Annotated in this window: 58 protein-coding genes and 4 tRNA genes (1 of these 62 cut by a window edge); 55 read left to right on the plus strand and 7 right to left on the minus strand. The window is 62.7% G+C overall.

The window, feature by feature from the left end:
• The first annotated feature begins 160 nt into the window (after window positions 1-160).
• From DOM45_RS19335 to rplQ, 45 genes are all read left to right on the plus strand, one after another.
• Window positions 161-1,138 carry a biotin--[acetyl-CoA-carboxylase] ligase gene (locus DOM45_RS19335; RefSeq protein ID WP_110603278.1) on the plus strand — a complete coding sequence of 326 codons (978 nt, stop codon included), beginning with the start codon at window positions 161-163 and terminating at the stop codon, window positions 1,136-1,138.
• A gap of 223 nt (window positions 1,139-1,361) precedes the next feature.
• Window positions 1,362-1,445 (plus strand) — tRNA-Tyr (locus DOM45_RS19340).
• A gap of 56 nt (window positions 1,446-1,501) precedes the next feature.
• Window positions 1,502-1,575: transfer RNA gene (locus tag DOM45_RS19345), tRNA-Gly, on the plus strand.
• Window positions 1,576-1,596: 21 nt separating this feature from the next.
• Window positions 1,597-1,671: transfer RNA gene (locus tag DOM45_RS19350), tRNA-Thr, on the plus strand.
• A 152-nt stretch (window positions 1,672-1,823) separates the two neighbouring features.
• A tRNA-Trp gene (locus tag DOM45_RS19355) sits at window positions 1,824-1,899 on the plus strand.
• Window positions 1,900-1,971: 72 nt separating this feature from the next.
• Window positions 1,972-2,340 carry a preprotein translocase subunit SecE gene (secE, locus tag DOM45_RS19360; RefSeq protein ID WP_110603280.1) on the plus strand — a complete coding sequence of 123 codons (369 nt, stop codon included), beginning with the start codon at window positions 1,972-1,974 and terminating at the stop codon, window positions 2,338-2,340.
• Window positions 2,341-2,348: 8 nt separating this feature from the next.
• On the plus strand, window positions 2,349-2,882 hold the full coding sequence (gene nusG / locus DOM45_RS19365; protein WP_110603282.1) for a transcription termination/antitermination protein NusG: 534 nt from the start codon (window positions 2,349-2,351) through the stop codon (window positions 2,880-2,882).
• 114 nt (window positions 2,883-2,996) lie between these two features.
• A complete protein-coding gene (gene rplK, locus DOM45_RS19370) occupies window positions 2,997-3,428 on the plus strand; it encodes a 50S ribosomal protein L11 (RefSeq protein WP_110603284.1) in 432 nt (143 codons plus the stop codon).
• Between the two features lie 2 nt (window positions 3,429-3,430).
• Entirely contained in the window at window positions 3,431-4,123 is a 693-nt protein-coding gene (gene rplA / locus DOM45_RS19375; protein ID WP_110603286.1) for a 50S ribosomal protein L1, read from the plus strand.
• A 269-nt stretch (window positions 4,124-4,392) separates the two neighbouring features.
• Complete coding sequence (gene rplJ, locus DOM45_RS19380) at window positions 4,393-4,896, plus strand: 50S ribosomal protein L10 (RefSeq protein WP_110603288.1); 504 nt, start codon at window positions 4,393-4,395, stop codon at window positions 4,894-4,896.
• A 94-nt stretch (window positions 4,897-4,990) separates the two neighbouring features.
• Window positions 4,991-5,362, plus strand: coding sequence for a 50S ribosomal protein L7/L12 (rplL, locus tag DOM45_RS19385; RefSeq protein ID WP_110603290.1), 372 nt, complete (start codon window positions 4,991-4,993; stop codon window positions 5,360-5,362).
• A gap of 269 nt (window positions 5,363-5,631) precedes the next feature.
• Window positions 5,632-9,708 carry a DNA-directed RNA polymerase subunit beta gene (gene rpoB, locus DOM45_RS19390; protein WP_110603292.1) on the plus strand — a complete coding sequence of 1,359 codons (4,077 nt, stop codon included), beginning with the start codon at window positions 5,632-5,634 and terminating at the stop codon, window positions 9,706-9,708.
• A gap of 90 nt (window positions 9,709-9,798) precedes the next feature.
• Window positions 9,799-14,025, plus strand: a complete 4,227-nt coding sequence (rpoC, locus tag DOM45_RS19395) for a DNA-directed RNA polymerase subunit beta' (RefSeq protein WP_110603293.1) — start codon at window positions 9,799-9,801, stop codon at window positions 14,023-14,025.
• Between the two features lie 158 nt (window positions 14,026-14,183).
• Entirely contained in the window at window positions 14,184-14,558 is a 375-nt protein-coding gene (gene rpsL / locus DOM45_RS19400) for a 30S ribosomal protein S12 (protein WP_110603295.1), read from the plus strand.
• A gap of 116 nt (window positions 14,559-14,674) precedes the next feature.
• On the plus strand, window positions 14,675-15,145 hold the full coding sequence (gene rpsG, locus DOM45_RS19405) for a 30S ribosomal protein S7 (RefSeq protein ID WP_110603297.1): 471 nt from the start codon (window positions 14,675-14,677) through the stop codon (window positions 15,143-15,145).
• A gap of 18 nt (window positions 15,146-15,163) precedes the next feature.
• Window positions 15,164-17,284 (plus strand): elongation factor G, encoded by a 2,121-nt coding sequence (fusA, locus tag DOM45_RS19410; protein ID WP_110603299.1) that lies wholly within the window; start codon window positions 15,164-15,166, stop codon window positions 17,282-17,284.
• Window positions 17,285-17,313: 29 nt separating this feature from the next.
• Entirely contained in the window at window positions 17,314-18,507 is a 1,194-nt protein-coding gene (tuf, locus tag DOM45_RS19415) for an elongation factor Tu (protein WP_110603301.1), read from the plus strand.
• 175 nt (window positions 18,508-18,682) lie between these two features.
• Window positions 18,683-18,994 (plus strand): 30S ribosomal protein S10, encoded by a 312-nt coding sequence (gene rpsJ, locus DOM45_RS19420; protein WP_035470365.1) that lies wholly within the window; start codon window positions 18,683-18,685, stop codon window positions 18,992-18,994.
• Between the two features lie 138 nt (window positions 18,995-19,132).
• Window positions 19,133-19,771, plus strand: a complete 639-nt coding sequence (gene rplC, locus DOM45_RS19425) for a 50S ribosomal protein L3 (RefSeq protein WP_110603303.1) — start codon at window positions 19,133-19,135, stop codon at window positions 19,769-19,771.
• 14 nt (window positions 19,772-19,785) lie between these two features.
• Complete coding sequence (gene rplD, locus DOM45_RS19430) at window positions 19,786-20,391, plus strand: 50S ribosomal protein L4 (RefSeq protein ID WP_110603305.1); 606 nt, start codon at window positions 19,786-19,788, stop codon at window positions 20,389-20,391.
• On the plus strand, window positions 20,388-20,684 hold the full coding sequence (gene rplW, locus DOM45_RS19435) for a 50S ribosomal protein L23 (protein WP_110603307.1): 297 nt from the start codon (window positions 20,388-20,390) through the stop codon (window positions 20,682-20,684). The genes rplD and rplW overlap by 4 nt, the downstream gene beginning before the upstream one ends.
• A 16-nt stretch (window positions 20,685-20,700) precedes the next feature.
• The gene (gene rplB / locus DOM45_RS19440) at window positions 20,701-21,528 is read left to right on the plus strand and encodes a 50S ribosomal protein L2 (protein WP_110603309.1); all 828 of its coding nucleotides are present in this window, start codon (window positions 20,701-20,703) and stop codon (window positions 21,526-21,528) included.
• A 22-nt stretch (window positions 21,529-21,550) separates the two neighbouring features.
• Window positions 21,551-21,826, plus strand: coding sequence for a 30S ribosomal protein S19 (gene rpsS, locus DOM45_RS19445; RefSeq protein ID WP_075563680.1), 276 nt, complete (start codon window positions 21,551-21,553; stop codon window positions 21,824-21,826).
• A 17-nt stretch (window positions 21,827-21,843) separates the two neighbouring features.
• Complete coding sequence (rplV, locus tag DOM45_RS19450; protein WP_035470378.1) at window positions 21,844-22,176, plus strand: 50S ribosomal protein L22; 333 nt, start codon at window positions 21,844-21,846, stop codon at window positions 22,174-22,176.
• An 11-nt stretch (window positions 22,177-22,187) separates the two neighbouring features.
• Window positions 22,188-22,889, plus strand: a complete 702-nt coding sequence (gene rpsC / locus DOM45_RS19455; RefSeq protein ID WP_110603311.1) for a 30S ribosomal protein S3 — start codon at window positions 22,188-22,190, stop codon at window positions 22,887-22,889.
• A gap of 14 nt (window positions 22,890-22,903) precedes the next feature.
• Window positions 22,904-23,317 (plus strand): 50S ribosomal protein L16, encoded by a 414-nt coding sequence (rplP, locus tag DOM45_RS19460; RefSeq protein WP_035470382.1) that lies wholly within the window; start codon window positions 22,904-22,906, stop codon window positions 23,315-23,317.
• Window positions 23,317-23,511, plus strand: a complete 195-nt coding sequence (gene rpmC, locus DOM45_RS19465) for a 50S ribosomal protein L29 (RefSeq protein ID WP_071230713.1) — start codon at window positions 23,317-23,319, stop codon at window positions 23,509-23,511. The genes rplP and rpmC overlap by 1 nt, the downstream gene beginning before the upstream one ends.
• Complete coding sequence (gene rpsQ, locus DOM45_RS19470; protein WP_110603312.1) at window positions 23,511-23,771, plus strand: 30S ribosomal protein S17; 261 nt, start codon at window positions 23,511-23,513, stop codon at window positions 23,769-23,771. Before rpmC ends, rpsQ begins: the two co-directional genes overlap by 1 nt.
• A 54-nt stretch (window positions 23,772-23,825) precedes the next feature.
• The gene (rplN, locus tag DOM45_RS19475; protein WP_075571386.1) at window positions 23,826-24,197 is read left to right on the plus strand and encodes a 50S ribosomal protein L14; all 372 of its coding nucleotides are present in this window, start codon (window positions 23,826-23,828) and stop codon (window positions 24,195-24,197) included.
• Window positions 24,198-24,211: 14 nt separating this feature from the next.
• A complete protein-coding gene (gene rplX / locus DOM45_RS19480) occupies window positions 24,212-24,529 on the plus strand; it encodes a 50S ribosomal protein L24 (RefSeq protein ID WP_075563676.1) in 318 nt (105 codons plus the stop codon).
• Window positions 24,530-24,547: 18 nt separating this feature from the next.
• Window positions 24,548-25,087 carry a 50S ribosomal protein L5 gene (gene rplE, locus DOM45_RS19485; RefSeq protein WP_110603314.1) on the plus strand — a complete coding sequence of 180 codons (540 nt, stop codon included), beginning with the start codon at window positions 24,548-24,550 and terminating at the stop codon, window positions 25,085-25,087.
• Window positions 25,088-25,097: 10 nt separating this feature from the next.
• On the plus strand, window positions 25,098-25,403 hold the full coding sequence (gene rpsN, locus DOM45_RS19490; RefSeq protein WP_110603316.1) for a 30S ribosomal protein S14: 306 nt from the start codon (window positions 25,098-25,100) through the stop codon (window positions 25,401-25,403).
• A gap of 31 nt (window positions 25,404-25,434) precedes the next feature.
• Complete coding sequence (gene rpsH, locus DOM45_RS19495) at window positions 25,435-25,827, plus strand: 30S ribosomal protein S8 (protein ID WP_110603318.1); 393 nt, start codon at window positions 25,435-25,437, stop codon at window positions 25,825-25,827.
• Window positions 25,828-25,836: 9 nt separating this feature from the next.
• Complete coding sequence (rplF, locus tag DOM45_RS19500; protein WP_110603320.1) at window positions 25,837-26,367, plus strand: 50S ribosomal protein L6; 531 nt, start codon at window positions 25,837-25,839, stop codon at window positions 26,365-26,367.
• 9 nt (window positions 26,368-26,376) lie between these two features.
• On the plus strand, window positions 26,377-26,727 hold the full coding sequence (rplR, locus tag DOM45_RS19505) for a 50S ribosomal protein L18 (RefSeq protein ID WP_110603321.1): 351 nt from the start codon (window positions 26,377-26,379) through the stop codon (window positions 26,725-26,727).
• An 11-nt stretch (window positions 26,728-26,738) separates the two neighbouring features.
• Complete coding sequence (gene rpsE, locus DOM45_RS19510) at window positions 26,739-27,239, plus strand: 30S ribosomal protein S5 (protein ID WP_071230722.1); 501 nt, start codon at window positions 26,739-26,741, stop codon at window positions 27,237-27,239.
• 6 nt (window positions 27,240-27,245) lie between these two features.
• Window positions 27,246-27,428 (plus strand): 50S ribosomal protein L30, encoded by a 183-nt coding sequence (gene rpmD / locus DOM45_RS19515; protein WP_110603433.1) that lies wholly within the window; start codon window positions 27,246-27,248, stop codon window positions 27,426-27,428.
• A 3-nt stretch (window positions 27,429-27,431) separates the two neighbouring features.
• The gene (gene rplO / locus DOM45_RS19520; RefSeq protein ID WP_110603323.1) at window positions 27,432-27,866 is read left to right on the plus strand and encodes a 50S ribosomal protein L15; all 435 of its coding nucleotides are present in this window, start codon (window positions 27,432-27,434) and stop codon (window positions 27,864-27,866) included.
• Entirely contained in the window at window positions 27,867-29,201 is a 1,335-nt protein-coding gene (gene secY / locus DOM45_RS19525) for a preprotein translocase subunit SecY (RefSeq protein ID WP_110603324.1), read from the plus strand.
• Window positions 29,202-29,231: 30 nt separating this feature from the next.
• Complete coding sequence (gene rpmJ, locus DOM45_RS19530; protein ID WP_031384759.1) at window positions 29,232-29,345, plus strand: 50S ribosomal protein L36; 114 nt, start codon at window positions 29,232-29,234, stop codon at window positions 29,343-29,345.
• A gap of 131 nt (window positions 29,346-29,476) precedes the next feature.
• The gene (gene rpsM / locus DOM45_RS19535) at window positions 29,477-29,833 is read left to right on the plus strand and encodes a 30S ribosomal protein S13 (RefSeq protein WP_110603326.1); all 357 of its coding nucleotides are present in this window, start codon (window positions 29,477-29,479) and stop codon (window positions 29,831-29,833) included.
• Window positions 29,834-29,869: 36 nt separating this feature from the next.
• Window positions 29,870-30,256: a 30S ribosomal protein S11 gene (gene rpsK / locus DOM45_RS19540; RefSeq protein WP_009723883.1), complete on the plus strand. Its 387-nt coding sequence runs from the start codon at window positions 29,870-29,872 to the stop codon at window positions 30,254-30,256.
• 12 nt (window positions 30,257-30,268) lie between these two features.
• Window positions 30,269-30,889: a 30S ribosomal protein S4 gene (gene rpsD / locus DOM45_RS19545; RefSeq protein ID WP_110603327.1), complete on the plus strand. Its 621-nt coding sequence runs from the start codon at window positions 30,269-30,271 to the stop codon at window positions 30,887-30,889.
• Window positions 30,890-30,970: 81 nt separating this feature from the next.
• Window positions 30,971-31,969, plus strand: coding sequence for a DNA-directed RNA polymerase subunit alpha (locus DOM45_RS19550; RefSeq protein ID WP_110603329.1), 999 nt, complete (start codon window positions 30,971-30,973; stop codon window positions 31,967-31,969).
• 95 nt (window positions 31,970-32,064) lie between these two features.
• Window positions 32,065-32,451 (plus strand): 50S ribosomal protein L17, encoded by a 387-nt coding sequence (rplQ, locus tag DOM45_RS19555; protein ID WP_071230729.1) that lies wholly within the window; start codon window positions 32,065-32,067, stop codon window positions 32,449-32,451.
• A 424-nt stretch (window positions 32,452-32,875) separates the two neighbouring features.
• Here the strand turns inward: rplQ and uvrA are convergent, their stop codons facing one another.
• Window positions 32,876-35,728: an excinuclease ABC subunit UvrA gene (gene uvrA, locus DOM45_RS19560; protein WP_110603330.1), complete on the minus strand. Its 2,853-nt coding sequence runs from the start codon at window positions 35,726-35,728 to the stop codon at window positions 32,876-32,878.
• Window positions 35,729-35,889: 161 nt separating this feature from the next.
• Here uvrA and DOM45_RS19565 point away from each other — a divergent pair, with 161 nt between their 5' ends.
• From DOM45_RS19565 to DOM45_RS19595, 7 genes are all read left to right on the plus strand, one after another.
• On the plus strand, window positions 35,890-37,272 hold the full coding sequence (locus DOM45_RS19565) for an MFS transporter (protein WP_110603332.1): 1,383 nt from the start codon (window positions 35,890-35,892) through the stop codon (window positions 37,270-37,272).
• Between the two features lie 34 nt (window positions 37,273-37,306).
• Window positions 37,307-37,906 (plus strand): single-stranded DNA-binding protein, encoded by a 600-nt coding sequence (locus tag DOM45_RS19570; protein ID WP_110603333.1) that lies wholly within the window; start codon window positions 37,307-37,309, stop codon window positions 37,904-37,906.
• Window positions 37,907-38,607: 701 nt separating this feature from the next.
• Window positions 38,608-40,638: a poly-beta-1,6 N-acetyl-D-glucosamine export porin PgaA gene (gene pgaA, locus DOM45_RS19575; protein ID WP_157958479.1), complete on the plus strand. Its 2,031-nt coding sequence runs from the start codon at window positions 38,608-38,610 to the stop codon at window positions 40,636-40,638.
• Window positions 40,638-42,785, plus strand: a complete 2,148-nt coding sequence (pgaB, locus tag DOM45_RS19580; protein WP_110603336.1) for a poly-beta-1,6-N-acetyl-D-glucosamine N-deacetylase PgaB — start codon at window positions 40,638-40,640, stop codon at window positions 42,783-42,785. Before pgaA ends, pgaB begins: the two co-directional genes overlap by 1 nt.
• Window positions 42,782-44,068, plus strand: coding sequence for a poly-beta-1,6-N-acetyl-D-glucosamine synthase (pgaC, locus tag DOM45_RS19585; protein ID WP_110603338.1), 1,287 nt, complete (start codon window positions 42,782-42,784; stop codon window positions 44,066-44,068). The genes pgaB and pgaC overlap by 4 nt, the downstream gene beginning before the upstream one ends.
• A 14-nt stretch (window positions 44,069-44,082) precedes the next feature.
• Window positions 44,083-44,544: a poly-beta-1,6-N-acetyl-D-glucosamine biosynthesis protein PgaD gene (pgaD, locus tag DOM45_RS19590; RefSeq protein ID WP_110603340.1), complete on the plus strand. Its 462-nt coding sequence runs from the start codon at window positions 44,083-44,085 to the stop codon at window positions 44,542-44,544.
• A gap of 193 nt (window positions 44,545-44,737) precedes the next feature.
• Window positions 44,738-46,819 carry an OPT family oligopeptide transporter gene (locus DOM45_RS19595; RefSeq protein WP_110603342.1) on the plus strand — a complete coding sequence of 694 codons (2,082 nt, stop codon included), beginning with the start codon at window positions 44,738-44,740 and terminating at the stop codon, window positions 46,817-46,819.
• A gap of 11 nt (window positions 46,820-46,830) precedes the next feature.
• Here the strand turns inward: DOM45_RS19595 and DOM45_RS19600 are convergent, their stop codons facing one another.
• On the minus strand, window positions 46,831-47,712 hold the full coding sequence (locus tag DOM45_RS19600; protein WP_110603343.1) for an SMP-30/gluconolactonase/LRE family protein: 882 nt from the start codon (window positions 47,710-47,712) through the stop codon (window positions 46,831-46,833).
• Between the two features lie 210 nt (window positions 47,713-47,922).
• On the opposite strand from DOM45_RS19600, the gene DOM45_RS19610 reads away from it, so the two are divergent.
• Together DOM45_RS19610 and DOM45_RS19615 are read left to right on the plus strand one after the other, a co-directional pair.
• Entirely contained in the window at window positions 47,923-48,834 is a 912-nt protein-coding gene (locus DOM45_RS19610; RefSeq protein WP_110603347.1) for a sugar nucleotide-binding protein, read from the plus strand.
• A complete protein-coding gene (locus DOM45_RS19615) occupies window positions 48,831-49,589 on the plus strand; it encodes a lysophospholipid acyltransferase family protein (RefSeq protein WP_110603348.1) in 759 nt (252 codons plus the stop codon). Before DOM45_RS19610 ends, DOM45_RS19615 begins: the two co-directional genes overlap by 4 nt.
• 71 nt (window positions 49,590-49,660) lie before the next feature.
• Here DOM45_RS19615 and fabB read toward each other — a convergent pair whose 3' ends face one another.
• Together fabB and fabA are read right to left on the minus strand one after the other, a co-directional pair.
• Entirely contained in the window at window positions 49,661-50,878 is a 1,218-nt protein-coding gene (gene fabB, locus DOM45_RS19620; protein WP_110603350.1) for a beta-ketoacyl-ACP synthase I, read from the minus strand.
• Between the two features lie 13 nt (window positions 50,879-50,891).
• Complete coding sequence (gene fabA, locus DOM45_RS19625; RefSeq protein ID WP_110603352.1) at window positions 50,892-51,407, minus strand: 3-hydroxyacyl-[acyl-carrier-protein] dehydratase FabA; 516 nt, start codon at window positions 51,405-51,407, stop codon at window positions 50,892-50,894.
• Window positions 51,408-51,639: 232 nt separating this feature from the next.
• Between fabA and DOM45_RS19630 the strand changes: the two genes are divergently transcribed.
• Complete coding sequence (locus DOM45_RS19630; RefSeq protein WP_110603354.1) at window positions 51,640-53,475, plus strand: putative bifunctional diguanylate cyclase/phosphodiesterase; 1,836 nt, start codon at window positions 51,640-51,642, stop codon at window positions 53,473-53,475.
• On the opposite strand, the gene DOM45_RS19635 is transcribed toward DOM45_RS19630, so the two are convergent.
• The 3 genes in view from DOM45_RS19635 to DOM45_RS19645 are tightly spaced (at most 19 nt apart) and all read right to left on the minus strand, a layout consistent with a single transcriptional unit that may run on beyond the window.
• Window positions 53,466-53,999: a DUF2878 domain-containing protein gene (locus tag DOM45_RS19635; protein WP_110603356.1), complete on the minus strand. Its 534-nt coding sequence runs from the start codon at window positions 53,997-53,999 to the stop codon at window positions 53,466-53,468. The genes DOM45_RS19630 and DOM45_RS19635 overlap by 10 nt on opposite strands.
• A 19-nt stretch (window positions 54,000-54,018) precedes the next feature.
• The gene (locus DOM45_RS19640; RefSeq protein ID WP_110603358.1) at window positions 54,019-55,296 is read right to left on the minus strand and encodes an SAM-dependent methyltransferase; all 1,278 of its coding nucleotides are present in this window, start codon (window positions 55,294-55,296) and stop codon (window positions 54,019-54,021) included.
• Window positions 55,293-55,837 carry the 3' portion of a DUF1365 domain-containing protein gene (locus DOM45_RS19645; protein WP_110603360.1) on the minus strand. The gene runs 226 nt beyond the window's last position, so 545 of the gene's 771 nt are visible here — the last part of the coding sequence; the start codon falls outside the window, past its right edge; it ends in the stop codon at window positions 55,293-55,295. Before DOM45_RS19645 ends, DOM45_RS19640 begins: the two co-directional genes overlap by 4 nt.

The raw sequence follows: 55,837 nt of genomic DNA on the forward strand, positions 1-55,837 counted from the left end.
CTACGAGCTACGAGCTACGAGCTACGAGCTACGAGCTACGAGCTACGAGCTACGAGCTACGAGCTACGAGCTACGAGCTACGAGCTACGGGCGACGGGTGGCGTTATCGATAAACTGCGAACTTCGCTAGAATGTCGGTTTTGTCGCTAGGCGTATCCTGATGAGTATCGGTGACCTGATTCGTTTGCTCAGTGACGGCAACTACCATTCCGGCCAGCAGTTGGGTGAGCGTCTTGGTGTGTCGCGTACTGCAGTCTGGAAACAGCTCAAGAAGCTGGAGGCGATGAACCTGCCGCTGGAGGCGGTCAAGGGGCGGGGTTATCGACTGGTCAATCCGCTGGATTCGCTTGACGGCGCCTGTATCGTTTCCCGGTTGTCGGCCGAAACCCGACATCATCTCAAACGGCTTTTCGTCGAGGATGTTCTCGACTCCACCAACACGTTTCTGCGGGATCGCTTCCGCCATGGCGCGGGTCACGGCGAGGTGTGCCTTGCGGAGAGCCAGACTGCGGGGCGAGGCCGCCGAGGGAAGGTTTGGAGTACCGGCTGGGGGGAGAGCCTGATCCTGTCGCTGGGTTGGCGGTTCGAGTCCGGCGTGGCAGCGCTCGAAGGGCTGAGCCTCGCCGTCGGGGTGGTTCTGGCCAACGTCGTCGGTGACCTGGGTGCCGATGTTGCCCTGAAATGGCCCAACGACGTCCTGCTTGCCGTCGATGACGAGTGGCAGAAACTTGCCGGGATCCTGCTCGAAGTGACTGGAGACGTGGAAGGGCCTTGCGAAGTGGTCATTGGCATCGGTCTCAACGTCTCTGCAAGCGATGCCGTCCGAGAAGCTGCGGGGCAGCCGGTGGGCGCGCTCGCCGACGTGGTGCAGGCGCCCAAACGCAATCATGTCGCGGCGGCGCTGATCGAGTCGCTGCTGATGATGTTGCCCGAATTCGAGCGCCAGGGTTTCGGCGCTTGGCGAGCAGACTGGAACAGGCGGCATGCCTATGCGGGCCGATCCATTCGTATTCACCAGGGCTCTACTTCCTATATCGCCGAAGCGGTCGAGGTGGACCCTAGCGGCAATCTGATCGTGAAGACCGAAGCTGGGGAGCAGGCTCTCACGGGGGGCGAGATAAGCATTCGGCCGGAGTGATCCGATCAGCAACCGGCGACGGGCGTGTGGGGGATCGCCGCCACATGGCATGGGCAGGCAGGGGAGGCGTCGAAAAGATGGCATTCGCGCTTGCATTCGGTGCCCTGCTTTGACACAATGCGCCCCGCTTTGTGCGCAAGGCCATTGATATCCGAGCCTGTTATCGCAATAAAAACAGACGCTTGACATCAATGAGGGGCAGTGTAGAATCTGTCGCCGTCATGGAGAGGTTCCCGAGTGGCCAAAGGGAGCAGACTGTAAATCTGCCGCGAAAGCTTCGAAGGTTCGAATCCTTCCCTCTCCACCAGTTTTATTGCAGTAGTTTTGCCGGTCTGTTTCGGCAAGCCGGACCAGAGCGGGTAGGCGGGTATAGTTCAATGGTAGAACCTCAGCCTTCCAAGCTGATGGTGTGGGTTCGATTCCCACTACCCGCTCCATTTGATGTTGAAGTGATTTAGGCTCATGTAGCTCAGGGGTAGAGCACACCCTTGGTAAGGGTGAGGTCGACGGTTCAATTCCGTCCATGAGCTCCATTTCAATCATCGATGCGGATGTGCGAAAGGCGAGCCAGGAGCTCGCTTTTTTGGTGAAAAAGAAAAATGCCGGATGGGATTGCTTTTTCTGGCATCTCTTCGCTATCATAGCGCCCTCCTAATTTCCGGGTGCTTCTCGGAAGTGTAGTTGCAGGCCAGTAGCTCAATTGGCAGAGCAGCGGTCTCCAAAACCGCAGGTTGGGGGTTCGATTCCCTCCTGGCCTGCCAGTCTTCCCCAGGCTGGCTTGTATTTGATATCTTGTCTTGTTCGGTTATCGCGCCTTGAGTTGAGGAGTTTTCATGAAGCACAACGCCGAGGTGCAGGAGTCACGCTTCGACACTCCCAAGTGGATCGTCGTGGTGTTGCTGCTGGCAGTCGCGGTTGGCGGCAATGCGTGGTTTGCGGATCAGGCGTTGCTGTACCGCGTGCTGGGCGTCGTCGTCATTTGTGGTATTGCCGCCGCGATCGCCTTGACCACGGCAAAGGGGCAGGCATTGATGGATCTGGCGCGGGGTTCCAAGCGTGAGATTCAGCGAGTGGTCTGGCCGACCCGACAGGAGACCATCCAGACGACGTTGATCGTACTGGCGGCCGTTCTCGTCGTGGGGCTGCTGCTGTGGCTTATCGATACCGTCCTGGGTTGGGCGATGTCCGGAATCATTGGCTAGGAGTTTTCATGTCCAAGCGTTGGTACGTCGTTCACGCCTATTCCGGTTTCGAGAAGCAGGTGATGCGCTCGCTGATCGAGCGGGTAAAGCTCTACGAGGTCGAAGATCAGTTCGGTGACATTCTGGTGCCGACCGAAGAAGTCGTCGAGATGCGTGACGGCAAGCGCCGCAAAAGCGAGCGCAAGTTCTATCCCGGCTACGTGCTGGTCGAGATGGAGATGAACGAACAGACCTGGCACTTGGTCAACGAGACACCGCGCGTGATGGGATTCATCGGCGGTACGCCGGAGAAGCCCGCCGCCATCACGCAGAAAGAAGCGGATGCGATCTTGCGCCGCGTCCAGGATGGTACCGACAAGCCACGCCCCAAGACACTCTTCGAGCCAGGCGAGACCGTTCGTGTCGTCGATGGCCCCTTCGCCGATTTCAACGGTGTCGTGGAAGAGGTCAACTACGAAAAGAGTCGCCTGCAGGTCAGCGTGCTGATCTTCGGGCGTTCGACGCCGGTAGAGCTGGAATTCGTCCAGGTGGTCAAGGACTGACCGGCGTAGCACTGAGTTCATCGCGGCGCCATTCGGTGCTGCGTTATCGTTGCCGGCCGTCGTGTCGGCTGAATTGGGGAGCCGCAAGGCGTCCGTACCCGACTGGAGTTCAAAATGGCTAAGAAAGTCCAGGCCTACATCAAGCTGCAGGTTGCAGCTGGCAAGGCCAATCCGAGTCCGCCCGTGGGTCCCGCGCTGGGTCAGCACGGCGTCAACATCATGGAATTCTGTAAGGCGTTCAACGCCGCGACTCAAGAAATTGAGCCGGGCCTGCCGACGCCGGTCGTGATCACGGTCTATTCCGACCGCAGCTTCACCTTCGTCACCAAGACGCCGCCGGCGGCCGTGCTGCTGAAGAAAGCTGCGGGTATCAAGTCCGGTTCCGGCGTGCCGAACAAGACCAAGGTCGGCACCGTGACTCGTGAGCAGCTCGAGGAAATCGCCAAGACCAAGGAGCCGGACCTGACGGCTGCCAGTCTTGACGCCGCCGTTCGTACCATCGCTGGCAGTGCTCGCAGCATGGGCCTCAACGTGGAGGGCCTCTGATCATGGCAAAGCTGACAAAACGCGCTCAGATGATTCGCGAGAAGGTCGAGCCGGGCAAGGTCTACACCCTCGAAGAAGCCGTCGCGCTGCTTTCCGAGGTGTCCACGGTCAAGTTCAAGGAAGCCGTCGAGGTTTCCATCAACTTGGGTGTCGATCCGCGTAAATCCGACCAGGTCGTTCGTGGCGCCACCGTGCTGCCCAACGGAACCGGTCGTGACGTCCGCGTCGCCGTGTTCGCGCAAGGCGCCGCCGCCGACGCCGCCAAGGAAGCCGGTGCCGACATCGTCGGCATGGAAGATCTGGCCGAAGACGTCAAGAAAGGCAACATGAACTTCGACGTCGTCGTCGCCGCACCGGATGCCATGCGTGTGGTCGGCCAGCTTGGCCAGATCCTGGGGCCGCGCGGCCTGATGCCGAACCCGAAGGTCGGCACCGTGACGCCGGACGTCGCCACCGCGGTCAAGAATGCCAAGGCAGGTCAGGTCCGTTTCCGTACCGACAAGAACGGCATCATCCATGCCTCCATCGGTAAGGTCGACTTTCCCGCCGACGCGCTCAAGGGCAACCTCGAAGCGCTGGTCAACGACCTCAAGCGTCTCAAGCCGAGCACGTCCAAGGGCATCTATCTCAAGAAACTGACCCTGTCCAGCACCATGGGCCCGGGTCTGACCGTCGATCACAGCGCTTACGCGTGACCGACGACAACCAGGCAATAACTTTGCGGTCCCCGTGCGCTGTTTCGACGACTTGCGTCGTCCTGGCAGAGTGGGGCGGGGCACCGTCAAAGACCGCAGGTGACAGCGCTAGCCGCTGACTTAATGTCCCGAATGGGGGCCTGCGCAGATGGTGTTGCTCGCCGAGTCAGGTGTGCAGCCATCATCCAAGACTTTCATCGCTGTCAGATGAAAGAGATGGTAACCACCGGGTCGCGACGCCGTCGCCCCGGCACGAAGGAGTAACCACTGTGCCACTAGCACTCGAAGGCAAAAAAGCGATTGTTGCCGAGGTCAGTGAAGCCGCTAAGGACGCTCTTTCCGTCGTAGTTGCCGATTCTCGCGGTGTCACCGTTGGCGCAATGACCGATCTGCGCAAACAGGCTCGCGAGAATGGCGTCCAGATTCGTGTTGTCCGCAACACGCTGGCGCGCCGCGCGCTGTCAGGGACTTCATGGGAGTGCCTGAACGAGACTTTCGCAGGCCCGACGCTGTTGGCCTTCTCCTACGAGCACCCCGGCGCTGCCGCGCGGTTGTTCAAGGAGTTCGGCAAGACGCAGAAGGAGTTCGAAGTCAAGGCGCTGGCTTACGAAGGGGAGATGATCCCGGCTGCTGACATCGACCGTCTGGCAACGCTGCCGACTTACGACGAAGCGATCGCCAAGCTGATGTCCGTCATGAAGGAAGCTTCTGCCGGCAAGCTGGTTCGTACCCTCGCAGCACTTCGCGACCAGAAGCAGGAAGAAGCTGCCTGATTGGCAGCCTGCTCGCGCGGACTGGATCGACTGTTGAATCAATGAGCGCTTGGCCGATACCGGCTGGGGCTCCGCAAAGTTTAGGAATCTGAAAATGGCACTTTCTCAAGAAGACATCATCAACGCCGTTGCCGAAATGTCCGTGATGGAAGTTGCGGAACTGGTTTCTGCAATGGAAGAGAAGTTCGGCGTTTCTGCAGCTGCTGCTGTCGTCGCCGGTCCTGGTGGCGGCGGTGAAGCTGCGGCCGAAGAGCAGACCGAGTTCTCTGTCGTTCTGACCGCTGCCGGTGACAAGAAAGTCAACGTCATCAAGGTCGTTCGCGAAATCACCGGTCTTGGCCTGAAAGAAGCCAAGGGCGCTGTCGACGGCGCTCCGGCGACGTTGAAAGAAGGTCTGTCCAAGGACGACGCTGAAGAAGCCAAGAAGAAGCTGGAAGAAGCTGGCGCTTCTGTGGAGCTCAAGTAACTCTGTGCTCACGGCTTCACGCGCTGTGTAAGCGCCACGGCTGGTGGCGGGCCTACCCGCTGCCGGCCTTTTTCTGTTTTTGCTAGCCTGGCGTTAGTACGCCTGATCCGGGGTCGACCTCCCGGTTCAGGATTGTAGCCACTAGACGAATTCCGACGGCGAGCTCCCTGTGTTGGGAGGCTTGCCGTCAGCGCCTAACGGGGGTAGCCCGCGTTAGGGAGCGCCGACCACGCACCGGTCACCCATGGTGAACAAGCTGGGGAATACAGATGGCTTACTCATACACTGAGAAAAAACGCATCCGCAAGGATTTCGGCAAACTGCCTCAAGTAATGGATGTGCCCTACCTGCTGGCCATCCAGCTTGATTCCTATTACGACTTTCTCCAGCAGGACCGGGCGCCGGAAGAGCGTCTCGAGACCGGTCTCCATGCGGCTTTCAAGTCCGTATTTCCGATCGAGAGCTTTTCAGGGAATGCGGCGCTCGAGTATGTCAGTTATCGCTTCGGCACCCCGGCTTTCGACGTCAAGGAGTGCCAGCTGCGCGGCGTGACCTATTCGGCACCGCTGCGGGTCAAGGTTCGCCTGATCATCTACGACAAAGAGTCTTCGAACAAGGCCATCAAGGACATCAAGGAGCAGGAAGTCTATATGGGGGAGATCCCCCTGATGACCGAGAACGGGACCTTCGTCGTCAACGGTACCGAGCGTGTCATCGTCTCCCAGCTCCACCGTTCGCCGGGCGTGTTCTTCGATCACGACAAGGGCAAGAGCCACTCCTCCGGGAAGCTGCTTTATTCCGCGCGGATCATTCCTTACCGCGGCTCCTGGCTGGATTTCGAGTTCGATCCGAAGGACAACGTCTTCGTGCGTATCGACCGTCGCCGCAAGCTGCCGGCGACCGTGCTGATGCGCGCGCTCGGCATGAGCGCCGAGGAGATCCTCGATACCTTCTTCGACACCAGCACTTTCCATATCGAAAGCGACGGCATTTTCGTCGAGCTGGTGCCGTCACGGTTGCGTGGTGAAACCGCGACCTTCGACATCAAGGGTACCGACGGCAACGTCATCGTCGAGGAAGGTCGCCGCATCACCCAGAAGCACATCCGTCAGCTGGAAAGCGCCGGAATCGAGCGCTTGCAGGTGCCGATGGACTATCTGTTCGGCAAGACGCTGGCCAAGGATCAGGTCGATGCCAATACCGGCGAACTGATCTGCGAGTGCAATACCGAGCTGACGCCGGAGCTGGTCGAGAAGCTGGGCCAGGGCGGTGTCACCAAGCTGGAGACGCTCTACACCAACGATCTCGACGCGGGCTCGTTCATCTCCGATACGCTGAAGGTGGACACCACTCGCTCCGCGCTGGAAGCGCTGGTCGAGATCTACCGCATGATGCGCCCGGGTGAGCCGCCGACCAAGGAAGCGGCCGAGACGCTGTTCCACAACCTGTTCTTCACCGAAGACCGCTACGACCTGTCGGGCGTCGGCCGGATGAAGTTCAACCGTCGTCTGCGTCGCGAGGCCGACACCGGCTCCGGCGTGCTCGACAACCAGGACATCCTCGATGTCCTCAAAGAGCTGATCAACATTCGTAACGGCTTCGGCGAAGTCGACGACATCGATCACCTGGGCAACCGTCGTATCCGCTGTGTCGGCGAGATGGCGGAAAACCAGTTCCGTGTCGGTCTGGTGCGTGTCGAGCGTGCGGTCAAGGAGCGTCTCTCCATGGCGGAGAGCGAAGGCCTGATGCCGCAGGACCTGATCAACGCCAAGCCGGTGGCGGCGGCAGTGAAGGAGTTCTTCGGCTCCTCGCAGCTGTCCCAGTTCATGGATCAGAACAACCCGCTCTCCGAGGTCACCCACAAGCGTCGTGTCTCCGCGCTTGGGCCGGGCGGCCTGACCCGCGAGCGGGCCGGTTTCGAAGTGCGCGACGTTCACGCCACGCACTATGGCCGGCTGTGCCCGATCGAGACGCCGGAAGGTCCGAACATCGGTCTGATCAACTCGCTGGCGACCTACTCCAAGACCAACAGCTACGGTTTCCTCGAGACGCCGTATCGCAAGGTCGTGGATCGTCAGCTGACCGACGAGATCGTCCATCTGTCGGCGATCGAAGAGGGCGACTTCATCATCGCCCAGGCTTCGGCGACGGTCGACGAGAGCAACAAGTTGATCGACGATCTGGTCCAGGTCCGGCACAAGGGCGAGACCACCTTCATGGCGCCGGACAAGGTGACCCTGATGGACGTGTCGCCGCGCCAGGTGGTGTCGGTCGCGGCCGCGCTGATCCCGTTCCTCGAGCACGACGACGCCAACCGCGCGTTGATGGGCTCGAACATGCAGCGCCAGGCGGTACCGACCCTGCGTGCCGACAAGCCGCTCGTCGGCACCGGGATGGAGCGCTTCGTGGCGCGTGACTCCGGCGTCTGCGCCGTGGCCCGTCGTGGCGGCGTGATCGATTCCGTCGACGCCAAGCGCGTCGTGGTCCGGGTCAACGAAGACGAGATCATCGGTGGCGAAGCCGGTGTCGACATCTACAACCTGACCAAGTACGTGCGTTCCAACCAGAACACCTGCCAGAACCAGCGCCCGATCGTGCGCCCGGGCGACCAGGTGGCACGAGGCGATATCCTCGCCGATGGCCCGTCCGTCGACATGGGTGACCTGGCCCTGGGCCAGAACATGCGTCTCGCGTTCATGCCGTGGAACGGCTACAACTTCGAGGACTCCATCCTCGTCTCCGAGCGGGTGGTCGAGGACGATCGTTTCACCACGATCCATATCCAGGAACTGACCTGTGTCTCTCGCGACACCAAGCTGGGTGCGGAAGAGATCACGTCCGATATCCCTAACGTGGGCGAGTCGGCGCTGGGCAAGCTGGACGAGGCCGGCGTGGTCTATATCGGCGCCGAGGTCGGTGCCGGCGACATCCTGGTCGGCAAGGTAACGCCCAAGGGCGAGACCCAGCTGACGCCGGAAGAGAAGCTGCTGCGGGCGATCTTCGGCGAGAAGGCGTCCGACGTGAAGGACACCTCGCTGCGCGCGCCGACCGGCATGCGCGGTACCGTCATCGACGTTCAGGTGTTCACCCGCGATGGCGTCGAGAAGGACTCCCGCGCGCTCTCCATCGAGCAGCAGCAGCTCGACGAGGTGCGGCGTGACTTGCAGGAGACCTATCGCATCGCCGAGGAAGCGACTTTCGAGCGTCTCCAGCGCACGCTGGACGGCCAGCCGGTCAATGGCGGGCCCAAGCTCAAGAAGGGCGATGTCCTGAGCGAGGACTACCTCGACGAACTGCCGCGTCAGCAGTGGTTCAAGCTGCGGATGCAGGACGAGACGCTCAACGAGCTCCTCGCCCAGGCCGACGAACAGCTGGAAAATCGCCGCAAGGAGATGGACGAGCGTTTCGAGGACAAGAAGCGCAAGCTCACCCAGGGCGACGACCTCGCGCCGGGCGTGCTCAAGATCGTCAAGGTCTATCTGGCGGTGAAGCGTCGCATCCAGCCGGGCGACAAGATGGCCGGGCGCCACGGTAACAAGGGTGTCATCTCCGCGATCATGCCGATCGAGGACATGCCGTTCGACGACAACGGCCAGCCGGTCGACGTCGTGCTCAACCCGCTGGGTGTACCGTCACGCATGAACGTCGGTCAGATCCTCGAGACCCACCTGGGCATGGCGGCTCACGGCCTCGGGGTCAAGATCGACCGGATGCTGCGCGACGCCCGTGAACAGCAGGTCAGCGAGATTCGCGGCTTCCTCAAGCAGGTCTACAACACCCAGGAAACGCGTCAGGAAGACATCGACTCCCTGACCGATGACGAGATCATCACCCTGGCCAAGAACCTGCGCGGTGGCGTGCCGATCGCGACGCCGGTGTTCGACGGCGCCAAGGAGCACGAGATCAAGCACTTGCTGAAGCTCGCCGATCTGCCGGACTCCGGCCAGATGACGCTCTACGACGGCCGTACCGGCGAGTCCTTCGATCGTCCGGTGACCGTGGGCTACATGTACATGCTCAAGCTCAACCACCTGGTCGACGACAAGATGCACGCGCGTTCCACCGGCTCCTACTCGCTGGTCACCCAGCAGCCGCTGGGCGGCAAGGCGCAGTTCGGCGGACAGCGCTTCGGGGAGATGGAAGTGTGGGCGCTCGAGGCCTATGGCGCCGCCTACACCCTGCAGGAGATGCTCACCGTCAAGTCGGATGACGTCGAGGGTCGTACCAAGATGTACAAGAGCATCGTGGATGGCGACCACACCATGCAGGCCGGTATGCCGGAATCCTTCAATGTGCTGGTGAAGGAAATCCGCTCGTTGGGTATCGACATCGAATTGGAAAGCTAAGACCGGCACAGTCGATCGATAGCGACGGTTTGCGGGGCGAGCGAGTGATTCGCGGCCCCGCTCATGACAACTCCGCAACGGAGCGATCCCATGAAAGATTTGGTGAAAGTCCTCAAGTCACAGGCGCAATCTGACGAGTTCGACGCGATCAAGATCACGCTCGCGTCGCCGGAGATGATTCGCTCCTGGTCATACGGCGAAGTCAAGAAGCCGGAGACCATCAACTACCGTACGTTCAAACCGGAACGTGACGGGCTGTTCTGCGCCAAGATCTTCGGGCCGGTCAAGGATTACGAGTGCCTGTGCGGCAAGTACAAGCGCATGAAGCATCGCGGCATCATCTGCGAGAAGTGTGGGGTCGAGGTGACCAAGGCCGCGGTACGCCGCGAGCGCATGGGGCACATCGAGCTGGCCTCGCCGGTCGCCCACATCTGGTTTCTGAAGTCGCTGCCGTCGCGCATCGGCATGTTCCTCGACATGACCCTGCGCGATATCGAGCGCGTGCTCTATTTCGAGTCGTTCGTCGTGATCGATCCGGGCATGACCACCCTCGAGCGCGGCCAGCTGCTCAATGACGAGCAGTACTTCGAAGCGCTGGAAGAGTTCGGCGACGACTTCGACGCGCGCATGGGCGCCGAAGCCGTGCAGGCCCTGCTCAAGGATATCGATCTGGAAGAAGAGATCGAGCGGCTGCGCGAGGAGATTCCGCAGACCAACTCCGAGACCAAGATCAAGAAGCTCTCCAAGCGCCTCAAGCTGCTGGAAGCCTTCTACAAGTCCGGCAATGCGCCGGCGTGGATGGTCATGGAAGTGCTGCCGGTGCTGCCGCCGGACCTGCGTCCGCTGGTGCCGCTGGACGGTGGCCGCTTCGCGACCTCCGATCTCAACGACCTCTATCGTCGTGTGATCAACCGTAACAACCGCCTCAAGCGGCTGCTCGACCTCAATGCGCCCGACATCATCGTGCGCAACGAGAAGCGCATGCTGCAGGAGTCGGTGGATGCGCTGCTCGACAACGGTCGCCGCGGTCGTGCCATCACCGGTTCCAACAAGCGCCCGCTGAAGTCGCTCGCCGACATGATCAAGGGCAAGCAGGGGCGTTTCCGTCAGAACCTGCTGGGCAAGCGCGTCGACTACTCCGGTCGTTCGGTCATCACCGTGGGTCCGACCCTGCGCCTGCATCAGTGCGGTCTGCCCAAGAAGATGGCGCTGGAGCTGTTCAAGCCGTTCATCTATTCCAAGCTGCAGGGCAGCGGGCAGGCGTCCACGATCAAGGCCGCCAAGAAGATGGTCGAGCGCGAGCTGCCGGAAGTGTGGGACATCCTCGCCGACGTCATCCGCGAGCATCCGGTGCTGCTCAACCGTGCGCCGACCCTGCACCGTCTGGGTATCCAGGCGTTCGAGCCGCTGCTGATCGAAGGCAAGGCGATCCAGCTGCATCCGCTGGTCTGTGCCGCCTACAACGCCGACTTCGACGGTGACCAGATGGCCGTTCACGTACCGCTGACGCTGGAGTCCCAGCTCGAGGCGCGTGCGCTGATGATGTCGACCAACAACGTGCTGTCGCCGGCCAACGGCGAGCCGATCATCGTGCCGTCCCAGGACGTCGTGCTCGGTCTCTACTACATGACCCGCGAGCGGATCGGTGCCAAGGGTGAAGGCAAGGCGTTCGCCAACCTCAACGAGCTGGATCGCGCCTTCGCGACCCAGAACGTGTCGCTGCACGCCCGGGTCAAGGTACGCCTGACCGAGTGGCTGTCCGACGAGAAGGATGGCGAGATCACCGAACTGACCGAGACCGTCTCGATCAAGGACACCACCGTCGGCCGGGCGCTGCTGTTCCGCATCCTGCCGAAGGGGATGCCGTTCGAGCTGGTCGACCGCCCGATGAAGAAGAAGGCGATCTCCGGTCTGATCAACGAAGTCTACCGCCGCACCGGCCTCAAGGACGCGGTCATCTTCGCCGACCAGCTGATGTACACCGGCTTCCGTCTGGCGACCTGGTCCGGCGCCTCCATCGGCGTCAACGACTTCGTCATCCCGGATGCCAAGGCCGAGATCGTCGACGCGGCCGAGGACGAGGTCAAGGAGATCGAGGACCAGTTCTCCTCCGGTCTGGTGACTGCGGGCGAGAAGTACAACAAGGTCATCGATATCTGGTCCAAGGCCAACGACAAGGTGGCCAAGGCGATGATGGCCGGTATCTCGAAAGAGACCGTGACCGATCGCGACGGCAACCAGGTCGAGCAGGACTCGTTCAACAGCGTGTTCATCATGGCTGACTCCGGTGCCCGTGGTAGCGCGGCCCAGATCCGTCAGCTCGCCGGCATGCGTGGCCTGATGGCCAAGCCGGACGGCTCGATCATCGAAACGCCGATCACCGCCAACTTCCGTGAAGGTCTGAACGTACTCCAGTACTTCATCTCGACCCACGGCGCGCGTAAGGGGCTGGCGGATACGGCCCTCAAGACCGCCAACTCCGGGTACCTGACCCGGCGTCTGGTCGACGTGGCCCAGGACCTGGTCATTACCGAAGAGGATTGCGGCACCGAAGAGGGCCTCACCCTGCACCCGGTGATCGAGGGCGGCGACGTCATCGTCTCGCTGGCCCAGCGAGTGCTCGGCCGAGTCGTGGCGCAGGACGTCATCGATCCGCAGACCGACGACGTGCTGATCCCGCGTGGCACCCTGCTCGACGAAGCCTGGTGCGAGCGTCTCGACACCATGGGTGTCGACGAGATCATCGTGCGCAGCCCGATCAGCTGCGAGACGTCTCATGGCGTCTGTTCGGCCTGTTACGGTCGTGATCTGGCCCGTGGCCATCAGGCCAACATCGGCGAGGCGGTGGGTGTCATCGCTGCCCAGTCGATCGGTGAGCCGGGTACCCAGCTGACCATGCGTACGTTCCACATCGGTGGTGCGGCATCGCGGGCCTCGGCGGTGGACAGCGTGCAGGTCAAGCACGGCGGCAGCGTACGCCTGCACAACATCAAGTCGGTCGAGCGCGCCGATGGCAAGCTGATCGTGGTTTCCCGCTCCAGTGCCCTGGCCGTCGCCGACGACCACGGCCGTGAGCGCGAGTACTACAAGCTGCCCTACGGCGCCGAGCTGTCGGTCAAGGACGGCGATCACGTCGAAGGCGGCCAGATCGTCGCCAAGTGGGATCCGCACACCCACCCGGTCGTCGCCGAGGTGCAGGGCAAGGCGCAGTTCACGGACATGACCGAAGGTCTGACCATGACCCGCACGGTCGACGAAATGACCGGCCTGTCCAACATCGAGGTGATCGAGTCGGCAGCACGTCCGGCCTCCGGCCGCGACAAGCGCCCGATGATCATGCTGGTGGGCGAGGACGGTCAGCACGTCACGCTGCCGGGCTCCAACACGCCGGTGCAGTACCTGATGCCTGGCCGTGCCATCGTTGCGGTGGAGAACGGCACCGAGATCGGCGTGGGTGAAGTGATCGCGCGTATCCCGCTGGAAGCGTCCGGCAACAAGGACATCACCGGTGGTCTGCCGCGCGTCGCCGACCTGTTCGAGGCGCGCAAGCCGAAGGAGCCCTCCATCCTCGCCGAGATCAGCGGTACGATCAGCTTCGGCAAGGAGACCAAGGGCAAGCGTCGTCTGACGATCACGCCGGAAGAGGGCGATCCGTTGGAGATGCTGATCCCGAAATGGCGTCAGATCGGGGTGTTCGAGGGCGAGACGGTCGAGAAGGGCGAAGTCATCTCCGATGGGCCGAGCAACCCGCACGACATTCTGCGGCTGCTGGGCGTGGCGGAGCTGGCCAAGTACATCACCGTCGAGATCCAGGACGTCTATCGCCTGCAGGGCGTGAGCATCAACGACAAGCACATCGAAGTCATCGTGCGTCAGATGCTGCGCAAGGTCGAGATCACCGACGCTGGCGATTCGACCTTCATTCCGGGCGACCAGGTCGAGCTGGTGCGGGTGCTGGAAGAGAACGCTCGTCTCGAGCAGGAAGAGAAGTTCCCGGCCAAGTACGAGCGGCTGCTGCTGGGTATCACCAAGGCCTCGCTGGCCACCGAGTCGTTCATCTCCGCGGCCTCGTTCCAGGAGACGACTCGCGTGCTGACCGAAGCCGCGGTGACGGGCAAGCGCGACTACCTGCGCGGCCTGAAGGAAAACGTGGTGGTGGGACGCCTGATTCCGGCAGGTACCGGGCTCGCCCACCACGACGAGCGGCGTCGCAAGCGCGAGGAGTCCGAGCGCACGCTGCAGCCGTCGGCGTTCGATGTCGAGCAGGAGCTGGGTGCCCAGCTCACCGCGCTCGATGCCGATGACGACGATCTATAGGTCGTGATCCCGGGCCGCCCACCTTCGGGTGGGTGGCCTTGACGGGTCTCATGACAACTGATTAGAATGCGCAGCCTTTATGTAGGGGTAGTGCAAGCGATTCATGCACGAACACCCCGGCATGAGGCAAGGCAACCCATTGGAGTCAGCTAAACATTATGGCAACGATTAACCAGCTCGTGCGCAAGCCGCGCAAGCGCCCCGTCGAGACAAGCGACGTGCCGGCGCTGCAGGCTTGCCCGCAACGTCGTGGGGTCTGCACCCGCGTCTACACCACCACGCCCAAGAAGCCGAACTCGGCGCTGCGTAAGGTGTGCCGCGTGCGTCTGACCAACGGCTACGAAGTCAGCTCTTACATCGGCGGTGAAGGCCACAACCTGCAGGAGCACTCCGTGGTCCTGATCCGTGGCGGTCGCGTCAAGGATTTGCCGGGTGTGCGTTATCACACTGTGCGCGGTGCGCTCGACACCTCCGGTGTCCAGAACCGTAAGCAGGGCCGTTCCAAGTACGGCACCAAGCGTCCCAAGTCCTGATCCGGACGCCGTCACCATTCATTATCGGTCAGATAAGAGTAAGGTCGGCCGCTATCGCCCACCCGCGATGAGCCGTGTCGGGTTTACCTGAACGACCCTTAACTAGAGGGCTTATCATGCCAAGAAGAAGAGTTGCCGCTAAGCGCGAGATCCTTCCCGATCCCAAGTTCGGAAGTGAGCGCCTGGCCAAGTTCATGAACCACCTGATGATCAGCGGCAAGAAGTCCGTGGCTGAACGTATCGTTTACGGCGCGTTGGACCGGGTTGCCGAGCGCAGTAACGAAGCGCCGCTGGACATCTTCGACAAGTCGCTGGAGGCCATTCAGCCGATGGTCGAGGTCAAGTCTCGCCGCGTCGGTGGTGCGACTTACCAGGTGCCGGTCGAGGTTCGTCCGTCACGTCGCCAGGCGCTGGCCATGCGCTGGTTGGTCGATGCCGCCCGCAGCCGTGGTGAAAAGACCATGGTGCAACGTCTTGCTGGCGAAATGCTGGACGCCGCCGAAGGTAAAGGCGCTGCTGTGAAGAAGCGTGAAGACGTGCACCGCATGGCAGATGCCAACAAGGCCTTCTCTCACTACCGCTTCTAATCAACGGGGACTTCCATCGTGGCACGCAAGACACCACTCAAGCGTTATCGCAACATCGGTATCGTTGCCCACGTCGACGCTGGCAAGACGACGACTACCGAGCGTGTCCTGTTCTATACCGGCCTGTCCCACAAGGTGGGCGAGGTCCATGAAGGCGCTGCCGTCATGGACTGGATGGAGCAGGAGCAGGAGCGTGGCATCACGATCACCTCCGCGGCGACCACCTGCTTCTGGCAGGGCATGAGCAAGCAGTTCGACGAGCACCGCATCAACATCATCGATACGCCGGGGCACGTCGACTTCACGATTGAAGTCGAGCGTTCGCTTCGCGTTCTGGATGGCGCGGTCGTCGTGCTGTGCGGCTCTTCCGGCGTGCAGCCGCAGACCGAGACTGTCTGGCGCCAGGCCAACAAGTACGAAGTGCCACGCATGGTGTTCGTCAACAAGATGGACCGTGCCGGCGCCGACTACTACATGGTGCTGGACCAGCTGAAGGATCGCCTGGGCGCCAACGTCGTTCCGATCCAGATCAACTGGGGCGCGGAAGACGAGTTCAAGGGCGTGGTCGACCTCATCCAGATGAAAGCGATTCTCTGGGACGAGGAAAACTTCGGCATGAACTACGAGTTGGTCGATATTCCGGCCGACCTGCAGGAGACTGCCGAGAAGTACCGCGAGCAGATGGTCGAGGCTGCTGCCGAAGCCAACGAAGAGCTGATGGACAAGTACCTCGAAGAGGGCGACCTGTCCATCGCGGATATCAAGGCCGGTCTGCGCGCGCGTACCCTGGCCAACGAGATCGTTCTCGTGACTTGCGGTTCCGCGTTCAAGAACAAGGGCGTTCAGGCCGTTCTGGACTGCGTCATCGAATACCTGCCGTCGCCGACCGAAGTCAAGGCGATCGAGGGCGAGCTCGATGACAAGGATGGCACCATCGCCACGCGTGAAGCGGATGACAGCGCGCCTTTCGCGGCGCTGGCATTCAAGATCGCCACCGACCCGTTCGTCGGGACGCTGACCTTCATGCGCGTCTATTCCGGTGTGCTGAAGTCCGGCGACAGCATCTTCAACTCCGTGAAGTCGAAGAAAGAGCGTGTCGGCCGTATCGTCCAGATGCACGCCAACTCGCGCGAAGAGATCAAAGAGGTCTATGCCGGCGACATCGCTGCCTGTATCGGTCTCAAGGACGTCACGACCGGCGACACCCTGTGCGACCTGAACGACAAGATCGTTCTCGAGCGGATGGAGTTCCCGGAGCCGGTCATCTCGGTCGCCGTCGAGCCGAAGTCCAAGCCCGACCAGGAGAAGATGGGCGTCGCCCTCGGCAAGCTGGCGCAGGAGGATCCCTCCTTCCGCGTTCAGACCGACGAGGAAACGGGACAGACCATCATCTCGGGCATGGGCGAGTTGCACCTCGACATCATCGTCGACCGCATGCGTCGCGAGTTCAAGGTCGAGGCCAACATCGGCAAGCCGCAGGTTGCCTACCGTGAAACCATCCGCCAGTCGGTGGAGCAGGAAGGCAAGTTCGTTCGTCAGTCGGGCGGTCGCGGCCAGTACGGTCACGTCTGGTTGCGCATCGAGCCGCTGACGGCCGAAGACAAGGGCGAGGACGAGGAGATGTCCTTCAAGTTCGCGTCCGAGATCGTCGGCGGTGTCGTACCCAAAGAGTACGTGCCGGCCGTCGAGAAAGGGGCTTACGAACAGCTCAAGAACGGCGTTATCGCGGGTTACCCGATGATCGACGTCAAGGTGACGCTGTTCGACGGCTCCTACCATGACGTGGACTCCAACGAGACTGCGTTCAAGGTCGCCTCGTCCATGGCGATCAAGGAAGGTGCTCGTAAGGCTAAGGCCGTGTTGCTCGAGCCGGTAATGAAGGTCGAAGTCGTGACTCCCGAGGATTTCATGGGTGATGTCATGGGCGACCTCAACCGCCGACGTGGCCTTGTGCAGGGCATGGATGACTCCTCTTCTGGCAAGGTCATTCGCGCCACGGTTCCGTTGGCTGAGATGTTCGGTTATGCAACCGATCTCCGTTCTCAGACCCAGGGACGCGCAAGCTACACCATGGAGTTTGCGAATTACGAAGAGGCGCCCTCCAGCGTCGTTGATGCCGTCATCAATCAGAACGGTTAACCGTTAGCTAACGTAAAGAGGTTATAGCAGTGGCTAAGGCAAAATTTGAACGCTCCAAACCGCACGTCAACGTCGGCACCATCGGTCACGTCGACCACGGTAAAACGACTCTGACGGCAGCTCTGACCCGTGTCTCCGCCGAAGTCTTCGGTGGCGAATGGCGTCAGTTCGACTCCATCGACAACGCTCCGGAAGAGCGCGAGCGCGGTATCACCATCGCGACCGCTCACGTCGAGTATCAGTCCGAAGTTCGCCACTACGCGCACGTCGACTGCCCGGGGCACGCCGACTACGTCAAGAACATGATCACCGGTGCTGCGCAGATGGACGGCGCCATCCTGGTCTGCTCCGCAGCCGACGGCCCGATGCCGCAGACTCGCGAGCACATCCTGCTGTCTCGCCAGGTTGGCGTTCCGTACATCGTCGTGTTCCTGAACAAGGCCGACATGGTCGATGACGAAGAGCTGCTCGAGCTGGTCGAGATGGAAGTTCGCGAACTCCTGAACGAGTACGACTTCCCGGGCGACGACACCCCGATCATCATCGGCTCCGCGCTGATGGCGCTGGAAGGCAAGGATGACAACGGCATGGGCACCACCGCCGTTGCCAACCTGATCAAGTCGCTGGACGAGTACATTCCGGAGCCGGAGCGTGCCATCGATCAGCCGTTCCTGATGCCGATCGAAGACGTGTTCTCCATCTCCGGTCGCGGTACGGTCGTTACCGGTCGTGTCGAGCGCGGTATCGTCAAGACTGGCGACGAAGTCGAGATCGTCGGTATCCACGACACCACCAAGACCACCGTTACCGGTGTCGAGATGTTCCGCAAGCTGCTCGACGAAGGTCGTGCTGGCGAGAACGTCGGTGCGCTGCTGCGTGGTACCAAGCGTGACGACGTCGAGCGTGGTCAGGTCCTGGCCAAGCCGGGCACCATCACGCCGCACACCAAGTTCGAAGCCGAAGTCTACGTCCTGTCCAAGGAAGAAGGTGGTCGTCACACCCCGTTCTTCAAGGGCTATCGTCCGCAGTTCTACTTCCGGACCACTGACGTGACCGGTACTTGTGAACTGCCGGAAGGCGTCGAGATGGTCATGCCGGGCGACAACGTCCAGATGGTCGTGACGCTGATCGCACCGATCGCCATGGAAGACGGCCTGCGCTTCGCTATTCGCGAAGGCGGTCGTACCGTCGGCGCCGGCGTGGTCGCCAAGATCATCGAGTAACACTTTCGGTGATTGCCAAGGAAGGGGCGCTGACGCGCCCCTTTTTCTATGTGGATTCGGTAGTCTTGGGTGGAGAGGGTGTTTGACTCTCGATCGGGGCTCTCCTATAATGCGCGTCCTTTGAACGCGTGGGTCGACGGCTCGCGCCGTCAGCATCCAGTGGAGCATAAGGTAAATGCAGAACCAGAAGATTCGCATTCGGCTGAAAGCGTTTGACCATCGGCTGATCGATCAGTCGGCTCAGGAGATCGTGGATACGGCCAAGCGCACTGGCGCCCAGGTACGTGGTCCGATTCCGCTGCCGACGAATCGCGAGCGTTACACCATCCTGATCTCTCCGCACGTCAACAAGGATGCGCGTGATCAGTATGAGATTCGCACGCACAAGCGCGTTCTCGATATCGTCGAGCCGACGGAGAAGACCGTCGACGCGCTGATGAAGCTCGATCTCGCCGCCGGCGTTGACGTGCAGATTAAACTCGACTGAAACCAACACTAGACACTAGCGGACGCTGAGTTCGACAGCATCCGCCGCGTCGTGAGACGCCACACAATGTGCTAGTGGAATGCTCTGGAAAGGGCAGCCATAGCGGGTGATAGCCCCGTACACTAAAGGAGACTGAACATGACTATCGGTTTGGTCGGTAAGAAGGCGGGCATGACCCGTGTCTTCACCGAAGATGGCGCATCCGTGCCCGTAACCGTTATCGAGGTTGAGCCCAACCGCATCACTAGCGTCAAGACCGTTGAGTCTGACGGCTACCGTGCGGTGCAGGTTACAACTGGCTCCCGCAAAGCCAAGCACCTCTCCAAGGCGATTGCTGGTCAATACGCCAAGGCGGGTGTCGAGGCAGGCCGTTCCCTGATGGAGTTCCGTCTCTCCGAAGACGATGAGACTCCCGAGCTGGGCGGTTCCTTCACCGTATCCCTCTTTGAAGCTGGTCAGAAGGTCGATGTGACCGGTACGTCCAAGGGAAAGGGCTTCCAGGGCGCTGTCAAGCGCTGGAACTTCCGTACCCAGGACAACACCCACGGTAACTCGCTGTCCCATCGTGCGCCGGGCTCCATCGGTCAGTGCCAGACCCCAGGCCGTGTTTTCAAAGGCAAGAAGATGGCTGGTCAGCTGGGCAACGAGCGCGTCACCGTCCAGACCCTGGAAGTGGTACGTATCGATGCCGAGCGTAATCTTCTGTTGATCAAGGGCGCCGTGCCCGGTGCACCCGGCAGCGATGTCGTCGTGCGCAGTGCCGTGAAAGCTCGCTGAGGGGACTGAGACCGATGAATCTGAATCTCGTAGGTGCCGCAGGCACCGTCGAAGTGTCCGAAGAGACCTTTGGCAAAGACTTCAACGAAGCGTTGGTGCACCAGGTCGTTACCGCCTATCTGGCGGCAGGCCGCCAGGGTACCCGTGCTCAGAAAAACCGTTCCGACGTTCGTGGCGGCGGCAAGAAGCCGTGGCGTCAGAAAGGCACCGGCCGCGCGCGCGCCGGCACCATCCGCTCGCCGCTGTGGCGCAGTGGTGGTGTCACCTTCGCCGCTCGTCCGCAGGATTACACGCAGAAGGTCAACCGCAAGATGTACCGTGCGGCGATGCGTTCGATCCTGTCCGAGCTGGTTCGCCAGGAGCGTCTGATGCTGGTCGAAGAGTTCGCCGTTGAAGCGCCCCGTACCAAGGAATTGGTCGGCAAGCTCAACGAGCTGAAGCTCGAGAAAGTGCTGATCGTCACCGAAGAGATCGACGAGAAGCTCTATCTGGCCGCGCGCAACATCCCCAACGTCGATGTGGTCGATGCTGCGGCAGCCGATCCGGTCAGCCTGATCGCCTTCGACAAGGTGCTGATGACCGTCTCCGCTCTGCGTAAATTCGAGGAGAAGCTGGGATGAACCAGGAACGCGTATACAAGGTTCTGCTCGGACCTCACATGACCGAGAAGGCCGCGCTCGCCGCCGAGAACAATCAGTACGTGTTCAAGGTGGCCCAGGACGCGACCAAGCCCGAGATCAAGAAAGCCGTCGAAGCGCTGTTCGGCAAGAAAGTCGCCGGTGTTTCCGTGCTCAACGTCAAGGGCAAGACCAAACGCACTCGCTTCGGCACTGGTCTGCGCAAGGGTTACCGCAAGGCGTACGTGACCCTGGCTGCGGGCGAGACGCTCGAAGACTTCTCTGGCGCCGAGTAAGGCAGGAGTACGGATCATGGCAGTAGTCAAGACAAAACCCACTTCCGCCGGTCGTCGTCACGTCGTCAAGGTCGTCAACGACGAGCTCTACAAGGGTCGCGCCTACGGTGCGCTTGTCGAGAAGCAGTCGAAGTCGGGTGGTCGTAACAACAATGGCCGCATCACCACGCGTCACGTGGGCGGCGGTCATCGTCAGCACTATCGTTTGATCGATTTCAAGCGCACGAAGGATGGCATCAAGGCCGCCGTCGAGCGTATCGAATACGATCCGAACCGTAGCGCCAACATCGCGCTGCTGAAGTACATGGATGGCGAGCGCCGCTACATCATCGCGCCCAAGGCCCTCAAGGCCGGCGACGTGGTGGAGTCCGGTGTCAACGCCGCCATCAAGCGCGGCAACGCGCTGCCGCTGCGCAACATCCCGGTCGGCTCCACGGTGCACTGCATCGAACTGAAGCCGGGCAAGGGTGCGCAGATCGCGCGTAGTGCCGGTGCCAGCGCTCAGCTGGTGGCTCGTGAAGGCAACTACGCAACCTTGCGTCTGCGCTCCGGCGAGATGCGTCGCGTGCTGTCCGAGTGCCGCGCTACCTTGGGTGAAGTCGGTAACTCAGAGCACAGCCTGCGTCAATTGGGCAAGGCCGGTGCGAAACGTTGGAGAGGGGTGCGCCCGACTGTTCGCGGTGTCGCAATGAACCCGGTGGACCATCCGCACGGTGGCGGTGAAGGCCGCACCAGTGGCGGTCGTCATCCGGTCAGCCCGTGGGGGATTCCCACCAAGGGCCACAAGACCCGCAAGAACAAGCGTACCGACAAGCTCATCGTTCGTCGCCGCAAGTCCAAGTAACAGACATTAAGAGGTAACGGCTGTGCCACGTTCACTGAAGAAAGGTCCTTTTATCGACCTTCATCTGTTGAAGAAGGTCGACGTCGCAACGGAAAAGAACGATCGCAAACCGATCAAGACCTGGTCGCGTCGTTCGATGATCCTGCCCAACATGGTCGGGCTCACCATTGCGGTACATAACGGTCGCCAGCATGTCCCGGTGCATGTTTCCGAGGAGATGGTCGGCCACAAGTTGGGCGAGTTCGCCGCTACCCGCACTTATCGCGGTCATGCAGCGGACAAGAAAGCCAAACGGTAAGCCAAGAGGATTAAGAGATGGAAGTCGCTGCTAAGTTGCGTGGCGCGAGCTTATCCGCCCAGAAGGCCCGTTTGGTGGCTGACCAGGTGCGCGGTAAGCCGGTCGCCGAAGCGCTCGACGTGCTGACCTTCTCGCCGAAGAAGGCCGCGAAGTTGGTCAAGAAGGTGCTGCAGTCCGCGATTGCCAATGCGGAAGAAAACAACGGCATGGACATCGACGAGCTGCGTGTCTCGACCATCTGTGTCGATGAGGGCATGACGCTCAAGCGCATTCAACCGCGCGCCAAAGGCCGTGCGGATCGCATTCTGAAGCGCACCTGCCACATCACCGTCAAGGTAGCCGAGAAGTAGGAGTCGACCAGATGGGTCAGAAAGTCAATCCAGTCGGTATCCGACTGGGCATCGTCAAGGATCACACCTCGGTCTGGTATGCCGAGCGCGGTGCCTATGCCGACAAGCTGAACAACGATCTGGAAGTGCGTCGCTATCTCGAGGAGCGTCTCAAGAACGCTTCCGTCAGCCGCATTACCATCGAGCGTCCGGCCAACAACGCCCGGATCACCATTCACACTGCCCGTCCGGGTATCGTGATTGGCAAGAAGGGTGAGGACGTCGATCGTCTGCGCCAGGATGTCACCCGCATGATGGGTGTGCCTGTGCACGTCAACATCGAAGAAGTCCGCAAGCCGGAACTGGATGCCGCCCTGGTCGCGCAGAACATCGCCGGTCAGCTCGAGCGTCGCGTGATGTTCCGCCGCGCCATGAAGCGCTCCGTCCAGAACGCGATGCGTCTGGGTGCCGGCGGCATCAAGGTGCAGCTCTCCGGTCGTCTCGGTGGTGCCGAAATCGCACGTACCGAGTGGTATCGCGAAGGCCGCGTGCCGCTTCATACACTGCGTGCCGATATCGATTACGCCACCTATGAAGCCCACACCACCTACGGCGTCATCGGCGTCAAGGTCTGGGTCTTCAAGGGCGAAATCCTCGGGGGCATCGAAGAGGTGCGTGCCAAGCAGAAGCAGCAAGCTCAGGCGCCCGCATCGAAGAAGAAAGGTTCCAGGTAAGGGGAGACTGATCGATGTTGCAACCCAAGCGTACAAAGTTCCGCAAGGTGCAGAAAGGTCGTAACCGCGGCCTGGCACATCGCGGCAGCAAGGTGAGCTTCGGGGACTTCGGTCTCAAGGCCACCGATCGCGGTCGTATCACCGCACGTCAGATCGAAGCGGGTCGTCGTGCAATCACCCGTCACGTCAAGCGTGGTGGCAAGATCTGGATCCGCGTATTCCCGGACAAGCCGATTACCAACAAGCCTCTCGAGGTTCGTATGGGTAAAGGTAAGGGTTCCGTCGAGTACTGGGTAGCCCAGATTCAGCCGGGCAAGGTGCTCTACGAAATCGAGGGTGTTTCCGAAGAGCTGGCGCGTGAAGCCTTCTCTCTGGCGGCCCAGAAGATGCCCATCTCCACCACCTTTGTGAAACGGACGGTGATGTGATGAAAGCCAACGAAATGCGTGAAAAGTCAGTCGATGCGCTGCAGGAGCAGCTGTTCGAACTGCTCCGCGAGCAGTTCAACCTGCGCATGCAGAAGGCCACCGGCCAGCTGAGCCAGACGCACCTGCTCAAGCAGGTTCGTCGCGACATCGCTCGCGTCAAGACTGTGCTCAACCAGAAGGCAGGTGACCAATAATGGCTGAAGCAAGCAAAGCTCGGACGCTCACCGGCAAGGTCGTGAGCGACAAGATGGAAAAGTCGATTGTCGTATTGATCGAGCGCCGCGAGCGTCATCCGATCTACGGCAAGTACATGAAGCGCTCCACCAAGCTGCACGCCCACGACGAGACGAACCAGGCCAAGTTCGGCGATACGGTTTCCATTCAGGAATGCCGTCCGCTGTCCAAGAAGAAGGCCTGGACGTTGGTCGAGGTGGTCGAGCAGGCCAAGGGCTGAGCCCGACAGGCGCCTTCTGAACCAGTGCAGTCAGATTAGGTTTGGAGAAAACCAATGATTCAGACGCAGACAATGCTGGATGTCGCCGACAACAGCGGCGCGCGCCGGGTGCAGTGCATCAAGGTGCTGGGCGGTTCACACCGTCGTTACGCCCGCGTTGGCGACATCATCAAAGTGACGGTCAAGGAAGCCATCCCGCGGGGCAAGGTCAAGAAAGGCCAGGTCCTCAAGGCGGTGGTCGTGCGTACGCGCAGCGGTGTCCGTCGTAACGACGGTTCGCTGATCCGCTTCGACGGAAATGCGGCGGTTCTGTTGAATAACACCAACGAACAGCCGATCGGCACCCGTATCTTCGGACCGGTAACTCGTGAACTTCGTAACGAGAAGTTCATGAAGATCATTTCCTTGGCGCCCGAAGTGCTGTAAGGAGCGAGGCGGATATGCACAAGATCAAACGTGACGACGAAGTCATCGTCATCGCCGGCAAGGACAAGGGCAAGCGTGGCACGATCAAGCGCGTCCTCGAAAACGACCGTTACGTCGTTTCGGGCGTCAACATGATCAAGCGCCACACCAAGCCCAATCCTATGGTTGGCAACCCGGGGGGTATCGTCGAGCGTGAGGCTCCGATCCATGCGTCCAACGTGGCCATCTTCAATGCGGAGACCGGCAAGGCGGATCGCGTCGGCTTCCAGCTGCAGGAAGACGGTACCAAGGTACGTATCTACAAGTCGACGCAAAAGCAGATCGACGCCTAACGCGAGTCGGGTAGCAAAATGGCGAACTTGAAAGAACGTTATCAGAACGAGGTCATGGCTCAGCTCAAAGAGCAGTTCAGCTATGCCAACGTTATGCAGGTGCCCCGGATCACCAAAGTGACCCTGAACATGGGCATCGGCGAAGCGACCAGCGACAAGAAGCTGATCGACAATGCTGTCGGCGACCTGGAGAAGCTCTCCGGTCAGAAGCCGGTAGTGACCAAGGCGCGCAAGTCCATCGCTGGCTTCAAAGTCCGCGAAGGCTGGCCGATCGGCGTCAAGGTGACGCTGCGCCGCGAACGGATGTGGGACTTTCTGGACCGGCTGGTCAACATCGCGATCCCTCGCGTACGTGACTTCCGCGGCCTGAACCCGAAATCCTTCGACGGGCGCGGCAACTACTCCATGGGCGTACGGGAGCAGATCATCTTTCCGGAGATCGAATATGATAAGATCGATCGGATTCGTGGTCTGGATGTCACCATCACGACCAGCGCCATCACCGACGAAGAAGGTCGTGCGCTGCTCAGCGCGCTGAACTTCCCGTTCAAGCAATAAGGGTGGATTCATGGCAAAGAAAAGCATGATTGAGCGTGAGCTCAAGCGCGCAAAGCTGGTCGACAAATACGCCGCCAAGCGTGCCGCGCTCAAGACCGTCATCTATGACGTCAACGCTTCTGACGAAGAGCGCTTCGACGCTCAGCTGAAGCTGCAACAGTTGCCGCGGGACTCCAGTCAGGTCCGTCAGCGCAACCGCTGCCGCGTTACCGGCCGTCCGCACGGTTACTACAACAAGTTCGGACTGGCCCGTAACAAGCTGCGCGAAGCTGCCATGCGTGGCGATGTCCCTGGACTGAAGAAGTCCAGCTGGTAAGCCACGTCGAGGAATTCAGGAGCGCAATGTAATGAGCATGCAAGATACTCTGGCGGATATGTTCACCCGTATCCGCAATGCGCAGATGGCCACCAAGGAGACGGTTACCATGCCGTCTTCCAAGCTCAAGGTTGAAGTGGCCCGCGTACTCAAGCAGGAAGGCTACATCACCGACGCAACGGTCTCCGAGGGCACCAAGCCCGAGCTGACCGTGACCCTCAAGTATTTCGAGGGCAAGCCGGTCATCGAGCACCTCCAGCGTATGTCCAAGCCGTCACTGCGGATCTACAAGGGCAAGAGTGAACTGCCCAAGGTCGCGGACGGTCTGGGTGTGGCGATCGTCACCACCTCTCAAGGTGTCATGACCGATCGTGCCGCACGCCAGGCGGGTGTCGGTGGTGAAGTCATCTGCACCGTATTCTAGGAGTGAGTAATGTCTCGCGTAGCCAAGTATCCGGTTAAACTGCCCAGCGGCGTCGACGTGAAGTTCGACGGCGACCAGCTGTCCGTCAAGGGCGGCCAGGGCACGCTTGAACTGACCGTGCATCCCGACGTGAAGATCACTCAGGAAGATGGTCAGCTGGTTTTCGCCCCGAGCGAACAGGCGAAGTCCTGGGCCATGGTCGGCACCACGCGTGCCCTGGTCCAGAACATGGTCACCGGCGCTTCCGAGGGTTTCACTCGGTCGCTGGAAATCAATGGCGTCGGCTATCGTGCCCAGGCTAGTGGCAAGACGCTGAACCTAACACTCGGTTTCTCACACCCGATCGACTACACGCTGCCCGAAGGTGTCACGGCGGAAACGCCGAAGAACACCGTGATCGTGCTGAAAAGCGCGGACAAGCAGAAACTCGGTCAGGTGGCTGCGGAAATTCGCGCTTTCCGTCCGCCGGAGCCCTACAAGGGCAAAGGCGTTCGTTACAGCGACGAACGTGTCCGCCGCAAAGAAGCCAAGAAGAAGTAAGGCAGGGTTATGAACGCGAAGAAAGAATCTCGTCTCCGTCGTGCCCGCCGCGCCCGTGCCAAGATCCGCGATCTGGGTGTGAACCGCTTGTGCGTCAACCGCACCCCGCGTCACATCTACGCGCAGATCATCTCACCGGACGGCGGCAAGGTCCTTGCCAGCGCTTCCACGCTGGACAAGAGCCTGCGCGAAGGTGCCACGGGCAACGCTGACGCGGCTGCCAAGGTGGGTGCTCTGATTGCCGAGCGCGCCAAGGATGCCGGCATCTCTCAGGTTGCCTTCGACCGCGCAGGGTTCCAGTACCACGGGCGTGTCAAGGCGTTGGCTGATGCCGCACGCGAAGGCGGTCTGCAATTCTAAAGGGTTTAACGATGGCGAATAACGAACAGAAGGGCGGAGACCTGCAAGAGAAGTTGGTGCAGGTCAACCGCGTCGCCAAGGTGGTCAAAGGTGGCCGTATCTTCGGTTTCACCGCGCTGACCGTCGTTGGCGATGGCAACGGCCGGGTTGGCTTCGGTCGCGGCAAGGCACGTGAAGTGCCGGTCGCGATCCAGAAAGCCATGGACCAGGCACGCCGTAATATGGTCAAGGTCAGTCTCAGCGGCAGCACGCTGCAGTACCCGGTTCGCGCCCGTCACGGCGCGTCCAAGGTGTTCATGCAGCCGGCTTCCGAGGGTACCGGCATCATCGCCGGCGGTGCCATGCGCTCCGTCCTCGAGCTGGCCGGTGTGCATGACGTCCTGGCCAAGTGCTACGGTTCCACCAACCCGGTGAACGTGGTTCGTGCCACCATCAAGGGGCTCGAATCCATGCAATCTCCGGAAGACATCGCCGCCAAGCGTGGCCTGTCTGTCGAAGAGCTGGCGGGGTAAGTGACCATGGCACAGACGATCAAAATCACTCAGACCCGCAGCACCATCGGTGTCCTGCAGAAGCACAAGGCGACGATGACCGGTCTCGGTCTGCGTCGCATTGGGCACTCGGTCGAGCTGGAAGACACCCCCGCCGTTCGCGGCATGATCAACAAGGTCAACTACCTTGTTCGAGTCGAGGGAGAGTAATCCATGAAACTCAATAGCTTAAGCCCGGCGCCGGGTTCCAAGCACGCTGAGAAGCGTCTTGGCCGCGGTATCGGCTCTGGCCTGGGCAAGACCGGTGGTCGCGGCCACAAGGGTCTGAAGTCCCGTTCCGGCGGTTCGGTCAAACCGGGTTTCGAGGGTGGCCAGATGCCCTTGCAGCGCCGCTTGCCGAAGTTCGGTTTCACCTCGGCCAAGTCGCTGGTGTCCGAAGAAGTCCGCCTGGCCGAACTGGCCAAGGTCGAGGGCGACGTCGCCGATCTCGCCAGCCTGAAGAAGGCCAACGTGCTCAAGAATGCTACCGAGTACGCCAAGGTCGTTCTGTCCGGCGAGTTGAGCAAGGCGGTTACCGTGCGTGGCCTCAAGGTCACCAAAGGTGCACGCGCTGCGATCGAAGCGGCCGGTGGCAAGGTAGAGGACTAAATGGCTAAGTCAGGAAACATGCCGGCGAACATGGGTAGCGGTCTCAGCGAGCTGTGGGCGCGCCTGCGTTTCGTCTTCATCGCGATCGTGGTGTACCGCATCGGTGCCCACATCCCCGTCCCCGGCATCGATCCTGACCAGCTGGCTGCCCTGTTTCGGGAGAACCAGGGCACCATCCTGGGCATGTTCAACATGTTCTCGGGGGGTGCGCTGCAGCGCATGAGTATCTTCGCGCTGGGGATCATGCCGTACATCTCCGCGTCGATCATCATGCAGCTTCTGACCGCGGTATCGCCTCAGCTCGAAGCGCTGAAGAAAGAGGGCGAAGCCGGCCGCCGCAAGATCAACCAGTACACCCGCTACGGTACGGTGTTGCTGGCCTTGATCCAGGCGACCGGGATGTCAGTTGGTCTGGTCAGTCAGGGCGTTGCTTACACGGGTGACATCAGCTTCTACTTCACGGCCATCGTGACGTTCGTGGCCGGTGCGGTATTCCTGATGTGGCTGGGCGAGCAGATCACCGAGAAGGGGATCGGCAACGGTATCTCGTTGATCATCTTTGCCGGCATCGTGGCTGGTCTGCCCAGCGCGATCGGACAATCGTTCGAGCTGGCGCGCAACGATGGTGCGTGGAACGTGTTGCCGCTGTTGGCGCTCTCGATTCTGGGCATCGCCACGGTTGCCTTCGTGGTGTTCATCGAACGCGGTCAGCGCCGTATCACGGTGAACTACCCGCGGCGTCAGGTCGGCAACAAGATGTATGCGGGACAGAGCAGTTATCTGCCGCTGAAGGTCAACATGGCGGGCGTGATTCCGCCGATCTTCGCGTCGAGTATCCTGCTGTTCCCGGGTTCCATCGGTCAGTGGCTGGGCCAGGGCGACGGGTTCGAGTGGCTGCAGGTGGCATCACAGCAGCTCGCTCCCGGTGCGCCGTTGTACATCATCCTGTTTGCCGCGGCAGTGCTGTTCTTCTGCTTCTTCTACACGGCGTTGGTGTTCAATCCGAAGGATGTCGCCGACAACCTGAAGAAGTCGGGGGCTTTCCTGCCGGGGATCCGTCCAGGAGAGCAGACGGCTCGCTACGTGGACAAGGTGATGACGCGCCTGACCCTGTTCGGGGCGCTCTACATCACCCTGGTCTCGTTGATGCCGCAGTTCCTGGTGGTGGCCTGGCAGGTGCCGTTCTACTTCGGCGGGACGTCGCTGCTGATCGTGGTCGTGGTAATCATGGACTTCATGGCCCAGGTTCAATCGCATCTGATGTCTCATCAGTATGAGTCGGTGATGAAGAAATCGAACCTGAAAGGCTACGGTAGCGGCGGTCTGACGCGCTGAGCCTCCGCCAGAGAGCATTTGGAGAGAACGATGAAAGTTCGAGCTTCTGTAAAGAAAATGTGCCGTAACTGCAAGATCATTCGGCGCAACGGCGCGGTTCGCGTGATTTGCACCGAGCCGCGTCACAAGCAGCGCCAGGGCTGATTTGACCCTGACGCTGTGAGTAAAAAGCGGGCCATGGCATATCCCTTGCCTTGAGAGAGGCAAAGGGGTATGCTATTGCGCCCTTTGTGGACGACTAAACGAGCAAGCCGCTCAACATTCGGAGTAAGCTGATGGCCCGTATTGCAGGCGTCAATATCCCGGACAACAAGCATGCGGCGATCTCGCTGACCTACATCTACGGGATTGGCCGCACGCGTGCGCAGAGTATCTGTGTCGCTGCCGGCATCGCACCTACCGCCAAGGTTCAGGAACTGTCAGGCGAAGAGCTCGACACCCTGCGTACCGAAGTGGGTAAGTACACCGTAGAAGGCGACCTTCGCCGTGATGTGACGCTGAATATCAAGCGTCTCATGGACTTGGGTTGCTACCGTGGTCTGCGCCATCGTCGTGGTCTACCGCTGCGTGGTCAGCGTACCAAGACCAATGCGCGTACCCGTAAGGGACCGCGTAAACCGATTCGTAAGTAATTAACGTTCCGGCGTTTAAGATCAGGATACATCAACATGGCTAACCCGCGTAGTAACCGTAAAAAGGTTAAAAAGCAGGTCGTGGATGCGGTCGCACACATCCATGCCTCTTTTAACAATACGATCGTGACGATCACAGACCGCCAGGGCAATGCGCTTTCTTGGGCAACTGCCGGTGGTTCGGGTTTTCGTGGTTCTCGCAAGAGCACCCCGTTCGCAGCTCAAGTGGCGAGTGAACGTGCAGCGACTGCTGCAGCCGAGTATGGTGTGAAAAACGTCGACGTGCTGGTCAAGGGCCCCGGTCCTGGCCGTGAGTCTGCCGTGCGCGCATTGAATGCCGCCGGCTTCCGTGTACAGAGCATCACTGACGCGACGCCGATTCCGCACAACGGATGCCGTCCGCCGAAGAAACGCCGCGTTTAAGGAGACAGACTCATGGCTCGTTATCTAGGTCCCAAGTGTAAACTGTCTCGTCGTGAGGGTACCGACCTCTTTCTCAAGAGCGGTGTCACTCCCTTCGAGAAGAAGTGCAAATCCGAGCAGATCCCGGGTGTGCACGGCCAGCGCCGTCAGCGTCTTTCCGACTACGGCTTGCAGCTTCGCGAGAAGCAGAAAGTGCGTCGTATCTACGGCGTACTCGAGAACCAGTTCCGCAACTACTACAAGGAAGCCGCTCGCCTGAAAGGTGCGACCGGCGAGGTCTTGCTGCAGTTGTTGGAATGCCGACTGGACAACGTGGTCTACCGCATGGGCTTCGGCTCCACGCGTAACGAATCACGTCAGTTGGTCAGCCACAAGGCGATTTCGGTCAACGGCCGTACCGTCAACGTGGCGTCCTATCAGGTGCGCCCCGGCGACGTCGTTTCTGTTCGTGAGAAGGCCAAGAACCAGGCCCGTATCCAGCAGGCCCTGTCCATCGCTGCCAACCGCGGCGACGTGACCTGGATCGACATCGACTCGAAGAAGATGGAAGGCACTTTCAAGGCTGTCCCGGAACGCGGCGACCTGTCTGCCGACATCAACGAAAACCTGATCGTCGAGCTGTACTCCAAGTAAGGCTTGGAGCCGGGCCGTTCAGGCGGCCCGGTTCCCGCCTGGAGTACCGATATTCGTTTGGCAGCCTGGGAAGGTGTTCATATGCAGCGTTCAGTGACAGAGTTTCTCCGTCCCCGCGACATCAAGGTCGAAGAGGTCAGTGCACATCACGCCAAGATCGTGCTGGAACCCTTCGAACGTGGTTTCGGCCATACCCTGGGGAATGCGCTGCGTCGCATCCTGCTCTCTTCGATGCCCGGCTGTGCCGTAGTCGAAGCGGAAATCGAAGGCGTGTTGCACGAATACAGCGCCATCGAGGGTGTTCAGGAAGACGTCATCGAGATTCTGCTGAATCTCAAGGACGTGGCCATCAAGATGCATGGTCGCGACGAAGCCGTCCTCACCTTGAACAAGCAGGGCCCCGGTGTCATGACCGCAGGCGACATTGCTGTCGGCCATGACGTCGAGATCGTCAATCCGGATCACGTGATTGCCCACCTCAACGATGGCAGCGAGCTGAAAATGCAGCTGAAGATCGTTCGTGGTCGCGGTTACGAGCCCGCCGATGCGCGTCTCTCCGACGAGGACGAATCCCGCGCCATCGGTCGTCTGCAGCTGGATGCCACGTTCAGCCCCGTCCGCCGCGTGTCCTATGCGGTCGAAGCGGCTCGTGTCGAACAGCGCACCGATCTCGACAAGCTGGTCATCGATCTCGAAACCGACGGCACTCTGGACCCGGAAGAAGCGATTCGCCGCAGTGCGACCATTCTTCAGGAACAGCTGGCCGCCTTCGTCGATCTCGAAGCCGACAGAGAGCAGGAAATCGAAGAGGAAGAAGATCAGATCGATCCGATTCTTCTGCGCCCCGTGGATGATCTCGAACTCACGGTTCGCAGCGCCAACTGCCTGAAGGCCGAGAATATTTACTACATTGGCGATTTGATTCAGCGCACAGAAGTCGAGCTGCTCAAGACGCCGAACCTTGGCAAGAAGTCCTTGAACGAGATCAAGGATGTGCTGGCTTCGCGCGGTCTTTCGCTCGGTATGCGGTTGGAAAACTGGCCGCCGGCGAGCTTGAAAGACGACAAGGCCTCCGCCTGACGACGACACGTGCAGACGCCCCGGTGTCTGCCTTCGTGTCAGCGTCGAATCCAGTGTGCCGACTCGAATCACCAGTTTGGTAAGGAATAGCAATCATGCGTCATCGTAAGAGTGGTCGTCATCTGAATCGGACCAGCTCGCATCGGCACGCCATGTTCAAGAACATGTGCATCTCGCTGGTCGAGCATGAAGTGATCAAGACTACCCTGCCCAAGGCCAAGGAGCTGCGTCGTCATATCGAGCCGCTGATCACCCTGGCCAAGCAGGATAGCGTGGCAAACCGCCGTCTGGCGTTCAGCCGCACCCGCTCCAAGGAAGCCGTCGGCAAGCTCTTCAACGAGCTTGGCCCGCGTTACGTCAATCGCCCGGGCGGTTATGTCCGCGTGCTGAAGTGCGGCTACCGCACTGGCGACAACGCACCGATGGCCTACATCGAGCTGGTCGATCGTCCGGTCGTTGAAGAAGCCGCTGGCGACGAATAAGTCCCACGCTTCTTGCACGATAAAAACCGGCTGCCCANNTGGGCAGCCGGTTTTCTTTTGGGACAAAGGTCAGGCTCGAGGGCTTCAATGGCGCGGGAGAGCGCTGGATTCGGCGATTCGCCCCTCGCGCTGTTGGAGCCGCTGCTGCCGCCGTTCCACCACGCTCAGCAGCGCATCAAGGGCATCGGAAACGGGATGGCCGGGAGGTGCCCATCAAATCGAGGGGCGCAGGGCGCCCTCAGGCGTCGTGAGCGCTGTCGATTGGCTGCTCGGACTCTCCAGGTCGGTCGAAAGAGTCGCAAGAGCCACTCCGCGATGGGGATTGATCCCGGTTCGGGTTCGTCACGGACTGCCGGCACACTCTCTCCGGATCATTGGAGCAGAATCGCCATAGGGCGCCTGCGAAAGCGCCCTATGGCCGGACTCAGGCGCGCTTGGCCTTGCGCACCTTGGGGGTGGGCAGCAACGGTGCCAGGAAATTGCCGGTGTGGGAGTGTTCAAGCCCCGCCACCTGTTCCGGCGTGCCCTCCGCGATGATGCGGCCACCGCCGGAGCCACCTTCCGGGCCCAGATCGATGATCCAGTCGGCAGTCTTGATCACATCGAGGTTATGCTCGATCACCACCACCGTATTGCCGTGGTCACGTAGCCGATGCAGCACGCCGAGCAACTGCCGGATATCCTCGAAGTGCAGCCCGGTGGTGGGCTCGTCGAGAATGTAGAGCGTCTGGCCGGTATCGCGCTTGGCCAGCTCGCGAGCCAGCTTGACGCGCTGCGCCTCGCCGCCGGAGAGGGTGGTGGCGCTCTGGCCCAGGCGGACGTAGGAGAGCCCCACGTCCATCAGCGTCTGCAGGCGCCGGGCGATCGCTGGCACAGGGCTGAAGAACTCCAGTGCTTCTTCGATGGTCATCTCGAGCACTTCGTGGATGCTCTTGCCCTTGTAGTGGATCTCCAGCGTCTCTCGGTTGTAGCGCTTGCCCTTGCAGACGTCGCAGGGGACGTAGATATCCGGCAGGAAGTGCATCTCCACCTTGATCATGCCCTCGCCCTGGCACGCCTCGCAGCGCCCGCCCTTGACGTTGAAGCTGAAACGTCCCGGCTTGTAGCCGCGGGCCCGCGCCTCCTGGGTGCCCGAGAAGAGCTCGCGGATGGGGGTGAAGATACCGGTGTAAGTGGCAGGGTTGGAGCGTGGCGTGCGGCCTATCGGGCTCTGGTCGATGTCGATGATCTTGTCGAGCTGATCGAGACCCTCGATGCTGCGATAGGGCGCTGCCGTCAGTGTGGTGGCGCGATTGAGTTCACGGGCCGCGATCGGCATCAGGGTCGAGTTGATCAGGGTCGATTTACCGGAGCCGGAGACGCCGGTGACGCAGACGAACAGCCCCAGCGGCAATGCCAGGTCGACATCCTGCAGGTTGTTGCCGGTGGCGCCACGCAGATGAAGCTGCTTGTCCGGGTTGACCGGGATGCGGTACGGGGGAACCTCGATACAGCGTTTCCCGGAGAGGTACTGGCCCGTCAACGACTCCGGCGTCGTCTCGATGTCGTGGGGCGTTCCCTGGGCCACGATGGTGCCACCATGCACGCCGGCGCCAGGGCCGATATCGAGCACGTGGTCGGCAGCGCGAATGGCGTCTTCGTCATGCTCGACCACGATCACCGTATTGCCCAGATCGCGCAGGCGTATCAACGTGCGCAGCAGACGATCGTTGTCGCGCTGATGGAGGCCGATCGAGGGCTCGTCGAGGATGTACATCACTCCGACCAGGCCGGCACCGATCTGGCTGGCCAGACGAATGCGCTGGGCTTCGCCGCCGGAGAGCGTGTCTGCGCTGCGCTCCAGAGTCAGGTAGTCGAGCCCGACGTTGACCAGGAATTCGAGTCGTGCGTGGATCTCGTGGACGATCTTGACCGCGATTTCGCCCTTCCTCCCGGGAAGCGTCAACTGGCGGAAATAGTTCCAGGCTTCGCCCACCGGCATCCGGGTCAGCGTCGGAAGATTGTTGCCGTCGATGAACACATGGCGCGCCTCGCGCTTGAGGCGGGTCCCGTCGCAGGTGGGGCAGGGCCGCACCGCCAGGTACTTGGCCAGATCGTCGCGAACCATCGACGACTCGGTCTCGCGATAGCGACGCTCCAGGTTGGGCAGCACGCCCTCGAAGGGGTGCTCGCGGGTCACCTTGCGGCCGCGGTCGTTGACGTAGCTGAAGGCGATGTCGTCCTTGCCGCTGCCATTGAGTACGATATCGCGCTCATGTCGGGCGAGCTCGTTCCACGGCGTATCCAGCGTGAACCGATAGTGCTCGGCGACCGCCTGCAGCTGGCTGAAGTAGTAGATGCTGCGACGATCCCAGCCCTTGATCGCGCCCTCGGCCAGCGACAGCTCCGGATGACTGATCAGCTTGTCCGGATCGAAGAACTGACGCACGCCCAGGCCGTCGCAGGTCGGACAGGCGCCGGCCGGGTTGTTGAACGAGAACAGCCTGGGTTCCAGTTCGCTCAGCGAGTAGCCGCAGATCGGGCAGGCGAAGCGTGACGAAAACGCCAGGTCATCCTGCTCGCCATCCATGAAGTGGATGATGGCGGTGCCATCGGCCAGATTGAGTGCGGTCTCGAAGGACTCGGCCAGACGCTGCTGCAGGTCCGGGCGAACCTTGATGCGGTCCACCACCACGCTGATGTCGTGCTTGCGTTTCTTGTCGAGCGCCGGCACGTCGTCGAGTTCGACGGTATGCCCGTCGATCACGGCACGCACGAAACCCTGGGCGCGCAGCTCGCTGATCAACTGGAGGTGCTCGCCCTTGCGGCCCTTGACCACCGGCGCCAGCAGCATCAGCCGGCTGCCCTCGGGCAGCGCCAGCACCTGATCGACCATCTGCGAGACGGTCTGCGCCTCCAGTTCCTCGTCGTGATCCGGGCATCGCGGCGTGCCGGCACGAGCGAACAGCAGCCGGAGATAGTCGTAGATCTCGGTGATGGTACCGACGGTGGAGCGCGGATTGTGCGAGGTCGATTTCTGCTCGATGGAGATGGCCGGCGAGAGTCCCTCGATATGGTCGACGTCGGGCTTTTCCATCATCGACAGGAACTGGCGGGCATAGGTCGAGAGGGATTCGACATAACGTCGCTGCCCCTCGGCGTAGAGCGTGTCGAACGCGAGTGAAGACTTGCCCGAACCGGAGAGACCGGTTACCACGATCAACTTGTCGCGCGGCAGTTCGACATCAATGTTCTTCAGGTTATGGGTCCGTGCGCCCCTGACCAGAATGCTGTCCATGACTACCTCGTGCTGCGACGCGGGAAACGACCATTATAGGTCGCGGATCAAAGGCCCGGCAAAGCCGGCTGCTTTCACTGGAGAAGGGCGAGCGGTAAAATGCACCGCTCATCCCGAATCATCCTCGGCTCGCGCCGAGTTCACCCAACGTTGCGACCTCCATGACTTCTCGTTTTCTCGTTACCGAACGACGTGCCATCGTCGGGCTGGCCAGCCTGTACGCCTCGCGAATGCTGGGGCTATTCATGGTCCTGCCGGTGCTGGCGCTGTATGCCGATCATCTCGACGGCGCCACTCCCTTGCTTGTCGGCATGGCGCTGGGCGGCTACGGCCTGACCCAGGCCATTCTCCAGATTCCCTTCGGGCTGCTCTCCGACCGGATCGGTCGCAAGGCGGTCATCGCCGGGGGCCTGCTGCTGTTCATCATCGGCAGTATCGTCGCTGCCAGTGCCACGTCCATCACCGGCATCATCATCGGGCGCTGCCTGCAGGGGAGCGGCGCCGTCGCCGGCGCCATCATGGCGCTGCTGGCGGATCAGACCCGCGAGGAGATCCGCACCGCCGCGATGGCGACCATCGGGCTCTCCATCGGCGTCGCATTCGCCATCGCCATGGTGGTGGGGCCCCTGATCGCGGATGTCGGCGGGCTCGCCGGCGTGTTCTGGTTCACCGCGGCGCTCTCCGCCTGCGGCCTGCTGATCCTGTGGAAACTGGTGCCGCGAGCACCGAAGCGAATGCCCCACCGGGATGTCGGCATCGATCGCCGTCAACTGCGCGCCACGCTGGGCCAGGGCGACCTGCTCCGGCTCGATTTCTCGATCTTCGCCCTCCACCTGATTCTGACGGCGTGCTTCACGGCGCTGCCGTTTCGGCTCGAGGCCCTGGGATTCGCCCCGGCAGATCATGGCTGGGTCTATCTGCCGGTGATGGCCCTGGCCTTCGTCGGCATGATCCCGCTGGTCATCGTGGCCGAGAAGTATCGCAAGATGAAGCCGGTCTTCGTCGGCGCCGTCGCGGCGATGACATTGATTCTGCTCGGCTTCGGCGAGCTGGCGAATGATCGCGTCGCCCTGCTGATCCTACTTTGGGGCTTTTTCGTCGTCTTCAATCTACTGGAGGCGACGCTGCCGTCGATGATCAGCAAACTGGCACCGGCCGGGTCCAAGGGCACTGCCATGGGCGTCTACTCCACCAGTCAGTTCTTCGGCGCCTTTCTCGGCGGTACGCTGGGCGGCGCCCTGTCCCAGGGCTTTGGTGTCCAGAGTGTCTTCCTGGGCACGGCGGTGGTCGGGGCTATCTGGCTGGCCGTGGTCTGGAAGATGCCGGCGCCCCGCCATCTCTCCAGCGAGATCATCGCACTCGACGAGCAATCCATGGGCATGCTCGATACACTACTCGAGCGTTTCGTCGCGGTGACCGGGGTCGAGGACGCCGTGGTCGTACCCGAAGAACAGGTCGCCTATCTCAAGGTCGACCGACAGCGCCTGGATGTCGAGGCGCTGGCCCGTATCGCGGGCAACCAATGGCAACGAACCGACGCATGACAGCGTCGCAACGCAGGAATGCGAGGAGACAACGATGGCCCGAGGTGTAAACAAAGTCATCCTGATCGGCAACCTGGGACAGGATCCGGAAGTGCGCTTCCTGCCCTCGGGGAATCCGGTGTGCAACCTGCGCATCGCGACTACCGATAGCTGGACCGATCGCCAGAGCGGCCAGCGCCAGGAACGTACGGAATGGCACAGCGTGGTGCTGTTCAACAAGCTGGCGGAGATCGCCCAGCAGTACGTCAAGAAAGGTTCGCGGATCTATATCGAGGGCCGCCTGCAGACTCGCAAATGGCAGGGCCAGGACGGTCAGGATCGCTACTCGACCGAAATCGTCGGCAACGACATGCAGATGCTGGACTCTCGTGGCGGCGGCCAGGGCGGCGGAGATTACGCCCAGCCCCAGGGGCAGTATGGCGGTGCGCCGCAGAATGGTGGCTACGACCAGCCGCCGCAGCAGGGCGGTTACGGCGGCAACCCGCAACAGCCGCAACAACCGCAGCAGCGCCCGGCTCAGGGCCAGCGCCCGCCGCAGCAGGGCCAGCCTGCCCCGCAACCGAACCAGAATCCGAACTACGGCGCGCCGAACCCCGGTAGCTTCGACGACTTCGACGACGAGATTCCGTTCTAGGACTCAGGTACCGGCGTCCAACGGCTCGTCCTTGCGGGCATCGAGTCAGTGAACCCCCGGCGCGCCGCACCGGCCGTCATCAAAGCGCCCCGCCTCGCGGGGCGCTTGCGTTACGGGCGTGGACCATCCCGGCAAAATCCGCGGGTGAAAAGCGACGTTTCGGCTGGGTATCGGTGTGACAGCGATGGCCATCGACAAGCGCGGCCTCGAGGTTCGGCGCGCAGGCAGATTCTTCTCTCGCCATGACCCAGCACCCGTGGCTTGAGCTCCTGCGGATTGTCTTTCAAAGCAAGCTTCTGGAAACCATGTTCAGCTTTCGTACCAAGGCCGCGTCATGGCAGGTTGACGTTCGTCGACCTTGGGAGCCGATGAAACAATCAAACATATCAATATTTACTAATTTGTAAGACCGCCATTTTATCTCTAGTTTTACTTGGCTTTTAGCACCCCACTCAACGGAATTGAGTGCTCTCGCAACAGAGTGTTAACGGAAATAACGGTGGTCCTGTCCTGTAATGCGAATATCTCGCTTCCGCGGCCGAGTCGCGAAGGCCGGCGAAGGCTTTGGCTTCTCGACGAGGCCGTACGCCGCCGGCAACGGTCGCTGCCGCGCCTGTTCAACTCGATTCCCCCTCGCACTCTGCCTGCTGTCGCTCTTCGCCTATTCAGCCCAGGCAGCCGAGCGCTTTCCGGATGGGCGCTTGCCGCCCGCCGAGGCGCCGGCCTCGGCCTATGGCGAAGACGTGCGGCCAGGGCCGTCGGGGCGCCCCAATGCCGACGATCTGGCGGGCATTGCGGAACGCCAGCGTCAGCAGGGGCATCCGGCCATCGCGCTGCAACTGGCGCAGCGAGTGCTGACGTATGTCCCAGACAATCGTCAGGCCCTCCAGACGACGATCTCCAGCCTGTCCAATCTCGGGGCCTATCGCCGTGCCGAGCGGTTACGCGAGCGCTACCGGCCGGCGTGGCCGCAGGCCACGCAGGATCGGTTTCGGGCCGATGCCGCGACGGCCCGGATCCGCAATGGGGTGCAGGAGCAGGCGCGTCACGAGCGGCGGCAGCGCTACGGAGCGCGTGACGCGGCCTTGACCGCATCGCTCGATGACCTGAATGCCAATCTGGAACGCTTCCCTCCCGGCAGCGACGCCGGCCATCGGACCCGCGTCGATCGACTGGTGGTGCTGCGCCAGTTGAACCGCTTCGAGGCGGTGGTTGCCGATTATCAGGCGCTGCAGCGTGAATCGGTCGATGTGCCGGTCTACGCCAAGGCCGCCGTTGCCGATGCCTATCTGGCTCGCCGGCAGCCGGAGCAGGCCGCACGCCTCTACCGCGAGGTGATCGAGTCGGGCGCGCGGCCATCGTTGGCAGTGCGGACCGGCTACTACTACGCCCTGATCGAGAGCGAAGAGTACGCCGCCGCGGCCGAGGTGCTCGCGCAGTTGGACGCCGACACCCCGATCTGGCGCTCGCGGCCGAATCCGAAGACGCCTCCGGTGCCCAATTGGGAGCGCAGCGAGGTCGATCGCCTGCAGGTGCTGGATGCCACCTATCGTCGTCACGATGGAGAGGCTCTCGAACGGGCCCGTGCGCTCTATCGGCAGGCGCCGCGCAATACCGACGTGATCAATGGCCTGTCCACCGCACAGCGTTCGAGAGGCTGGTACGAACAGGCGCAGTCGACCGCCGAACTGGCAGCGGCCTATGCGCCCAGGGATCAGGCCACGCGGCTCAACATTGCCGAGAATGCCCAGGACCTCGAGAACTTCCCGCGCTGGCAGCGCACTATCGAACCCTTGGCGTCGCAGTTTCCCACCGACAGCGCGATTCGGCGCAACCACCTCGAATGGCAGGATCGTCAGCACTTCTCCCTCGAGGGGGAGGGCAGCTTCGGTCGCTCTCGCGGCGGGAGCGCCGTCAACGGCAGCCGCGACGGTGAATACCGGCTGCGCCTCAATTCGCCCTGGCGCGAGGATGGCTACCGCGCCTACATCGAACAATCCTGGCGCTGGGGTGACTACGACGGTGGGGCCGAGCGCCAGGATCGCTGGGGTGTCGGCATCGAACGCCGATGGTTGCGCCGGCACTGGTGGGCCGGCGTGAGTGGCGAGAACGCCAGCGACGATCCCGGCGTCGAGCTCGGCTGGTCGCAGTGGCTCGACGATCGTTGGCAGTACCAGTTGCTGACCCAGTTTCAGTCGCCGGAGACCCCGCTGCGCGCCGAGCGCAGCGATCAGGATGGACGCCTCTACCAGGCGCAGGTGACCTGGCGTCAGAACGAGTCGCGCCAGGCGACGCTGACGCTGGGCGCACTGGACATCAGCGACGGCAACCTGCGCAGCGACGTCTCCGCCGAGCTGACCCAGCGCGTGCAGGCTAGCGCGCATCATCGGACCCGCCTGCTCGGCTCGCTCTCCGCCGAGCACAACAGCCAGAGCGAAACGGATTACTACAGCCCCGAGGATACCCGTTCCGCCGGAGTGACTCTCGAGCACGACTGGCTGACCTGGCGGCGCTACGACCACGCCTTCACGCAGAACGTCTCGCTGGGCACGGCCTCCGAGTGGGAGCGAGGCCACGGTAGCGCGCCGGGCTACGACGCGCGCTACGGCCACGTCTGGCAGCTGACGCGGACCTGGTCGGTCAACTACGGCGTCGGCTGGGGCAGTCATGAGTACGAGGGCGAGCGCGAAGCGCGCTGGTTCGGACAGTTAGGTTTCGAGGGAGTGCTGTGATGCGATCGACCCTGCTCCATTTCGCGCTGGTCGCGCTACTGGGCGCGCTGTCGACGGCAGCGCAGGCTCGGGGAGCGCCGTCATCTCCGCCGACGACCGGCCTGCCGGGAGATGTGACGACGCTGCAGATCCCCGCCGGTCATTTCGTGACGCTCGGGTTTCACGATGTGCGGGACGATACCCGGCCCGCCGTGGATCGGGACCCTTACGCCGTCAGCACCGAACGCCTGGCGTCGCTGTTCGACTGGCTGGCGGCCAACGATTGGCACCCGATCTCCCCGGACGACATCGAGGCGGCCCGGGAGGGCAGGCGGCCGCTGCCTCCCAACGCGGTGCTGTTGAGCTTCGACGACGGGCTGGCGAGCTTCTACAGCCGCGTCTTTCCGCTGCTACGTGCTTTCGGCTATCCGGCGCTGTTCGCGGTGGAGACCGGCTGGATCGAGCGGGTCGGGCGTGGCGACAGGGTGACGGCAGCCGCTACCGATCCGGTGGCCTCGCGGCTCGAGGAGGGGGCGGTCATCGGTGGGGACGGCGACGCTGGGGCGGCGAACGAAGTTCTCTACAACGGTCGCGAGAGAGGGGCAGAGGGTTTCGTGGATTGGGACCAGGTCCGCGAGATGCAGGCCTCGGGGCTGGTGGAAGTGGCTTCGCACACCGATGACCTCCACCACGGGATCCTCGCCAATCCGCAGGGTAACGTGGAACCCGCAGCGCTGACACGACGCTACGATGCCGTCAGTGGCGCGTACGAGAGCGACGCCGATTACCGGCGGCGCGTTCACGCCGACCTGGTCCGCAGCGCCGAGATCATCGAGCGGCACACCGGGGTTCGGCCGCGCACCCTGGTCTGGCCCTACGGCGCGACCAACCCCGTCACCGAAAGGATAGCGAGAGAGGCGGGTTACCGGTTCACCTTCAGTCTCGGTGATCAGCGTCTCTCGATCCCGTCGAGCGGACCCGATTTCGGTCGCTTCCTGGTGATGAATGATCCCGATCCGGTGGCCGTAGAATCCCAGGTCGCGCAGACCGTCGATCCGCCCAGGCGCATTCAACGGGCCGTGCAGGTCGACCTCGACTATCTCTACGATCCCGACCCCGATCAGGTCAATGCCAATCTCAGCGCCTTGCTGGATCGGATTCAGGCCATGCAGGTGCGCACGGTCTATCTGCAGGCCTTTGCCGATCCGGATGGGGATGGCACTGCCTCGGCACTCTACTTCCCCAACGACTACCTGCCGATGCGCGCCGATCTGTTCAATCGTGTCGCCTGGCAGCTCAAGACCCGGGCCGGGGTCGATGTCTACGCCTGGCTACCGCTGCTCGCCTTCGACCTGCCCGACGCCGAACGACAGCAGCAACTGGCGGTGCGAGCCAGGGGGAGCGACGGCAAGAGCCGGATCGCCGATCGCGACTACCGCCGGCTGAGTCCGTTCCGCCCGGCTGCACTGGCGCTCGTTCGCGGGATCTATGGCGATCTGGCCCGCAACACCCCGGGGATCGACGGCATCCTGATTCACGATGACGCCTATCTCGCCGCGGACGAAGATGCTCAGGCCTGCAACCCCGCGGCGCGGTGGCCCGGCGGTCAGCGGGCGCTTACCGACTGCGACCTGAGTGCGCGTGACAAGACCCGGGCGCTGATCGACTTCAGTCATCAGGCGGTCGCCGCCGCGCGCGAGTACGCCAATCTCAGCAACCGCTTCCGGGTGGCGCGCAATATCTACGCGCGGGTCGTGCTCGACCCCGCTGCCGAGTCGCGCTTTGCCCAGGCGCTGGATCCTTTCCTCGACAACTACGACGAGGTGGCGCTGATGGCGATGCCCTACCTCGACGACGCGGACATGGCACGCGATGACCGTTCGGCCAGCCGCTGGCTGGATGACCTGATCGACCAGGTGATGCGCCAGCCCGACGGGCTCAGGAAGACGGTATTCGAGTTGCAGGCTTACGACTGGGCACGGGATCGCTGGATCGAGCCCGGGCGCTTCAAGGCGTGGATGCATCAGCTGGTGCGCCGGGGCGGGCTGAACCTCGCCTACTATCCGGACGACTTCATCACCGGCATGCCGGCCTTCCAGCCCACGTTCGAGGGCATGAGCCTCAACGAATTTCCCTACTCGACCTCTCGTCTTCGGAGTCAACCATGATCGCCGATATCGAAGCCTGGGTCTCGGCCATCGATTGGCGGGACGTGATGTTCGGTTTTGCCTTCTACTACCCGATCTTCATGGCCTGGATGTGGATCATCGGTGGCCTCTGGTTCTATCTTCGCCGCGAGCGTGGCAAGGACATGACGCCAAGGCTGGAGACCTTGGATCCCGACTCCCCTCACGTCAGCATCGTGGTGCCCTGTTTCGACGAAGCGGATCAGGTCGAGCAGACGATTCGCTACGCTCTGGCGACGCGCTACCCGCAGTTCGATGTCATCGCCATCAACGACGGTAGCCACGATGAGACCGGCGAGATCCTCGATCGCCTGGCCGAGAAGCACGAGCGGCTGCGGGTGATCCATTTCGCGGCCAATCAGGGCAAGGCGGTGGCGCTGCGCGCCGGTGCGCTGGCGGCCCCTTCGGATTACCTCGTCTGTATCGATGGTGATGCGCTGCTCCATCCCTTCGCCGTCTACTGGATGATGCAGCATCTGACCGGGGGGCCGCGTGTCGGCGCGGTGACCGGCAATCCGCGCATCCTCAACCGCTCGACGCTGCTGGGCAAGATCCAGGTGGGCGAGTTCTCCTCGATCATCGGCCTGATCAAGCGGGCGCAACGCACCTACGGGCGTATCTTCACCGTCTCCGGGGTGATCACGGGTTTCAACCGGGCGGCGCTGGACAGCATCGGCTACTGGCGCGCCGACATGGTGACCGAGGACATCGATGTCTCCTGGCGTCTCCAGATCCATCACTGGGACATCCGCTTCGAGCCAGAGGCGCTCTGCTACATCTATATGCCGGAAACCCTCAAGGGCCTGTGGCAGCAGCGCCTGCGCTGGGCCCAGGGTGGTGTCGAGGTGATGCTGCGCTACGGCGGGCGACTGCTGGCTTGGCGCCAGCGCCGCTTCTGGGGGGTGGCGCTGGAGTATCTCACCAGCCTGGTGTGGGCCTACGTCATGCTGGCCATCGCCGTGCTGTTCTGCATCGGCGGGTTCGTACCGCTGCCGCCACGCTGGCAGATCGCGACGCTGCTGCCGCAATGGAACGGACTGCTGCTGGGCGCCACCTGCCTGATCCAGTTCCTGGTCAGTCTGAGCATCGACCAGCGCTACGAACGCGCCGGCTTTCTTCGCCACTACTTCTGGGTCATCTGGTATCCGCTGCTCTACTGGGTGCTCTCGACGCTCACGGCAGTGGTCGCCGTGCCCAGGGCCCTGCTGGCCTCGCGGCGTCAGCGGGCGCGCTGGAGCAGCCCGGACCGCGGTATCCAACCCTGACAGGAGAGCTCGACATGCCGAAGGCGAACAACCAGCGAGGCGCCGCCGGGCTGCCTCGAATCATCCACCGTCCCGACCTGCAGTCACGGCGCCAGCGCAGTGTGTTCGCGCTGCTGGCGGGCATCGGCTGGTTGCTGTGGCTCTATCTGCTGCTACCGCTGGCGACGATTGGCGGCTGGATTTTCGGGGTGGGACGGTTCGAGTCCTACGTGATCGACAGCCAAGACCATAGCTGGGCCTCGCTGACACTCTACGCGGTCATCACCGTGCTCGCGGGGGCCACGCTGCTGGTATGGGCGTTCTACAACTACCGCCGCTTCCGACACGTCGATCGGCGCCAGCCGGCGCTGCCGCTGACCCCCGAGCGGCTGGCGCTCTCGTTCGGCATGAATTCGGACCAGGTGGCCGCGCTCCAGCGCCATCGCCGGGTGACGCTCACCCATGATGCCCAGGGCAACATCATCGAGGCGCGGTGAGCGCGGCGTGCTCAATCTCCGCCGGGGGAGCCCGGCCGCCTCGACGCAAGAGCGTGGGAATTCTAGAATGGCCTTCTAGATAGCCATCTAACGATTTGCCTGTACTGCCAGTTTCCGCGGGCGATGGTGGCCCCGACGATCGCGGCGGCAGCGCCTCGATCCTGCGCCGGCCTTTCACCTCAAGAGTGTCTCCATGCCACAACCTATCCCCGATGACGCCCGTCTGCCCGAGTTGACGCTGCGAGGCGTCATGCTGGGCGCCGTCATCACCCTGCTGTTCACCGCTTCCAATGTCTATCTGGGGCTCAAGGTCGGGCTGACCTTCGCCTCGGCGATTCCCGCCGCGGTCATCTCCATGGCCGTGCTGCGACGCGTGGCCGGTGCCAACAAGCTCGAAAACAACATGGTCCAGACCCAGGCCTCGGCGGCAGGAACGCTCTCCGCGATCATCTTCGTGCTGCCGGGGCTCTTGATGATCGGCTACTGGCAGGGCTTTCCGTTCTGGCAGACCACGGCGATCTGCGCCATCGGCGGCATTCTCGGCGTGCTCTACACGATCCCGCTGCGCCGGGTGATGGTGGTACAGAGCGATCTGCCCTATCCGGAGGGGATCGCCGCGGCCGAGATCCTCGAGGTCGGCAGCCGCGATGCGGCCCGCGCTGCCGATGAGGGTCAGCGTGGCGACGGAGACGCCGGTGGCGCCAGGAATGAACCCGGTGCCCGGGAGATTCTGCTGGGCGGCATCGTCGCGGCCGGCTTCTCGATCGCCAGCGGCGGCTTGCGGCTGCTGGCGGATAGCATCAGCGTGTGGTTCTCGGTCGGTCGCGCGGCATTCCAGCTCTCGACCGGGTTTTCGCTGGCGCTGGTCGGCGCCGGCTACCTGGTCGGCATCGTCGGCGGCATGGCAATGCTGATCGGGACGCTGATCGCCTGGGGTATCGCGGTCCCCTGGTTGACCAGCGTCACCCCGATGGAGGCGGGGCAGTCGCTGGCCGATGCCGGCATGGCGCTGTGGTCCGACAAGGTCCGCTTCATCGGCGCCGGCACCATCGGGATCGCCGCGGTCTGGACACTGGCGACCCTGTTCAAGCCGATGCTGATCGGCATTCGTACGTCACTGGGGGCGATGCGCGGCGACCAGGGCGCGTTCCGTGACCAGGCGCGAACCGAGCGCGACCTGCCGGCGGGCATCATCCTGGCGTTGACGGTAGCGCTGCTGGTGCTGTTGACCGTGGTCTTCGCGATCTTTCTCCACGGTGCGGCACCGCAGCTGGCCGGCGCCGCGTTCTGGACGCTGACCCTGGGCAGCGTGCTGTTCGCGGGCGTGTTCGGCTTCCTGATCGCGGCCGCCTGCGGTTACATGGCCGGGCTGGTCGGCTCTTCCAGCAGTCCGATCTCCGGCATCGGCATCGTGGCGGTCATCCTGGTGTCGCTGCTGCTGCTGGGCTTCACCGCCGTCAGTGATGCGTTCGACGTGCTGGACCCGGCGGTGGCGCGCATGCTGCCGACGGCGCTGGCGCTATTCGTGACCTCTGTCATCCTCGCCGTGGCGGCGATATCCAACGACAACCTGCAGGATCTCAAGACCGGTTATCTGGTGGGGGCCACGCCGTGGCGCCAGCAGGTCGCGCTGATCATCGGCTGCGTGGTCGGGGCGCTGGTCATCCCGCCAGTGCTCTCGCTGCTCTACAACGCCTACGGCTTCGCCGGGGCGATGCCACGGGAGGGGATGGACCCCGGGCAGGCCCTGGGGGCGCCCCAGGCCTCGCTGATGACCGCCATCGTGCGCGGTGTGTTCTCCCACGATCTCGAATGGACGATGATCATCATCGGTCTGGCGATCGGCGCCGTGCTGATCGGTGTCGACGAGTGGCTGCGCCGGCGAGGGGGCAAGGCACGTCTACCGGTACTGGCGGTGGGGATCGGTATCTACCTGCCCCCGAGTATCAACATGCCGCTGGTGATCGGCGCCGTGCTGGGCTGGCTGATCGATCGCCGGCTCCGCGCCCGCGCGCTGGCACGGGGCGATGACGTCGAGCGTGCCTCGGAGCGGCCGCGTCGACGTGGCGTGCTGCTCGCCTCCGGGCTGATCGTCGGCGAGAGCCTGGTCGGCGTGCTGCTGGCCGGCGTCATCGGCCTGAGCGGGGCGCCGGCCCCGTTGGCGCTGGTCGGAGACGGCTTCGCCGGTATCGCCCGGTGGCTGGGGCTGGCGGTGTTCGTCGCCGTCTGCCTCGGCTTCTACCGCCGCGTGCTGGCAGCCCCCGCGGCCGGGTGACCCCGGCCGTGCTACAGCCCCGGGTCGTTGGGCAGGATCACTGGCGTGGTGGCGATGCCGCCGATCTCGACCGCGACCTCGAACAGTGCCCCGGCCAGCGGTTCGTCATGGCAGCCGGTCGCCGCCGAGGTGACGAACAACCGGTCCAGTGCGTCGCCGCCGAAGATGCAGGAGGTGGGGCGGGAGACGGGGAGGGCGATCTCCCGGTCCAGCGAGCCATCGGCGTGAAATCGGGCGATACGGCCGCCGTCCCACAGTGCGATCCACAGCCCGCCCTCGCGATCGCAGGTCATGCCGTCCGGATAGCCGGCGCCCGGGGCTAAGCGTATGTGCTCGCGACGGTTAGACAGTTCGCCATCAGCGTCGAGATCGAAGGCAAAGACGGTCTGGCGCGCGCTATCGTTATGGTAGAGTGTGTCGCCGTGCGGGCTGATGGCGGGCCCGTTGGTGACGTGGTATTCACTGTCCATCAGGGTAACGCCACGGCTGTCGAGGCGGAACAGATGACCGCGTACCTCGTTTTCGGCGTCATCCATGGAGCCGAACCAGAGGCGGCCGTGCGTATCGCTTCCGGCATCATTGAGGCGGTCGCCTGCCGACAGCCACTCGATCGGGGTCAGACGCTTGCCGATGCGGGGGCCACGCTCATCGAGTTCGAGCCCCACGACCCCGGAGCGCAGGCCGGCAACGAAGCCGCCCCCTTCTCGAGGCAGCAGCCAGCAGCACGCTTCCTCGAGATCCCAACTCCGACGCTCGCCGTCTGCGGGATGATAGACGTGCAGCCTGGCCTGTCGAATATCGACGAACACCAGGGCGCGAAGGGTGTCGGACCAGATGGGGCCTTCGCCGAGTTCGGCGCCGATCTCCCAGGCGACGGCGACATCCTTGTTCATGTTGACTCTCTCCATGGATGAGCGAATGGTCGAGCGGTTCCTGCGGGCCTCGATGTCTGCCACTATCGGTGTCCGCCACGATCGGCACTTCCCCGTCATCGAGCCTAGAGCGGACAAGGCGTCTTCTATCATAGTCCGGGATCGGCCAGGGCAGTGTAGTTCTCAGCAAAGTAAGGATTCCAGAGCGATGAGGCGTTCCGAGGTGCCATCGTGAAGTGTTTGGTGTTGCAGGCGGAGCACTGCCTGAGCCGGGCGTTGCACGCCATCTCCGCGCAGCGGGGTGATATCGACTATGTCTCGTGGCCGGCGGGAGATGCCGAGGCACTGGCGGTGGTCGAGCCCGATGTCGTGATCGTGCCGCCGCTGGCGGATCCGGGGCGCTGCGAGCCGGCGGTGGTCTACTCCCATGCCGACCGGGTGGAGGCGTTGCTGGCGGCGTGCCGGGCAAGGCAGATTCCACTGGTCTGGTGTGTCTCCGATGCGCTGTACGAGGATGGCGCCGACGTCCCCATCGACGAGGATGTCCTGCCCCGACCGCGGGATGAGGCGATGCGCCGTCTGGTCGCCGTCGGCGAGCTCGTGCGCCGCCATCCCCGGCATCTGATATGGCGACTGGGGCCGCTGTTCGGGCGCGAGGGCGAGGACGCCTGGCTGAGCGAACTGATCGACGCGCTGATGCGTGGCGAGTCGGTCAGGGCGGCCAGGGACCTGGTGGTGTGCCCGACCTCCGTCGTGGCCGTGGCCCGCGCCCTGACGGGCGTGTTGCTGCAGCTCGAGAGTGGTGCCAACGCCTGGGGCACCTATCATCTCTGCGGCACGGAGCCGGTCAGCGTCTTCACCTTCTGCTCGGTGGTACGGACGCAGTTGGAGACGCGGCTGGCGGGGGTGGGAGAGTCGCCGACGCTGGGAAGACTGGAGGGGCTCGACCAGCATCATGATACGCCGCTGCGGCGCGTACTCAATTGTCGTCGGCTACTCGATGTCTTCGGCATCCATCAGAAGTCCTGGCGCCTGGAGCTAGGGCTGATGCTGGATGCGTGGTGTCAGGAGCGCTATCCCGCTCACGATGAGGTCGACACAGGCGATCAACGTCGCAGCAGAGAGGAAGCGGCCGACACATGAAAGTCTTTCGTAGCATCATCTTCTATATCGGTTACTTCCTGGCAATCCTGGTCTCGGGATTGCTGATGCTGCCGGTGGGCTTTGCCTTGCCGATACGCTCGCGCTTTAGGCTGTTCAACTGGCACAACCGTTTCATCGTCGGCTGGCTCGCCATCACCTGTGGCATCCGCTATCAGGTGACCGGGCGGGAGCACGTGCCGGAAGGGCCCTGTGTGGTGCTGGCCAACCATCAAAGCGAGTGGGAAACCGTCTACCTGCAACTGCTCAAGACGCCGATCTGCACCGTGCTCAAGAAAGAGCTGCTCAACATCCCACTGTTCGGCTGGGGGGTGCGACTGCTGCGGCCGATTCCGTTGGATCGCTCGAAGCCGTCGGCCGCCATGCGCCAGGTGCTCTCCCACGGCAAGCAGCGCCTGGAGGAGGGGTTGTCGGTGCTGATCTTCCCCGAGGGGACCCGGGTTCCGCCTGGGCAGCGACGCCGTTTCAACAAGAGCGGCGCGGTCATCGCCTGCCGCACCGGCGTGCCGGTACTGCCGGTGGCGCACAATGCCGGCGAGCGATGGGGACGGCACTGGGTCAAGCAGCCGGGCGTGCTCCACGTCGTGGTGGGTGAGCCGATCGAGACGGTGGGGCGCAAGCCCGAAGAGGTGATGGCCGAGATGGAGGCGTGGATCGAGAGCGCCCTGAACGAGATTTCCGAGGTGCCGCGCCCGGCCTCGCCGGACAAGGCCGCACCGGCGGAGCTGCCCTCCTGAAACCGTGAATCCGGCCATGAAAAAGGCGCCCCGCGGGGCGCCTTTTTCGTCGACGACGAGCGCGCCGACGGTCAGCTCTCGTAGCGATCCAGCACCAGACAGGCGTTGGTGCCGCCGAAGCCGAAGCTGTTGGAGAGCACGCGCCGGATGTCGACGTCTTCACGACGCTGACGGACGATGTCGAATCCACTGGCCTGTTCGTCGAGCGTATCGATATTGGCCGAGGCGCAGATGAAGCGGTTCTCCATCATCAGCAACGAGTAGATCGCTTCCTGAACGCCGGTGGCGCCCAGCGAGTGACCGGTCAGCGATTTGGTCGAACTCATCGCCGGCGTGCTGTCGCCGAAGACCTCACGGATCGCCTTGAGTTCGGCGACATCGCCCACCGGCGTCGAGGTACCGTGGGTATTGACGTAGTCGACCTTGCCTTCCAGCCCGGCGAGCGCCTGACGCATGCAGCGTGCCGCGCCTTCGCCGGAGGGGGCGACCATGTCGTGACCGTCGGATGTCGCGCCGTACCCGGTGACCTCTGCGTAGATCCTGGCGCCGCGTGCCTTGGCGTGCTCGAGCTCCTCGATCACCAGCATGCCGCCCCCGCCTGCGATGATGAATCCATCGCGATCCACGTCGTAGGGGCGCGAGGCCTTTTCCGGGGTGTCGTTGTAGTGCGTGGTCAATGCGCCCATGGCATCGAACAGGCACGACAGCGTCCAGTGCTCCTCTTCGCCACCGCCGGCGAATACGACATCCTGCTTGCCGAGCTGGATCTGCTCGACGGCGCTGCCGATACAGTGCGCCGAGGTGGCGCAGGCGGAGGAGATGGAGTAGTTGACACCCTTGATCTTGAACGGTGTCGCCAGGCAGGCGGAAACCGTGCTGCCCATGGTCCGGGTCACTCGATAGGGGCCGACGCGACGCAGCCCCTTCTCTCGCATCACATCGGCCGCTTCGACCTGGTTGGCGCTGGACGCGCCGCCGGAGCCGGCGATCAGGCCGGTGCGAGGATTGGAGATGTCGCTGGCGTCGAGTCCGGCATCGTCGATCGCCTGCTGCATGGCGATATAGGCATAGGCCGCCGCGTCTCCCATGAAGCGCAGCTGCTTGCGATCGACGAGAGACTCGATGTCGATGTCGACGACACCGGCGACCTGGCTACGAAAGCCGAGTTCGGCATACTCCGGCTTGAAGCGAATGCCGGAACGCCCCTGGCGCAGAGAGTCGAGCACCTGTTGGGCGTCGTTGCCCAGACAGGAAACGATACCCAGGCCGGTGACTACCACTCGTTTCATGGAAGCCTCCCGCTCAGAATTTCTCAGTGTTAGTGAACAGACCGACGCGCAAGTCCTTGGCCTGGTAGATATCCTGGCCATCGACCGACAGCGTGCCGTCAGCGATGCCCAGCACCAGGCGGCGCGTGATCACGCGCTTGATCTCGATATGATACGAAACCTGACCGGCGCTCGGCAGGATCTGCCCGGAGAACTTGACCTCGCCGCAGCCCAATGCCCGGCCGCGACCGGGGTTCCCCAGCCAGCCGAGATGAAAACCCACCAGCTGCCACATGGCGTCCAGGCCCAGGCAGCCCGGCATCACCGGATCGCCCGGGAAATGGCACTGGAAGAACCACAGGTCGGGATGGATATCCAGCTCGGCGATGATCTCGCCCTTGTGGTACTTGCCGCCATCCTCGTTGATCTGCGTGATGCGGTCGAGCATCAGCATGTTGGGCGCTGGCAGTTGGGCGTTGCCGGGGCCGAACAGTTCCCCCCGGCTGCATCTCAGCAGATCGTCTTGGCTGAAAGAGTGCTGTCTGGTCACTGGATCGTTCCGAGAATCGAAGAAGAGTTTGCCTCGTCATCCCGAGGCGCGGCCAGTCTAAAGGCTGCGGACACCGAATGCACGCCGGCCAAAGCCTAGTCTCGTGCGAACCATGGTGCAATGGGCCCCGCGGCGCTTGCCCTGGCGATCGTCGCCGGGGCATGATGCGGGACGGGAACGGAATCTATCCGATAGCCGCCAGGCAAACCATAACGACGATAAACGACATCTTATGTGGCCTTCCTTCACGCTGAATCGACCGCTGACCTGGTTGGGCCTAGCGGCACTGGCTGCCGCTAGTGTATTGCCGTTGCTGACGCTGCGGCTGGTGGCGTTGGCGCTGGTCATGGTGGGGGTCGCCGACGTCTGGCGCCAGACCCGGCTGGAGCACCAGCGTCGCCGCCTCAGCGAGCAGGCCCTCGAGCTGTCGCCGGATGGCGTGATGATCACCGACACCGCCAACCGCATCGTCACCGTCAATCCCGCCTTTACCCAGATCACGGGCTATACCCCCGAGGAGGTTCGCGGGCTCAACCCCTCCTCGCTCTCCTCCGGGCGCCACGACAAGGCCTTCTACGATCGCTACTGGCAGACGCTGAAGACCACCGGTCGCTGGGAAGGCGAGGTCTGGAACCAGCGCAAGCATGGCGACCAGTACCCCGAGTGGCTGCGGGTCCAGGCTTGCCACGATCGCAAGGGACGGGTCTCCCATTATGTCGGCCTGTTCACCGATATCAGCCGGCACAAGGCTCGCGAACAGGACCTGCGTCGCATCGGCTTCGAGGATCCGTTGACCGGCCTGCCCAACCGGCGGCGCCTGCACGATCTGCTGGCCTCGCGCCTGCGCCACTTGCGGGCGGGAGAAGGTCTGGACCTGGCGCTGGTCGATATCGATGCCTTCAAGGCGATCAACGACAGTCTCGGCGTCGATAGCGGGGATCGCCTGCTGTCGCGCTTCGGCCAGCGCCTGGCGGCGCAGGTGGCCGGTGGTATCGTCGGGCGGCTGGGGGGTGATGAGTTCATGGTCATCCGCACCACCACCTTCGACGACCACGAGAAGTGGGTCGCCAGCCTGCGTCATCACCTGAGCGAACCCTTCGAGATCGACGACAACTCGCTGCACCTGGGCTTGACCATCGGCAGCTGTCGCGCCCCCGAGGATGGCAACGATCCCAACGTCCTGTTCCAGCGGCTCGAGTCCGCCCTCTACAGCGCCAAGCGACACGGGCGCAACCATGACCGGCGTTTCCGCCCCTCTCTGGAAGTCGAGTCGGACCGCCACCTGATCATCCTCAACGAACTGCGCCAGGCCCTGGCCCAGGGGGCGCAGCTCGAGCTCTACTACCAGACCCAGCATCGTCTCGACGATGGCGGCATGGTGGGGATGGAGGCGTTGTTGCGCTGGCACCATCCCGAACATGGGCTGATCCTGCCCAACGAGTTCATTCCGCTGGCCGAGCGCCACGGACTGATGCCCGCGCTGGGCAGTTGGGTCATCGAGCAGGCCGTGGCGCAACTGGCGACCTGGCGAAGCCAGGGGCTGAGCGTGCTGCCCGTCTGGGTCAATCTGTCGGCGCTGCAACTGATTCAGGGCGACCTCGAAGCCCACTTGATTTCGACACTGAACCAGTACCGGGTGCCGGCGCGACTGCTCGGCCTCGAACTGACCGAGTCGGTGCTGCTCGACGAGCGCGCTGGCGACATTTCGCCGCGGCTGGAAGCGCTGCGGCGTGAAGGGCTGCAGATCGCCATCGACGATTTCGGTACCGGCTACTCGTCGATGGCCTACCTCAAGCGTCTGCCGGTCGACAAGCTCAAGCTCGACCGGGAGTTCATTCGTGCGCTGCCCCACGACCACGCCGATGCGGCGATCACCTCGGCGGTGCTGGCGATGGCACAGGGGTTGAATCTGGATGTCATTGCCGAGGGGGTGGAAACCGCCGAGCAGCGCGATTTCCTGCTGGCGAGAGGGTGTCGCCATGTCCAAGGGTATCTCTACGCGCGGCCGCAGCCCGCCGGCGAGGTCGAAACGCGACTGCGCCAATCGGTCACCAGCGTCTACTCCTGATCGGCGTCGTCCCGACTCGACCCGATTGCCCGTCTGCGGTGCCCGGACGCTCGCCGTCTGCCGAGATACTGCGCCAGGCCCGCGCAGAGACCGGCCCAGACAATTGCCTCGATAGCGAGCGCCCAGGGGCGAATCTCGACCCCGGCCAGCGCCGCCCCCGAGAGATAGCTCAATGGTCCGCCCAGGGCGCCGCAGGCGATAGCCAGCACCCGGTAGCGCCACAGCCAGGCCAGGCAGTGATGAAGTGTGGTGGCGAAGAGCGGCCAGAGCGCCCATAGCCAGAGGGGAAGACTCCCTTCCATCTCGATGCCGCCGGCGGCGACCAGGCCGCCGTCGACGACGATGCCGGCCAGCAGCAACCCCAGCCACCAGCGCCACTCCCCCGGCCGCGCCAGCCAGCGCCAGTGGACCAGAAGGATGAGTGGGGTCGCGACGAGGGCCCAGGGCGAGCCGCCGAGCACGCAGAGGAACCAGCCGCCCTGGAACAGCAGGGCGTTGACGGCGAGCGCCCCACCGCGGGTCATGACCCTCATCGGCCGGCGGCTACACGCTGCCGGTGAGCGGTGCGCGCCTGGCTCCCGGTTTGGCCAGCAGCAGATGACTGGTGCCGATGGTTCGTTCCAGGAAGCCACCTTCGCAGTAGCAGAGGTAGTAGCGCCACATGCGAATGAAGCGCTCGTCGTAGCCCAGCGCACGCACCTTGTCGAGACGGGATTCGAAGCGCAGGCGCCATTCCCGCAGCGTGCGGGCGTAGTGCAGTCCGATCTCGTCCAGGTCGAGCAGGTTGAGCTGGGTGTGCCGGCTCAATCCGTTGAGCATCGCCGTATGGGAAGGCAGGAAGCCGCCCGGGAAGATATAGCGCTTGATGAAGTCCATCTCGCGCTTGGCGGTTTCGAAACGCTGGTCGCGAATGGTGATGCACTGGAGCAGCGCCAGGCCGTCCGGCTTCAGCAGTCGGTCGATGCAGGCGAAGTAAGTGCCCAGGTACTGATGGCCGACGGCTTCCACCATCTCCACCGAGACCACCCGATCGAAGCGACCCTCCAGATCCCGGTAATCGTCCTTCAGCAGGGTGACCCGGTCCGCCAGTCCGGCCTCGCGGACGCGTTCGGCGGTAAAGGCGTACTGCTCTTCCGAGATGGTGGTGGTGGTGACGCGGCAACCTCTCGTCCTGGCGGCGTGGATCGCCAGTCCGCCCCACCCGGTGCCGATCTCCAGCAGATGGTGGTGCGGCTCGATCGCGAGCTTGTCGAGAATGAGATCGAGCTTGTGTGTCGACGCCTCTTCCAGCGTGGCCTCGGCGCGTGGAAACACCGCGCTCGAGTACATCCAGTGCTCCCGATCCAGGAATGTCGCGAACAGCTCGTTGCCCAGGTCGTAATGGGCCGCGATATGGCGCCGAGAGCGCCGCGTGGTATTGCGCTGGAGGGCGTGAAGCGCCGTCAAGGCCCAGCGGCGCAGGCGTGCGGTGCCGTTTTCCATGCCATCGTTGACGCGCTCGATGTTGCGCGCGAACAGACGCACCAGACCGACCAGATCGTCGACCTCCCAGGCGCCATCCATATAGGCTTCCGCGACGCCGACGGTGCCGCCCAGGGCGAAGCGGCGCCACACGTTCGGATCATGGATGGTGATGTCGACATGGACCGTCGATGAGCCAGTATCGCCACGCCCCAGGTGGTGGACGCTATCTCGTTCGCGCAGCGTCAGCCTGCCGCCCTCCAGGTCGTCCAGCGCCCTGAGCATGCGGAGGCGCAGCCAGCGTGACAGCCTCGGTGCGTCCGCGGCGGGGTGAGTGGAGGGTGATCGGGCGGCTGTCATGACGAAGTCTCCCGTCCGGGATGGTCGTGGATCGGCGTGCGCTTGAGCCAGAGTCTGAGCGCCTGCCAGTGAATGGTGACGATGGTCTTGAGCGTCATGCCGGGATGCTTGATCAACTCCATCACCAGCGCGCCTCGCGTCGCTGGCTTGAGCGTGAGTGTCAGCGTGGCATCGAAATGGCGCGCGTCCTGATGCCATGTCTCCATGTGCATCAGCAGACGTGCTTCCGGCGAGTTGAAGCGCCAGTGGTAACGCATTTGCATCGGATTGAAGGGCGAGACGTGCAAGCGCTTGTCGAATGCGGCCTGCTGCGTGTGGCGCGTCGGATCGACCCGGCAGGCGTAGACCTGGCGCTCGCGCCATGGCGTGTTGGTGACTTCACCGAGAACCGCCTGAAGCCTCTCCTCGTCATCGTAGGCGTAATAGAGCGTCAACGGATTGAACAGCATGCCGAACAGCCGGACCTGGCTGAGCATGCGGATCGGGCCGGTCGGAGCGCTGCCCAGTTCCTCCCTGAGGCGCGCCCGGACAGCGTCGGAGA

Source organism: Salinicola lusitanus (assembly GCF_003206045.1).
GTDB classification, from domain to species: domain Bacteria; phylum Pseudomonadota; class Gammaproteobacteria; order Pseudomonadales; family Halomonadaceae; genus Salinicola; species Salinicola lusitanus.

Excerpts from the sequence above, each read along its gene's own strand:
- DOM45_RS19335 (WP_110603278.1), top strand. The coding sequence starts at position 161 with ATGAGTATCGGTGACCTGATTCGTTTGCTCAGTGACGGCAACTACCAT.
- secE (WP_110603280.1), top strand. The coding sequence starts at position 1,972 with ATGAAGCACAACGCCGAGGTGCAGGAGTCACGCTTCGACACTCCCAAG.
- nusG (WP_110603282.1), top strand. The coding sequence starts at position 2,349 with ATGTCCAAGCGTTGGTACGTCGTTCACGCCTATTCCGGTTTCGAGAAG.
- rplK (WP_110603284.1), top strand. The coding sequence starts at position 2,997 with ATGGCTAAGAAAGTCCAGGCCTACATCAAGCTGCAGGTTGCAGCTGGC.
- rplA (WP_110603286.1), top strand. The coding sequence starts at position 3,431 with ATGGCAAAGCTGACAAAACGCGCTCAGATGATTCGCGAGAAGGTCGAG.
- rplL (WP_110603290.1), top strand. The coding sequence starts at position 4,991 with ATGGCACTTTCTCAAGAAGACATCATCAACGCCGTTGCCGAAATGTCC.
- rpoB (WP_110603292.1), top strand. The coding sequence starts at position 5,632 with ATGGCTTACTCATACACTGAGAAAAAACGCATCCGCAAGGATTTCGGC.
- rpoC (WP_110603293.1), top strand. The coding sequence starts at position 9,799 with ATGAAAGATTTGGTGAAAGTCCTCAAGTCACAGGCGCAATCTGACGAG.
- rpsL (WP_110603295.1), top strand. The coding sequence starts at position 14,184 with ATGGCAACGATTAACCAGCTCGTGCGCAAGCCGCGCAAGCGCCCCGTC.
- rpsG (WP_110603297.1), top strand. The coding sequence starts at position 14,675 with ATGCCAAGAAGAAGAGTTGCCGCTAAGCGCGAGATCCTTCCCGATCCC.
- rpsJ (WP_035470365.1), top strand. The coding sequence starts at position 18,683 with ATGCAGAACCAGAAGATTCGCATTCGGCTGAAAGCGTTTGACCATCGG.
- rplC (WP_110603303.1), top strand. The coding sequence starts at position 19,133 with ATGACTATCGGTTTGGTCGGTAAGAAGGCGGGCATGACCCGTGTCTTC.
- rplD (WP_110603305.1), top strand. The coding sequence starts at position 19,786 with ATGAATCTGAATCTCGTAGGTGCCGCAGGCACCGTCGAAGTGTCCGAA.
- rplW (WP_110603307.1), top strand. The coding sequence starts at position 20,388 with ATGAACCAGGAACGCGTATACAAGGTTCTGCTCGGACCTCACATGACC.
- rplB (WP_110603309.1), top strand. The coding sequence starts at position 20,701 with ATGGCAGTAGTCAAGACAAAACCCACTTCCGCCGGTCGTCGTCACGTC.
- rplV (WP_035470378.1), top strand. The coding sequence starts at position 21,844 with ATGGAAGTCGCTGCTAAGTTGCGTGGCGCGAGCTTATCCGCCCAGAAG.
- rpsC (WP_110603311.1), top strand. The coding sequence starts at position 22,188 with ATGGGTCAGAAAGTCAATCCAGTCGGTATCCGACTGGGCATCGTCAAG.
- rplP (WP_035470382.1), top strand. The coding sequence starts at position 22,904 with ATGTTGCAACCCAAGCGTACAAAGTTCCGCAAGGTGCAGAAAGGTCGT.
- rpmC (WP_071230713.1), top strand. The coding sequence starts at position 23,317 with ATGAAAGCCAACGAAATGCGTGAAAAGTCAGTCGATGCGCTGCAGGAG.
- rpsQ (WP_110603312.1), top strand. The coding sequence starts at position 23,511 with ATGGCTGAAGCAAGCAAAGCTCGGACGCTCACCGGCAAGGTCGTGAGC.
- rplN (WP_075571386.1), top strand. The coding sequence starts at position 23,826 with ATGATTCAGACGCAGACAATGCTGGATGTCGCCGACAACAGCGGCGCG.
- rplX (WP_075563676.1), top strand. The coding sequence starts at position 24,212 with ATGCACAAGATCAAACGTGACGACGAAGTCATCGTCATCGCCGGCAAG.
- rplE (WP_110603314.1), top strand. The coding sequence starts at position 24,548 with ATGGCGAACTTGAAAGAACGTTATCAGAACGAGGTCATGGCTCAGCTC.
- rpsN (WP_110603316.1), top strand. The coding sequence starts at position 25,098 with ATGGCAAAGAAAAGCATGATTGAGCGTGAGCTCAAGCGCGCAAAGCTG.
- rpsH (WP_110603318.1), top strand. The coding sequence starts at position 25,435 with ATGAGCATGCAAGATACTCTGGCGGATATGTTCACCCGTATCCGCAAT.
- rplF (WP_110603320.1), top strand. The coding sequence starts at position 25,837 with ATGTCTCGCGTAGCCAAGTATCCGGTTAAACTGCCCAGCGGCGTCGAC.
- rplR (WP_110603321.1), top strand. The coding sequence starts at position 26,377 with ATGAACGCGAAGAAAGAATCTCGTCTCCGTCGTGCCCGCCGCGCCCGT.
- rpsE (WP_071230722.1), top strand. The coding sequence starts at position 26,739 with ATGGCGAATAACGAACAGAAGGGCGGAGACCTGCAAGAGAAGTTGGTG.
- rpmD (WP_110603433.1), top strand. The coding sequence starts at position 27,246 with ATGGCACAGACGATCAAAATCACTCAGACCCGCAGCACCATCGGTGTC.
- rplO (WP_110603323.1), top strand. The coding sequence starts at position 27,432 with ATGAAACTCAATAGCTTAAGCCCGGCGCCGGGTTCCAAGCACGCTGAG.
- secY (WP_110603324.1), top strand. The coding sequence starts at position 27,867 with ATGGCTAAGTCAGGAAACATGCCGGCGAACATGGGTAGCGGTCTCAGC.
- rpmJ (WP_031384759.1), top strand. The coding sequence starts at position 29,232 with ATGAAAGTTCGAGCTTCTGTAAAGAAAATGTGCCGTAACTGCAAGATC.
- rpsM (WP_110603326.1), top strand. The coding sequence starts at position 29,477 with ATGGCCCGTATTGCAGGCGTCAATATCCCGGACAACAAGCATGCGGCG.
- rpsK (WP_009723883.1), top strand. The coding sequence starts at position 29,870 with ATGGCTAACCCGCGTAGTAACCGTAAAAAGGTTAAAAAGCAGGTCGTG.
- rpsD (WP_110603327.1), top strand. The coding sequence starts at position 30,269 with ATGGCTCGTTATCTAGGTCCCAAGTGTAAACTGTCTCGTCGTGAGGGT.
- DOM45_RS19550 (WP_110603329.1), top strand. The coding sequence starts at position 30,971 with ATGCAGCGTTCAGTGACAGAGTTTCTCCGTCCCCGCGACATCAAGGTC.
- rplQ (WP_071230729.1), top strand. The coding sequence starts at position 32,065 with ATGCGTCATCGTAAGAGTGGTCGTCATCTGAATCGGACCAGCTCGCAT.
- uvrA (WP_110603330.1), bottom strand. The coding sequence starts at position 35,728 with ATGGACAGCATTCTGGTCAGGGGCGCACGGACCCATAACCTGAAGAAC.
- DOM45_RS19565 (WP_110603332.1), top strand. The coding sequence starts at position 35,890 with ATGACTTCTCGTTTTCTCGTTACCGAACGACGTGCCATCGTCGGGCTG.
- DOM45_RS19570 (WP_110603333.1), top strand. The coding sequence starts at position 37,307 with ATGGCCCGAGGTGTAAACAAAGTCATCCTGATCGGCAACCTGGGACAG.
- pgaB (WP_110603336.1), top strand. The coding sequence starts at position 40,638 with ATGCGATCGACCCTGCTCCATTTCGCGCTGGTCGCGCTACTGGGCGCG.
- pgaC (WP_110603338.1), top strand. The coding sequence starts at position 42,782 with ATGATCGCCGATATCGAAGCCTGGGTCTCGGCCATCGATTGGCGGGAC.
- pgaD (WP_110603340.1), top strand. The coding sequence starts at position 44,083 with ATGCCGAAGGCGAACAACCAGCGAGGCGCCGCCGGGCTGCCTCGAATC.
- DOM45_RS19595 (WP_110603342.1), top strand. The coding sequence starts at position 44,738 with ATGCCACAACCTATCCCCGATGACGCCCGTCTGCCCGAGTTGACGCTG.
- DOM45_RS19600 (WP_110603343.1), bottom strand. The coding sequence starts at position 47,712 with ATGAACAAGGATGTCGCCGTCGCCTGGGAGATCGGCGCCGAACTCGGC.
- DOM45_RS19615 (WP_110603348.1), top strand. The coding sequence starts at position 48,831 with ATGAAAGTCTTTCGTAGCATCATCTTCTATATCGGTTACTTCCTGGCA.
- fabB (WP_110603350.1), bottom strand. The coding sequence starts at position 50,878 with ATGAAACGAGTGGTAGTCACCGGCCTGGGTATCGTTTCCTGTCTGGGC.
- DOM45_RS19630 (WP_110603354.1), top strand. The coding sequence starts at position 51,640 with ATGTGGCCTTCCTTCACGCTGAATCGACCGCTGACCTGGTTGGGCCTA.
- DOM45_RS19635 (WP_110603356.1), bottom strand. The coding sequence starts at position 53,999 with ATGACCCGCGGTGGGGCGCTCGCCGTCAACGCCCTGCTGTTCCAGGGC.
- DOM45_RS19640 (WP_110603358.1), bottom strand. The coding sequence starts at position 55,296 with ATGACAGCCGCCCGATCACCCTCCACTCACCCCGCCGCGGACGCACCG.